Source organism: Kaistia nematophila (assembly GCF_026343855.1).
GTDB lineage: Bacteria > Pseudomonadota > Alphaproteobacteria > Rhizobiales > Kaistiaceae > Kaistia > Kaistia nematophila.
In genome coordinates this window covers 113,268-170,938 of record NZ_JAPKNK010000008.1, presented here as the reverse complement: position 1 = coordinate 170,938, position 57,671 = coordinate 113,268, and the positions used below count along the sequence as shown (strand labels likewise).

Here is a 57,671-nt window from a genome sequence, read left to right as displayed (position 1 = left end):
AGGCCGACGAGGCCCAGCAGTTCCGACACGCGCGCGTCGACGGCGGCCGCGCCGCGACGCAGACCGAGTTCGCGGATCGGCTCGGCGATGATGTCCTTCACCCGCCAGCGCGGGTTCAGGCAGGCATAGGGATCCTGGAAGATCATCTGCACGCGCATCCGGCCGTCCCGGCCGGCGCCATGGGCGAAGTTCATCTCGCCGCGCGTCGGATGATGAAGCCCGACCGCGAGACGTGCGATCGTCGACTTGCCGCAGCCGCTCTCGCCCACGATGGCGAAGGTGCTGCCGCGAGACACGCTGAAGCTCACGCCGTCCACGGCCTTGAGGATGCGCTTCGGCTTGCGTTCCAGCACGCGCGTCAGCCAGGGGGCCGAGACATCGAACCAGCGGGTGAGGTCCTGGACTTCGAGGGCCGAGGGATCAGGCATAGGAATGGCTCTCTTCCGCGCGCCAGCAGGCAACCTGGCTTTCGCCGAACGACCTGAGTTCCGGCCGTTCATCGCACTTGGCGATCCGCTTCGGGCAGCGCGGGGCGAACGCACAGCCGGACGGCACGGCGCCCGGCCGGGGCATGGAGCCGTCGATCTGCACGAGCCGCTCGCGCCGGCGGTTGAGGCTCGGGATCGAGCCGATCAGGCCGGCCGTATAGACATGCCGGGGCGAGCCCAGCACGTCCTGGATCGGCCCGATCTCGACCAGCCGCCCGGCATACATCACCGCGACGCGGTCTGCGGTATCGGCGATGACGCCCATATCGTGGGTGACGAGCAGGATGGCGGTGCCGTGCTCGCGGCACATCTTCTTCAGCAGCGCGGTGATCTGCGCCTGGATCGAGACGTCGAGCGCCGTCGTCGGCTCATCGGCGATGATCAGCTTCGGATCCGCACAAAGCGCCAGCGCGATCACCACGCGCTGCCGCATGCCGCCGGAAAACTGGTGCGGATAGTGATCGATGCGGACATCCGGCGCGGGGATGCCGACCGCCTTCAGGAGGTCGAGCGCGCGGGCGCGGGCTGCCGCGCGCGACATCGGGAGATGGGTGAGGATGGTTTCGGTCAGCTGGTCGCCGATCCGCATCAGCGGATCAAGCGAAGTCAGCGGGTCCTGGAAGATGGCCGCGATCGTCCGGCCGCGCAGCTTGCGCATCTGGTTGGCCGGCAGGGCGTCGATGCGCTTGCCGTCGAAGGTGATCTCGCCCTCGACGACCTGGCCGGGCGGGTCGATGAGCCCGATGATGGCGTTGCCGGAGAGCGATTTACCAGCGCCGGATTCGCCGACCAGTCCCAGGATCTCGCCCGGCGCCATGTCGAAGCTGACCCGGTCCAGCGCGCGGGCGCGGCCGCGCCGGGTGACGAATTCGACGCTGAGCCCGCGCACCGTGAGCAGCGGGGCCTCGAGCCTTTCGGGCAGGGCGGAGCGAGCGTGCGGCTGGTGCATCATGCCGCCTCGACCAGGGCTTCGCCGTCGCGCGCCACGACCCGGCCGCGCTTCACCACGAGCTTGCGCTGCGGCAGGGTGACGACGGCTTCGGTCAGCGTGCGCCCCTCGACCAGGACGAGATCGGCGAAGTCGCCGACTTTGAGGCCGTAGTCGGGCAGGCCCATGACGGCTGCGCCGCCGAAGGTGCAGACATCGAGCGCCCGCTCCACCTCGGCGTCGCGGCTCAGATTGTTGCGGTCGGCGAGGATCTGCGCGCGCTGCAGCATGTCGGCATTGCCATAGGGGTTCCAGAGGTCGCGCATGCCGTCCGTGCCGGAGCAGAAGGCGATGCCCGCATCGAGGGCGCGGATCAACGGCGGCACGGGGACGCCGGCCGGACCGGTCGACATCAGCATGACGCCTGCTCCGGCGATCTCGTCCAGCAGTCTGCCGACGCGCAGATAGTCGTTCATACCGAGCGAGAAGGCGTGACTGACGGTGACCTTGCCAGCGAGCCCGTGGGCGCGGGTCCGCTCCAGGATCATGCCGAAAGTGAAGAGGCCGAGCTCGCCGGGCTCGTGCAGGTGGATGTCGATCGGCTTGCCATGCCTGACGGCGAGATCGAACACCACGTCGAGATGACCCTTCGGATCGAAATCGATGGCGCAGGGATCGAGCCCGCCAACGATGTCGGCGCCCTGCCTGAGCGCCTCGTCCATCAGTTCCACCGTTCCCTTGCGGATCATCATGCCGGACTGCGGGAAGGCGACGATCTGCAGGTCGATCACGTCGGCATAGCGCTCGCGCGTGGCGGCGACGCCCTCGAGGCCAGCGAGGCCATAGGTGGTGTCGATGTCGACATGGCTGCGGATGGCGGTGGTGCCGCGCGCGATCGACATCACCACCTGCCGCGCCGATTGCAGCGCCGGGTCGAGACCGAGCACGCCCTTCATCTCGCGCTCATTGTCGATCTTGGAACGGATATCCGAGGCGACGACGTTCTCGACCCAGTCCATGCCCAGCAAGGTCTTGTCGAGGTGGGTATGCGCCTCGATCAGCCCGGGCAGCAGCAGCGCGCCGCCGCCGTCCTCGACGAGAGCGCCGTTCGCCGGCAGGTTCGTCCCCATTGCCGCGATGCGGCCCCCGGCGACGGCGATGTCGGTAGCCGCCTTGCCCAGCGGACGGACGTTGCGGATGACGAGATCGGTCATGGTGGTGCCTATTTCAGTTTGGGGTTGAGCGCGTCGCGCAGCCAGTCGCCGAGCAGGTTCACGGCCAGGATGATCAGGGTGAGCTGGAGCGCGGGGAACAGGACGATCCACCAGGTGCCCGAGAAGAAGAACTGGTTGCCGATGCGGATCAGCGTGCCGAGCGAAGGCTGGGCGCTGGGCATGCCAACGCCGAGGAAAGAGAGCGTCGCCTCCGCCAGGATGGCGAGCCCCAGATTGAGCGTCGCGGTGACGAGCGCCGCGGTCAGAACGTTCGGCAGGATGTGGCGCACGATGATACGGCGGCGCGGAACCTTGATGATGCGCGCGGCGAGCACGTATTCCTTGCCGGCCTCGACCATGGTGGCGGCGCGGATCATGCGCGCATAGACGACCCAGCTGGTGAGCGCGAGGGCGACGACGAGGATCAGCGGCGCCGCCGCATCGCGATAGGCGACCGGCAGAAGGCCGCGAAACAGCGCACTGATCAGAATCGCGACCAGGAGCGTCGGGATCGACATGACCGCATCGGCTATGCGCATCAGGAAATTGTCGAGCGCGCCACCGACATAGCCGGCCAGCAGCCCGACGAATACGCCGATCGTCATCGACAGCGCCACGCTCGCAACCCCGATGACGAGCGAGATGCGCGATCCGTAGACGATGGCCGACAGGATATCGCGACCCTGCATGTCGGTGCCGAGCAGATAGGGCATCTGGCCGCCCTCGACCCAGATCGGCGGCAGGTTCGCCTTGTCGAGATAAAGCTGGGTGATGTCGAAGGGGTTCTGCGGCATCAGCCACGCCGCGAGGAGCGAGGTGAAGGCGACGATCGCCAGCAGCGCGGCCGAGAGCATCGCCATCGGGCTGTGGCGGAAGCTCCAGACCAGATCGCTGTCCAGGAAGGTCGCGAGGCGCGCGGCGAGGCGCGACCGGGCCGGCGAGAGTTCAGTGGCCATGACCGCCTCCGCGCACGAGCTGATCGACGCGCGGGTCGACCACGACATAGATCAGATCGACGATCAGATTGATGGTGATGAAGATGAAGCAGACGATCATGAGGTAGGCCGCCATGACCGGGATATCGACGTACTGGACGGACTGCACGAACAGGAAGCCCATGCCCGGCCACTGGAAGACGATCTCGGTGACGAGCGTGAAGGCGATCAGGTCACCGATCAGCATGCCGGTCATGGTCACTACCGGCATCAGGCAGTTCCGCAGCCCGTGCCGGAAGTAGATCGCGCGGGCCTTGAGGCCGCGCGCCTTGGCGAAGCGGATGAAATCGGTGCGCAGCACCTCGAGCATCTCGGCCGTGACCAGCCGCATGATGAAGGAGATCTGGAACAGGGCCAGCGAGATGGCCGGCATGACCAGCGCCGCCCGGCCGCTCGGGGTCAGGAATCCCGTCGTCCAGAAGCCGAGATCGACCACCTTGCCGCGTCCGAAGGCCGGCAGCCACTTGAGTTCGATCGAGAAGACGAGGATCAGCATGATGCCGATGACGAAGGCAGGCACCGAGACGCCGATCATCGAGATCAGGTGGCAGATTCGGGCCATGACCGTGCCGCCGCGGATGGCAGCGAAGACACCGAGCGGCAGGCCGATCAGGAGCGCCATGATCGAGGATACCAGCACCAGCTCGAAGGTGGCGGGGAAGCGCTCGGCGATCACCTCCATGACGGGCATCTGATTGCGGTAGCTCATGCCGAATTCGCCGCGCGCTGCGTTGAAGACGAATTTCGCGAACTGGACCGGGACCGGGTCGTTGAGGCCCAGCCGCTCGGTGAGCATGTCGCGCTCTTCCTGGGTCGCCTGCGGGTTCAGCATGAGCTGGACCGGATCGCCGAGGAACTTGAAAATGGTGAAGGCGAGCAGCGCCACCGCCAGGATGACGAAGATGGCATTGGCCATGCGCTTGATGATGAGCAGCAGCAACGGCGTGTCTCCAGCGGAGCAGAACTTCGACCGCAATCAGGATGGACCGCCGCGCCAGACGCGGCGGTCCCGAGGGGACGCGGCGCAGGCTACTCCGTCATGCGGGTCAGCCAGTGGCGGGGCTTGTTGTCGGAGAGCTGCAGGACGCTCTCGATGTTGGCGCCGGTCGCCCAGGCCATCGGCTGCTGGTGAACCGGAATGAACATCGACAACTCGTTGGCGCGCAACAGTGCCTTGGCCTGCAGGGCGAGGCGTTCGTCGCGATCCACGGTGGCGCCGGCCTTGTCGATCAGCGCGTCGATCTCCGCATCCTTCCAGCCGCCCCAGTTGAACACACCGGCATTGCCCGTCTTGGAGTGAACGACCTGAACAAGGATCGAGTAGCTGTCGATCATCGGCTCATTGGCCCAGCCCAGCGTGCCGACATCGAACTGGCCGGCGTCGAACTTGGCGTCCTGGATGGTGGTCGGGCCGAGATTGAGGTTCGGACGCAGGCCGACACGGGCCCACATCGCGGAGACCGCCTGGCAGATCTGTTCCTCGTTGACGAACTCGGTATTGCGGCAGAGGAACGAGAAAGAGAAGCCGTCGGGATAGCCGGCCTCGGCCAGCAGCTTCTTGGCGAGTTCCGGATCGTAGCTGAGACGCTTGTCGAGCTCGGGCACATAGCCCGGGATGGAGGGCGAGACGAGAGAACCAGTGGTGCGGGAGAGGCCCGCCATCACGACCTTCTGGATCGCATCGGCGTCGATCGCGTGATAGAGCGCCTGACGGACCTTGATGTCCTGCAGCGGGTTTTTGTCCGTCACGTCGGATTCGAACGCCTTGGGCGTCTGGTTCATCACGAAGAAGATCGTGCGCAGCTCGCTGTTCGACAGAACCTTGAGGTCGGGAGACGCTTCAAGGCGGGGTATGTCCTGCAGCGGCGCCTGGTTGGTGAAGTCGATCTCGCCCGAGATCAGCGCCGCGACGCGCGTCGCCGCCGAGGTGATCGGCGTCATGACGATGCGGTCGACATTGTGCTGGCGCTTGTCCCACCAGTCCGGATTGACCTCGAACACGGTCTCGGCGTCGGGCTTGCGCGAGACGAACTTGAACGGACCCGTGCCGTTGGCATGGCTGGTGGCGTAACCCTCGACGCCCTTGGCGACGTCGGTCGGAGCTTCCGCCTTGTTCGTGACCAACCAGCCCTGATCGAAGATGTGGATGTTGGTCAGGTCATTCAGCAGCAGCGGGTAGTTCTCGGTGACGACGATGTCGACCGTGTAGTCGTCGACCTTGCTCGATGAGACATAGGAAGGCAGGTTGCCACGCAGGGGCGAGTTCGGGTCGCTGACGCGCTTCAGCGAGGCGAGCACGTCGTCGGCGGTAAAATCGGCGCCGTCATGGTATTTCACGCCCTTGCGCAGGTGAAAACGCCAGGTCGTCGGATTGACGACTTCCCAGCTCTCGGCCAATGCCGGCTCGATCTGCAGCTTGCTGTCATAGCGCACCAGGCCCTCGTAGACGTGGTTGAGCACCGACAGCGTGAAGGTGTCACCGAACGAATACGGGTCCATCGAGACGATGTCGCGCTGCGGCGCCCATCGCAGGGTTCCCGCCTCGGCAGGGGCGATGAACACGCCCGCCAATAGCGCCGCCAGCGCGGCTGATCTCCAAGCCATCATTTCTGTCTCCTGATCTGGAAGGAAGTCTGCCTGTTTTTTCATTGGCCCCATTCCGGGGCTGAGTTGGTCCGGAGCGTTTCCGCCCGGCCTGTATTTCTTCGATAACGCTAACGTGCACGATCCAACTGTCAATTGGGTACTAAAAATAAAATCTTCGCGTACGATAATTCAAATAAACTGTATACGATATGGCCGCCAGCTTCCGCGCGATGCGCCCATCGCGAGGCCGGGTCTCCAAGGCGCAGCTCGTTTTTGAGGCCGAGGGGCCCATCAGATCTGGTACGCTTGACAGGCCGAGCGAATTACTCGTAACAGACTGTAAAGAAAGTTACCAGACAGTAGTTGGATGGAAATGCAGGCACTCTCCGGCAGCCCACGGTTGCTGCGAAATCTCAACGAACGCGCGGTCCTGAAGCGCCTCCTCTCGGAGGGGCCGCTGACGCGCATGGAGCTGGAAGCCTTCACGGGCCTGTCCAAACCGGCGATGTCGGAGCTTCTGCGACGCCTGGAGGCGGCCGAGCTGATCCGGCGCGACGGCGAGAAGGCCGGCAGCTTCGGGCCGAAGGCGGGGCTCTGGTGCATCGAGCCGGCCTCGGCCTTCGTCGGCGGCATCGACGTCTCCGCGCATGGCATCCACGCAGCCATCGCCGACATCGCCGGGCAGACGATCGCCACGGTGAATCGGCACGGCCAGCCGGGCGAGCGCTACGACGCGCGGGAGCGTCTGGTCGACGTCATCGACGACGTTGCCCGCCAAGCCGGAATTGCTGCGCGCGACATCGATCAGCTGGTCGTCGGCCTGCCCGGCATCGTCGATACCGAGAGCGGCAATCTGCGTCGCGGCCAGCAATTGCCGAACTGGGAAGGCTTTCATATTCCCGAGGCGCTTGAAAGCGTCGTCGGCCACCGCCGCGTGATCATCGAGAACGACGTCAATCTGGTCGCGCTTGAAGAGATGTCGGCCGGCGCGGCCGAGGGCGTGCAGTCCTTCATCCTGTTCTGGATCGGCGACGGCGTCGGCGCCGGCGCCGTCATCGGCGGCAAGCTGCTGCGCGGCTACACCGGCATGGCCGGCGAACTGGGCGGGACGATGGTTCCCGATCGGCTCGCCGCGCCGGGCGAGACCGTACGCATGGCGCTGCTCGAGGACCTTCTAAGCCCGGCCTCCGTCGCGGCGCTCGCTGCCGAGCATGGGCTCGACGGCGAGGATGCCGCCGCCGCCATCGCGCGGGCTGCCGGCGGCGACGGTCATGCGGCCTTCTTTGCGGACCTTTCCTACCGGGTCGCGGCCGGGCTCACCGGCGCGATCGGCATTCTCGATCCCGAGATGGTGGTGCTGGGCGGAGCGATCGGCCACGCGGCTGGCCGTCGGCTTTCGCGCGGCGTGGCCCAGGTCCTGGCGAGACTCCCGATCGCGATGCCGCAGATCGTCCCCTCGGCTGTGGGCTCCAATGCGGTCAGGGCCGGGGCCATCGAGCTGGCGCTCGACCATGCCCGCGAGCGGCTGTTTGCCGGCGGCAGCGCCGCGCGCGGCCAGCCCTGAGAGCCCTCCCCCTCACCCCATCCATGGCGCGACTGCGCCGAAGTCGTCGCAAGGAAAAGCGCCCCCATGACATATCCGCTGAAGGTCATCGTAGTGAAAGCCCATCCCGACGAGGCGGAGCTCTATGCCGGCGGGACCTGCGCGCGACTGGCGGACAAGGGGGCGGCGATCAAGTTCCTGTCGCTGACCAATGGCGACGCCGGCCACTATGAAATGGCGCGCAAGCCCCTGAAGCGGCGCCGTGCGCGCGAAGCCTATGCCGCCGCCCGCCATCTCGGCGTGCTCGACTACGAGATCCTCGACATCCATGACGGCGAGTTGATGGCCGACATCGCGGTGCGGACGGCGATCATTGCCTCGGTGCGTCGCTGGCAGGCGGATCTCGTGATCACGTTTCATGACGAGCAGCCCGGCCATATCGATAATCGCATGGCAGGACGGGCGGTTCGCGACGCCTCGGGCTTCTTCACCAATGGCAATGTCGTGCCGGCCTACCCGCCGCTCGCGGTCGCGCCGGTCTGCCTGAAGATGACGGATTATGGCGCGTTCGCCACCCACCAGCACGAAGTGGTGGTGGACGTGGACGCCAGCATCGAGCGCAAGCTAAGAGCCTGCGCCGAGCACGCCACCCAGTTCTTCGAGTTCGCGCCCTTCGAACGTGATTTTCGCGACAAGGTCCCGGCGAGCGAGGATTGGGCCGTGCGGCGCGAATTCATCCTGACGCACTGGCATGAATTCATGTCGGCCGACGTGATGAGAGAGGAAATCCTGGCCAAGTACGGTCCGGAGCACGGCTCAAGGGTAGCCCATGCCGAGAGCTTCCAGCTCGCCGACTATGGCCGGCACGTCGATGCAGCCGCCGTGCACACGCTCCTCGGCCTTTGAAGTCGACATGGAGCACGAGGGTCCGATGCCCCCCGGCGTCCGCAGCGACGGACGCCGATCAAGCTGGCCTGATCGCCAACGCCGGGTCTAGTTCAGCCCTGCCGCCGGGTTCCGCGCCCGCGCTGCGCGGGTGTGACGTTGGTCACTCCATTCCGGCCGGCCCCGGCTGCTATGCTCGGCCGGTGCCATCCTGGAATGGATATGGACGGCGGGGGCAGTGGCGAGGAAGGGTGGGCGCAGGCGCCAGCTCCCGGGACAATCCGGGGAGATATCCTTGAAGGCGAATGACATCGCGACGATCGTGCTCAGCTACAGGGCGCAGTCGAACGTGATCGGGGCTGTCAGATCGCTGCTGGAACAGGGCGAACCCACGGGGATCGTCGTCGTGAATTCCGGTGGCGGCTCCGTCCGCAACGTGCTGCGCGCCGAAGGCATCGAGGTTCCGTGCCTCGACTATCGGGAGCGCCTGTTCGCCGGTGGCGCCCGCAACCGGGGCATAGCCGAAACCAGCGCGCGCTACGTGGCGTTCCTCGCGGCCGACTGCCGGGCCCGTCCCGGCTGGATCCAGCACCGGCTCGCGGCGCATGGGGCCGGCGCGCGGACGGTGGCCAGCGCCATCGTCAACAGCGCCCCGCAAAGCCGGGTCGCCAGCGCCGCCCATCTCGGCATGTTCATGCGCCGGCTGCCTCGGCTCCCGGCCGAGAAGACGATCCGGTTCGGCGCTTCTTATGAGCGCTCGCTGTTCGACGAGTTCGGCCTGTTCGATGAAACCCTGAGAAGCGGCGAAGACACCGAGTTCCTTGAACGGTTGCCCGCGCCCCTAAGGCCCGTGTGGGATGGGCGCATCCAGACCGAGCATCTGAACGAGACGCGCCTTCTGTCCCTCCTGCGCGACCAGTTCTGCCGCGGCGTCCGCTACGGCAAGGAGCGCCAGCAGGTCTTCGGAGCCCGCCGGATCAAGATCGCGAAAGAAATCCTGCGTCAGCCGTCGCTTGCGCTCGAATTCGCGCGCCAGGGGCTCGAGGCAGACGAACTCGCGACCGTGCTTGAAGCCATGCCGATCCTCAGAGCGGCGCTCCTGGCCAGGGCCACCGGGGCCCTGCTTTCGGGTCTCCTGCCCTCCGACCTCGGCACAGGGCGCGCCACCGATTGCCGGGAATCCCTGCATGATAACCCTTAAGCGACTGACGCAGCCGCCGCGCCATCCCTGGCTCACCCTGCGGCGCCGTCGTCCGCAGGTGTTCGCCGTCTTCAGCTACCGCTTCGACGCGCACCTCGTACCGAACCTGCTCGCCAATATCGAGCCGATCGTCGATGGCTGGGTGGCGTTCGACGATCGCGCCGCCACGGGCGTGTTCAGTTCCGAGGCGGGCCGTCGCCGCATCCTGCTTCAGGAGGCACGAAAGGCCGGCGCGGACTGGATCCTCGCCGTTGACCCGGACGAGCGCTTCGAAGCCGGCGTGCGCTCCCGGATCAGACGACTGATGGCCGAGTCCGGTCGCGTCGCCTGGGGTTTTCGCTTCCGGGAAATGTACACGCCGACGACCTATCGCATCGACGGCATCTGGGGGAAGAAGATCCGCTATTGCCTGTTCACGATGTTCGACCCGGCCGAGCGCACGGACACGGGGCTGCACGACCTCTGGTTTCCCAGGGACGGCGGCTTCCAGACAAGGCATTGCGACCTTGACCTGTATCATCTCAAGATGATTGCCCCCGCACGCCGTCTGGCGCGGCGCGACCTCTATAATTTCCTCGATCCGAACCGCGCCGACCAGCCGATCGGCTATGACTACCTGGCCGAGGAACGGGACGCCGCCTTCGAGACGATCCCGCGCAACCGCCTCTACCACCCCGCCCATGTCGACGATGGCGGCCTATGGATGCAGGATCTCGGCTCGCTCCGGAAACATCCAATCGGCGAATAGGATACGCCTGCGGCCACCTCCCACGCCGGGGTCGACAGCAGACGACGACGCCCCGCCACGCCGTGCCCAACCGCGTGGGCCACCCTAGTCGCGCGTCCCGCGCGAACCCGGCCGCGCATCGCAAGCCATCGCCTTGCAGAACACATGGGGAACAGCTATCCTGTTCGTGTTTTGTACCTTGGCGATTCTGTCGTCATCCCTGGCAAGATTGGCAGCGCGAGAACGAGATGCTCACCCGGAAGCAGTATGAACTCCTCATGTTCATCCAGGAGCGCCTCAAGGAAGCGGGCGTCCCTCCCTCCTTCGACGAAATGAAGGACGCGCTGGACCTGCGCTCCAAATCCGGCATCCACCGCCTCATCAAGGCGCTGGAAGAGCGCGGCTTCATTCGCCGCCTGCCCAACCGGGCCCGCGCGCTGGAGGTCGTCCGCCTGCCGGAGACGATGACGCCGGCGATGGCGCGGCCGAAAAAGCAGGCCTTCTCGCCCAGCGTGATCGAGGGCAGCCTGGGCAAGTCCCGTCCGGTGGAGGACGTGCACGAGGCCGGCGAGCCGGTGATCATCCCGGTCATGGGCCGGATCGCCGCCGGCGTGCCGATCTCGGCCATCCAGACCCAGAGCCATGTGATCGCCGTGCCGCCCGACATGCTGCGCGGCGGCGAGCATTTCGCCCTCGAGGTGCGTGGCGATTCGATGATCGAGGCCGGCATCCTCGACGGCGACACGGTGCTGATCCGCAAGAGCGACAATGCCGATTCCGGCGACATCGTCGTGGCGCTGGTCGACGAGGAGGAAGCGACACTGAAGCGGCTCCGCCGCAAGGGCGCTTCGATCGCGTTGGAGGCCGCCAATCCGGCCTATGAAACCCGCATCTTCGGACCGGACCGCGTCCGTATCCAGGGCAAGCTGGTCGGCCTGTTGCGCACCTACTGATCCGCCGGCTCCGCTTGATAGGCCGGCATCCAGGGACGCCGCACCGGCGGGTAGGCGGCGCGGATCTCGAAAGCGACGGCTGGGCGCGGCGCGGCTGCGGCTGTGGTTTCCGGGGCCTCGGCCGGTGGTTCTGGCGCGAGCACGTCCTCGTCGTCGGCATTTCGCTCGACGATGTCGTAGCGTGACGAGCCGCGTCCCGATGCGAGCCCGACGAACTCATCATCGGCGCCAGGAATTGACGGCTTCTGAGCATCCAGTTTCGAGGAATCTGGCTTCGGCGCATTGGGCACCGTGGCTTGCGGCGCCGGGCCCGGGGATTCCTCCTTCTCCGCGAACGACAGTGCGATCGAGCCTGAGCGCGCCAGCACATGGCGGTCTATGACGGCGGCATGGCGGGCGCAGTTTTCGGGCGCGGCGAGAGGTGTCACCACCAGCGAGGCGCGCCGGCAATCCTCCTCGAAGGCCGATCGGTCGAGCGCCAGCGCCACCTGCCGGCCGTCGGGCAACATTCCCACGCAGCCCGACGCATCGCAGCCGCCCGCCTGAACCACGCCCGCCTCCCTGGCGTCGCGGCCGTCACCGTCCGAACGCAGCCATATCTCGCTGATGAAGCGGTCCGGATCGCCCGCGACGATGCGATAGGCGCCATCCTCGCCACGGATCGCCAGCTGCTTTCCATCCGCGGCGACGAGGATGCCGGGCCGCGCCGGCATCAAGGCGAGTGCGGTGCCGAGCAACATCGGCAGGAGGCCAAATAGCCGCCAGCGCTCGTGCCAGAGCGCCAGCCAGACGAAGCCGGCGACGAAGAGGAGCAGCGCGGCGGCGCCCGGCATGGCCGCGCCGCCGGATTGACCGGACCAGAGGCTGACCGTCGCCGAGACGCCGAGCATGCCGCCGATGCCCCAATCCATCACCCAGAGCGGCAAAGCCTCGAGCCCGAAGGGCATGGCGAGCACGGAGAGCAGCGCGAAGGGCATGACGAGAAAGTCGGTCAGCGGCATCGCGGCGACATTGGCGAGGATCGACAGCGGCGCCATGCGCTGGAAGTGATAGAGCGCGAAGGGCGTGGTGCCGAGGCCGCCGAGCAGCGACGTCACCGCCATGCCGCCGACGAACAGGGCGAATCGCCGGGGGACGGCCGCCGCCCCGCTGCGGTTCCCAACGAGGCCGGGTTCGGCGCGGCGCCTGCGACGGTCGGCCAGGATCTCGAAGCCGGCGACGAGCGCCACCGTGGCGGCGAACGACATCTGGAAGCTGGCGGAAAGGATGCTCTCCGGCGTGATCGCGAGCACCAGCAGTCCGGCGAGCGCGACATTGCGCATCGAGATCGCGCGCCGGTCGAGCAGGACGGCGAGGAAGACGATCGAGGTCATGATGAAGGAGCGCTGCGCGGCGACGTCGAGGCCGGAAATCAGCAGGTAGAAGCCGCTGACCAGCAGCGCCGCGATCGCCGCCCACTTCTTGATGGGCCGCCGGAGCGCCAGCGACGGGATCAGCGCCAGCCCGGCCCTCACGCTCCAGAACACGACGCCGGTCACCAGCACCATGTGCAGGCCGGAGACCGAGAGCACATGCGCGAGGCCGGAGAGGCGAAGGTCGTCCTCGGTCTTCTCGGCCAGCCCGCCGGCGTCGCCGATGATGAGCGCCGAGGCGATGTAGCGGCTCTCGCCGTCGAGGCCGGCGACGATGCGGGCGCGGATCGCCTCGCGGACGGCCTCCAGCGGCTGGCGCAGGCGGATCGACAGCGGCGCTGGGCCGATGTCGGCCGGCCTGGCCGCGCCATAGGCGAAGCCCGTCGCGCCGATGCCGCGGAAATAGGAATCGCGGGCGAAATCATAGCCGCCCGGCAGCACTGGCCCCGAAGCCGGCCGAAGCCGCGCCAGAACGGAGACGCCGTCGCCGACATTGGGCGCCGTCTTGCCGCGCACGGTGACGGTGACCCGCTGCGGCACGGTCGTGACGCGCCTTGCGTCCAGGCTCGCGACCCGCAGCGTCAATCGGTATCCGCCACGCCGCGCCTTGCGGTCCTCGACCCAGCCCGTGACCGTCCCCGTCACCTGCCGCTCGAGCACCCGCGTCGCCAGATTGTCGGTGCGGAGCTTCATCGCGGCCGTGCCGCTCGCGGCCATCGCCAGCACGATGAGCAGGCGGACCGCGCCGGCGCTCTGCCGCCGCCAGACCGCGAGGGCCCAGAGCAGGACGGCGAGGCCCGCCAGCGCGGCGAAGGACGGCTCGGACGGCAGCGCGAAATAGATGAGGGCGCCGATGCCGAAGAGGACGGGCAGCCAGGGAAAGCCGCGCCCCGCCTCGATCTCGCGCTCCAGCCAAGCGCCGGCGCCGAGCTGCAGGCGGTCCAGCGCGGCAGCGGCGCGGGTGGCCGGCGAGGCGCCGCCCGGCACGAGCAGTCGGCGGGCGCGCAACGCGTCCGGCGGATCGCGCACCCCCTCCTTCTCGCGCGGATCGAGCTCAGTCATGCCCCCGCCTTTTCGCAGCTGGGCAAAGCGGGCCGGGCGTTTCCAAACCCGTTTGGCCCCTGCGCGACCCTATGCTACATGACCTGCCGCAGATCGCCGAGTGGCGAGACTCCATGCCCCTTGGCTTCCTTGCGGCTCCCCGCACATCGAGATCAGTCCATGTCCAAACCGGTCGTCACCCGCTTCGCCCCCTCGCCTACCGGATTCCTGCACATCGGCGGTGGCCGCACCGCCCTGTTCAACTGGCTCTATGCGAAGCATACGGGCGGCAAAATGCTGCTGCGGATCGAGGACACGGACCGCGAACGCTCGACCGAGGCCGCCATCGACGCCATCCTCGACGGCCTGAAGTGGCTCGGCCTCGACTGGGACGGCGAGACCGTGTTCCAGTTCGCCCGCGCGCCGCGTCATCGCGAGGTGGTCGAGGAGCTGCTCGCCGCCGGCAAGGCCTATCGCTGCTACTGCACGCCGGCCGAGCTCGACGCGATGCGCGAGAAGGCGCGGGCCGAGGGCCGCGCGCCGCGCTATGACGGCACCTGGCGCGACCGCGACCCGTCCGAGGCGCCGGCCGGCGTCAAGCCCGCCATCCGCATCAAGGCGCCGCTCGAGGGCGAGACGGTGATCGAGGACCTCGTACAGGGTCGCGTCGCGATCCCGAACAAGGATCTCGACGATCTCGTGCTGCTGCGTTCGGACGGCAACCCGACCTACATGCTCTCCGTCGTCGTCGACGACCACGACATGGGCGTCACCCACGTCATTCGCGGCGACGACCACCTGACCAATGCCGCGCGCCAGATGATCATCTACCAGGGCATGGGCTGGGACGTGCCGGTGATGTCGCACATCCCGCTCATCCATGGCGCCGACGGCGCCAAGCTGTCGAAGCGCCACGGCGCGCTCGGCGTCGACGCCTACCGCGCCATGGGCTACCTGCCCGAGGCGATGCGCAACTACCTGGTCCGACTCGGCTGGGCGCATGGCGACGACGAGATCATGTCGCTCGAGCAGATGGTCGAGTGGTTCGATATCGTCGATGTCGGCCGTTCGGCCTCGCGCTTCGACTTCGCCAAGCTGGAGAACCTCAACGGTCACTACATGCGGGCGACCGACGACGAGACGTTGATGAAGATCTTCCTCGACACGCTGCCCTACCTGCCCGGCGGCGAGGCGATGGAGGTGCAGCTGACTCCGGAGAAGCTGGAACAGCTCCGTCTCGCCCTGCCCGGCCTGAAGGATCGCGCCAAGACGCTGGTCGAGCTCAAGGACGGCGCCAACTTCCTGATGGTGCAGCGTCCGCTTGCACTGGACGAGAAGGCGACGACCATCCTCGACGGCAATGCCCGAGCGCTCCTGAAGGATGTGCACGAGGTGCTGGTCGGCGTGAACGACTGGACGGTCGATGCGACGGAAGAGGCGGTCAAGGCGTTCGCCGAGTCGCGCGAGCTGAAGCTCGGCAAGATCGCGCAGCCGCTCCGCGCGGCGCTGACGGGACGCGCGACATCGCCCGGCATCTTCGACGTGCTGATCGTTCTCGGCCGCGAGGAAAGCCTCGGCCGCATCGCCGACCAGATCAGCTGAAAAACCTGTTGCGCGGGCGGGTCCGATCCGGGCCCGCCCGCCCTTCTCTTTGATATCAAAGCCTTATTATAGGCCAGTTTCGGACCGCTTGCCGCGCTGCAATAAATCGGATACCCATCGGTCCGTAAAATTCTCGGCAGCGCTGCCAAATCCACATCCTGACAGGCGCGCGAGCAACCGCCCGAACAGAACAATTATTCAAGGGGGTAGGTTTCATGAGCGAAACCAAAGCGACACTCACAGTCGGTGGCGAGTCCTGGGACTTCGACGTCAAGCAAGGCACCCTCGGACCCGACGTCATCGACATCGGATCGCTCTATTCCAAGACCGGACGCTTTACCTACGACCCCGGATTTACGTCCACCGGCGCCTGCGACAGCAAGATCACCTTCATCGACGGCGACAAGGGCGTGCTGCTCTATCGCGGTTACCCGATCGAGCAGCTGGCCGAAAACGGCGACTTCCTCGAAACCTGCTACCTGCTGCTCTACGGCGACCTGCCGACCGCCGCGCAGAAGGCCGATTTCGATCAGCGCGTCACCTATCACACGATGGTGCACGAGCAGATGTCGCGCTTCTTCACCGGCTTCCGCCGCGACGCGCATCCGATGTCCGTCATGGTCGGCGTGGTCGGCGCGCTTTCGGCCTTCTACCACGACTCGACCGATATCTCGGACCCGCATCAGCGCATGGTGGCCTCGCTCCGCCTGATCGCGAAGATGCCGACGATCGCGGCCATGGCCTACAAGTACCATGTCGGCCAGCCCTTCGTTTACCCGCTGAACTCGCTCGACTACGCGTCGAACTTCCTGCGCATGTGCTTCGCCGTGCCGGCGGAAGAGTACAAGGTGAACCCGATCCTTGCCCGCGCGATGGACCGGATCTTCATCCTGCACGCCGACCATGAGCAGAACGCCTCGACCTCGACGGTCCGCCTCGCCGGCTCGTCGGGCGCCAACCCGTTCGCCTGCATCGCGGCCGGCATCGCCTGCCTCTGGGGTCCCGCCCATGGCGGCGCCAATGAAGCGGCGCTCAACATGCTGCAGGAAATCGGCACGGTCGATCGCATCCCCGAGTTCATCGCCCGCGCCAAGGACAAGAACGATCCGTTCCGCCTGATGGGTTTCGGTCATCGCGTCTACAAGAACTATGATCCGCGCGCGAAGATCATGCAGAAGACCTGCCATGAGGTTCTCGGCGAGCTCGGCATCACCGACGACCCGATCCTCGAGGTCGCGCTGGAGCTGGAGCGCATCGCTCTGCACGACGAGTACTTCGTCTCGAAGAAGCTCTACCCGAACATCGACTTCTACTCCGGCATCACGCTGAAGGCGCTCGGCTTCCCGACGACCATGTTCACCGTGCTGTTCGCGCTCGCCCGCACCGTCGGCTGGATCGCGCAGTGGAAGGAAATGGTCGAGGATCCGAGCCAGCGCATCGGCCGCCCGCGCCAGCTCTACACGGGCGCAGCGCAGCGCGACTACGTTCCGGTCTCGAAGCGCCACTAAGGCGGTTCGATTTGAATGCAAAAGGGCGCCTCCGGGCGCCCTTTTTTTTGTTGCCAGCCCTTGAAGAAGGCCCTCACCCCACCCCTGTCCCGCGCGCGGGAGAGGGAGCGCGGCCCGTACAATCACCGTCTCACCCCGCCCTCGCCGTCATCTTGACCCGGGATCCATTCAGCCGAGGTGCGCGACGGCGCGGAACTTGCGCGTCATCACTCGCAGACATCGGCGAACCCGACCCAGCTCGCCGATGATACGGCTGTATGGATCCCGGATCTTCGCTTCGCTACGTCCGGGATGACGACGGAGAGAATGAAGGGTCCGCGGCAGCATTGGCGAGAGTGCGGGTATGAACCGCGCCCACATGCGCCTGCCCTTAGCCCCGTGCGGCCAGCACGCCGAGCACCGACTCCGCCGCGCGATCGGAGGGCGGCACGCCGCCGGTGCTCATCAGCGCGTCCAGCCGGGCGAATCCGTCGAGCTGCGCCTGGCGCGACGGGCCGTCGGGTATCAGCGGCGCAAGCGCCTCGACCAGCTTTGCCGGCGTACAATCATGCTGGATCAATTCCGGCACGACCGGACCGTCGAGGATGATGTTCGGCAGAGTTGCGAAGCGGCCGATGATGAGATGCTTCGCCACCTTTGCCTCCCAGCCGGGAACGCGATAGGCAGCGGCGAACGGCACGCCGGCCAGCGCCAGCTCCAGCGTCACCGTACCGGAGGCCGCAAGCGCCACGCGCGCGGTTCGGAAGGCCGCGAGCTTCGCTTCTTCGCCGGCTACGATGTGAGGCCGCACCGGCCAGTCCTGGGTCGCCTCGGCGACCATGTCGACCAGGCGCGGCAGGGTCGGCAGCACCAGCCTGAAATCCTGGCCGCGCGCCCTGAGCAGGCCGAGCGCCTCGCCGAAAGGCCCGCCAAGACGCTTCAGTTCCATGCGCCGGCTTCCAGGCAGCACCAGCACGATCGGCGGCTCGCCATTGCGCAGCGCCAGATCGGCGGCGCTCGGCTGCAGGCTCGGGATCTCGCTCAGGAGCGGATGGCCGACATAGCTCGTTTCCGGTCCGCCGAGCCGTCGCATCACCTCCGGCTCGAAAGGCAGCAGCGCCAGCACATGATCGATCGTGCCGTACATCTTGCGTGCCCGGCCGGGTCGCCAGGCCCACACGGTCGGAGCGACATATTTGACGATGGGCAGATGCGGCAGCCGCCGGCGTACCTGCCCCGCGACACGGCGATTGAAATCCTGCGCGTCGACAAGCACGAGGATTTCGGGCGGATTGGCGACGATCGCCTCGACCGTCTGGCGCATCCGCCTCAGGATCGTCGGCAGCTTGCCGATCACGGCGCTGAAGCCCATCGCCGTCAGGTCGTCCATCGGATAGAGCCCGCGCAGGCCCGCGGCCGCCATGCGATGGCCGCCGACGCCGCGATAGGAGACGCCGCCCGCCCATTTCTCCGCCAGCGACCGCATCAGGCCCGCTGCGAGGATGTCGCCCGATTCCTCACCCGCGATGATGAAAACGTCGAGCGGCTTGACCGCCGGCAGCGTCATGGATCGAGCCCGATGATGAACAGGCCCCTTGCGTCGGCTATGCGCACGATGGCCTCGATCTCCGCGGCGATGACGCCGCCCGCCTCGACCGCCACGCCGGCAAGACCGGCATCGGCGGCAAGCTCGATTGTCCGCGGACCGATCGACGGCAGGTCGAGCCGGCGATTCTGTTCGGGCTTCGGCGCCTTGACGAGGACGCCCGACTTGCCGTGCAGCTTGATCCGGCCGTTGGCGCGCAGTTCGCGGCACCGCGCCAGCATCAGGTCGGTACCCTCAGCCGCCTCGACGGCGAGCACGCGGCGAGCGCCAACCACGACCCCCTGCCCGATATCATAGGAACCGAGCGCGCGAACGACGTCACGGCCGAAATGCGCGGCGGCGAGATCTTCGGCGCTCGGCTCGAACGCGCCGAGCACGCCGGCCGGAACCAGGATCTCGGGCGCGATCTCATGCGCTCCAACCAGCTCGAAGCCGTTTTCCTCGAAAATGCGCCCGACGGCGGAAAGGAGATGGTCGTCGCCGCCACGAAACATGCCGAGCACGCGCGGCAGCAGTTTCAGCGAGCCCCAGTCGACGCGAAGCTTGCGGATGCTCGGACGCAGCACCGTGCCGACGAAGACGACCTGGCGGCAGCCATGGCTGCGCAGCGCCGACGACAGCTTGCCGAAGGCGCCGATGTGAATCCACTCATGCGGATAGCGCTCGACCTCGGCGTCGGCGAAGCCATGGATCGGCAGCAGGAAGACCTTGCGCCCGGATTTGAGCGCGGCCTCGGCGACGACAAAGGGAAAGGCGCCGCCGCCGCAGATGATGCCGAGCGTGCCCGGATCGGACGCGCTCGGCACGGATCGGGCCGCATCGGTCACGGCCTGCCTCTCACGCGTCCGCGTCGTGATGTTCGGTCGCGGCGCCGCGCGGCACCGTCAGCCGGCGCTTGCCGCGGTTGTGGATGAAGTTCACCACATGCATGACATTGGCGTCGTCGGCATATCGGCCGGCCACGGTCTCGATGCGCTCGGCCAGCTGGCCGGGGCCGTAGAACAGGTCGCGATAAGCGGCGCGCAGGCGCTGGATCGCCGGGCGGTCGAAACCGCGGCGCTTCAGACCGATGATGTTGAGGCCGCCAAGGCCTTCCGCGCCCTCACGGACGGCGCCAAACGGGATCACGTCGTGCCAGATCGGGCAGAGGCCGCCGATGATCGCCTGATCGCCGACGCGCACGAACTGGTGCAGCGCGCAAAGACCGCCGAGAAAGACGTTGTTGCCGATCTCGACATGGCCGCCGAGCGTGGCGCAATTCGCCATGATGACGTCGTTGCCGAGCGAGCAGTCATGCGCGATGTGCACGCCGGTCATCAGGAAGCAGCGATCACCGATCTTGGTTTCGCGGCGCTCGCCGACCGAGCCGATGCTGATCGTGACATTCTCGCGGATGACGCAGTTCTTGCCGATCGTCACGAGGCCCGGTTCGCCCTTGTAGTGGACGGACTGCGGATTGCCGCCGATCGAGGCGAACGGATGGATCGTCGTGCCCTCGCCTACCGTCGTGCGGGCGGTGATCGAGACATGGTTGTGAACCACCGCGCCATCACCGAGCACGACATCGCGACCGATCATGGAGAATGCGCCGACACGGACATCGGCGCCGAGACGCGCCCCATCCTCGATGACGGCTGTGGGATGAATGTTGCTCATGAAGCTCCGTTCACTGATCAATCAGCATGGCGCTGATCTCAGCCTCTGCGACCTTGGTCCCTGCGACGATACCCTCGCACTGGAACTTCCAGACCGCGCCGCGCGAACGAGTCTTGCGGACGTGGTATTCGAGCACGTCGCCGGGGACCACCGGCTTGCGGAACTTCGCGCCATCGATCGTCATCAGATAGACGACGCGCGGCGGACCTTCCTTGGCGGCATTGGCGATGCAGATTGCACCAGCCGTCTGCGCCATGCCCTCGAGGATCAGAACACCCGGCATCACCGGATGCCCGGGGAAATGACCCTGAAAATGCGGCTCATTGAAGGAGACATTCTTCAGTCCCCTGGCGCTTTCGTCGCGGTCGATGTCGACGATGCGATCCACCATCAGGAACGGATAGCGATGCGGCAGCAACTCCAGAATCTTCTGGATGTCGGCAGCGCCGAGCACCTTGGCTTCCTCGGTTACGGTCATGGGCTCAATCCCCCTGGCTATCCTTATTATGTCCGGCTTTGACTTCCCGCTGAGCGAGGCGCCGGATGGCGACCTCCTCGCGATACCATTCCTTGATCGGCCGCGCGGGCGCGCCGCCGTAGCGGCCGCCGGCCGCCAGGTCGTCCTTGACGCTCGCCGTCGCCGCAACCTGCGCACCGGCCCCGACCGTCACATGGCCGTTCACGCCGACCTGACCGCCGAGCACGACGAAATCGCCGAGTGTGGCGCTGCCGGAGATGCCGACCTGGGAAACGATCACGCAATGGCGTCCGATCGACACGTTGTGTCCGATCTGGACCAGATTGTCGATCTTGGTGCCCTCGCCGATCACCGTGTCGCGATTCGCGCCGCGGTCGATCGTCGTGTTGGCGCCGATCTCAACGTCGTCCTGGATCACCACCCGGCCGATCTGCGGCACCTTGGAGTGACCACGGCCGCTCATCAGATAGCCGAAGCCATCCTGGCCGATACGGACGCCGGGATGGACGACAACCCTGTTTCCAATCAATGCGTTGGTGATGGTTGTTGAAGCGGCGATCGAACTGTCGCGGCCAATGCGGACGCCCGCGCCGATCACCGCGCCGGGTCCGATCACCGTGTTTGAGCCAATCTCGGCGCCCTCGCCGACGACAGCGCCGGGCTCGACCGTCACGCCGGCCTCGAGACGAGCCGTCGGGTGCACATGGGCCGCCGGCGAGACGCCCGAACCGAAGACAAGCGCGGGCCGCAGCGCGGTCGGATAGAGCCGCACCTGCACCGCGACATAAGCTTCATAGGGCTTGGCGACTTCAAGCGCCGCGACGCCGGCCGGGACGGCGACGCTGTGCTTCGGCGAACAGAAGCACGCGGCCGCCTGCGTATCGGCCAGCCGCGGCACATAGCGCGGATTGTCGATGAAGGTCAGGTCGGACGCGCGCGCCTGGTCCAGCGGCGCGACACCCCGGATCAGCCGACCGCCCTCGACGCCGTTGGCGATCCGCGCGCCCGTCATGGCGACGATGTCATCGAGTGTGATCGGGCCTGACGGAGCGAAAAAGACGGGATCTGTCATGCCGCGCGTGTCCACAAATAGAAAGGCCGCCGGCTCACCCGGCGGCCTTGCAGATCTCTATAGAGGCTATCAGAACTGGGTGCCAGCGCTGAAGCGGAACACCTGGGTCTTGTCCCAATCCGCCTTGGTGAGAGCTTCGGCGAAATCGGCACGCAGAAGACCGAACGGCGAGTTCCAGATGATCGAGGCGCCGACCGACGAACGGATCAGCGAGCTGTCCTGAACATCGAGACCCTCGAGACCGTCATAGCCCCACAGCGAGCCGGCGTCGGCGAAGACCGCGCCGCGCAGACCGAACTCTTCCGGGAAGGCCGGCAGCGGGAACTGAGCTTCGGCCGTCACGTTCCAGTAGTTCTTGCCGCCGATCGCGTAGTCATCGACGTTACCCTGGACACGACCGCCATAGCCGAACGACTGGAAGCCACGGATCGTCTCGCCGCCACGGAAGAAGTTATCGAGGACCGCGACGTCCTTGCCGCCGAAGCCGGTGATGTTGCCGGCGCCGCCCTTCAGGAAGCCGATGACGCCGCTATCCGGCCACAGCTCCTTGTAGATACGCGCGTCCAGGGCGCTGCGGACGAACTGGCCGTCGCCGCCGACACCCGCGAAGTCCTGCGCGAACTTCACGAACACGCCATCATGCGGGTCCTGGAAGTTGTCGATCGTCGAATAGGTCAGCTGATAGCCGAGCGACGAATTGATGGTCGATCCGAGCGGGTAGAGAGCCGGAAGAACGCCCGAGCCAGCCGGCGGCAGGAGGATGTCGCTCTCGTAGTTGCTGCCATACGACGTGACGTCGCGCTGGACGAGCTTGTAGTTGAACTGGACGTTGAAGTCGTCGGTGATCGGCAGGCCGAGACGCAGCGTACCACCCCAGCTGTCCATGTTGTACGGACGGAAGTCCGTATCCTTGGCCTGGTTGTAGAACACGTCGAAGCCGAGCGACATGCGGCGACCGAGGAAGTACGGCTCGGTGAACGACAGATTGACCGTACGGTCATCCACGCCGCCGCCGACCGAGACCTTCAGGTACTGGCCGCGACCGAGGAAGTTCTTTTCGGTCATCGACACCGAGGCGATGAAGCCGCCGCCCTGGTCGGTGGTGTAGCCGCCGCCGACCTGGAACGAACCAGTCGACTGATCTTCGACCTGCACGTCGATGACGACCTTGTCGGGCGCGCTGCCCGGCTGCGTCGTGACCGAAACGGTCTTGAAGTAGCCGAGGTTCTTCAGGCGGCGCTCCGCCTTGTCGACGATGACGCGGTTGTACGCATCGCCTTCGGACAGATCGAACTCGCGACGAATGACGTAGTCACGCGTACGGGTGTTGCCGCGCACATTGATGCGCTCGACATAAAGACGCGGACCCTCATCGATCAGATAGGTGAGATCGATCGTGTGGTTCTCGTAGTTGCGGTCGCCGCGCGGACGGATCTGCGCAAAGGAGTAACCCTTGCGGGCGATCGCCGTGTTCAGGTCTTCCGTGGTGCGCTCGACCAGGGTCGCGTTGAACACCTTGCCTTCGCGGGTGCGGACGAGACCCTTGAGGTTGGCGGCGTCGACTTCCGGGATCGACGAGTCGACGTTGACCGTGCCGAAGCGGTAGCGCGGGCCTTCGTCGAGGGTGATCACCAGATTGTAGCGGTTGGTCGCCTCGTCGAAATTCGCTTCCGCCGAAACGATGCGGAAGTCGGCGAAGCCGTTGCGCAGGTAGAGGCGGCGAATCAGTTCCTGGTCGGACTGGAAGCGCGCTTCGTCAAACGTGTCGCGCTTCGACAGCCAGCTGGTGATGTTCGTCCGCTTGGTCGTCATCACGTCGCGCAGGCGGCTGTTCGAGAACGCCTTGTTGCCGACGAAGTTGATGCTGGAGATACCGGTGCGCGTGCCTTCGTTGATGACGAAGGTGACGTCGATGCGGCCGTTGTCGCGCGGCGTCGTCTGCACGGTGACACCGGCTTCCGAACGGCCATTGCGGCGATAGGCTTCCTTGATCCGCTCCACGTCACCGTCGAGCTTCTCCTGCGTCAGCACGCCGCGAGACTTGGTCTCGATGATCGGCTGCAGCATGTCCTTCTTGAGCTTCTTGTTGCCCTGGAAACGGACGGTGCCGACTATGTTGTTTTCCTTGACGTGAACCACCAGCGTGTTGCCCTGGCGGTTGATCTTCACGTCCGAGAACAGGCCAGTCGCGTAGAGCGCCTTGACCGATTCGTTGATCTCGGCAGCGCCGAAGTTCCGGCCGGGCTCGATCGTCAGATAGTTCCGGACCGTCTCCGGATCGACGCGCGAGTTGCCCTGCACGACGATGTTGCGCACGACGTCAGCGTGGGCTTGCGTTGCCCCAATGACGGACATCTGCGCGGCGAGCGCCGGCACGGCCACAGTCATGACCGCGGCACGGGCCGCTCCCCGCGTGAAAGTCTTGAAGGAATTCATTGGGTTCAAACGCCCTGCTCTATTCTGACTTCCTAGGCTCGAGCCCCGAGACGGGATTCGTACCGGACTGATCAACTGCAGCTTTGTGGCATGCGCCCGAACCGTTCGCAAGCCGAGCCCCATAGTGCCACAACGGAATTTAACCGTCCGTTGCCAACGCGCCACGCTGGCTCAAAGAGAGCTCAAGTGGATGATATCGTTCCAGGTTGTGAAGATCATCAGCATGAGCACGGCGGCGAGGCCGATGCGGAAGCCAATGTCCTGCGCGCGCTCGCTGAGCGGCCGGCCGCGGACGATCTCGAAGAAATAGAACAGCAGGTGCCCGCCATCGAGCATCGGCACGGGGAAGAGATTGAGCAGGCCAATCGAAACCGAGAGGATCGCGGCCAGATTGATCAGCGCGACCACGCCGAGCGTCGCCACCTGCCCCGAAACCTGCGCCACGCGAATCGGGCCGCCCAGTTCCTCGGTCGACTCGCGGCCGGTAAAGATGCCGCCGATATAGTCAAAGGTGCGCTCGACGATGAACCACGTTTCCTTCGCGCCCTGCCAGATGGCCTCGGGCGGGGAGAATCGCTCGAGCTTGACGTCGCCGCCGCTCGCGCTGCGCGAGAGTCCGAGCTGGCCAATCTTGTGGACATTGCCAAAGCGGTCGGTGACCTCGCGCCGCTGTGGCGTCGCCTGGAGGGTCACCTCGCCGCCGTCCCGCTCGACGCGAATCGAAAGCGTCTCGTCGGCGCTGGCGCTGACGATGCGCTGCAGGTCGTTGAAGGACGAAATCGGGCTGCCATCGATCGAGAGGACGAGGTCGCCGACCTTGAAGCCTGCCGCTTCGGCGGCGCCGCCGGAGACGATCTGGTCGACGCGGGCGCTCGTCACCTCCCGGCCATAGACCGTGAAGATGCCGGCGAAGATGACGATGGCGAGGATGAAGTTGGCGATCGGACCGGCGGCGACGATCGCGGCGCGCTGCCAGACATTCTTGGCGAAGAAGGTGTCCTTGCGGTCCTCCTCCGACATGCGGTCGATGGTTGCGCGGCTCGGCGTGCTGGCCGCGTCCTCGTCGCCCAGGAACTTCACATAGCCGCCGAGCGGAATGGCGGAGATCTTCCAGCGCGTGCCGCGACGGTCATTGAAGCCGATCAGCTCCGGGCCGAAGCCGATGGAGAAGGCCTTGACGCGCACGCCGCACCAGCGGGCGACGAGAAAATGACCGAGCTCGTGAAAGAACACGACGATGGTCAAAACGAAGAGGAACGGAATCAGGTAGCCGAGCGTGCTCGATCCGAAATGTCCCAAGGGAGCCAGAACGTCCATTCCTCACTTCACCTTTCCGCTTCCGCGGTCAGCGCGTCAGCCGGCGCGCCGTCCTCGGGAGTCAATTCGTTCGGCGGCGAGACGCCGCCCTTCGCGATCGAGCGTCAGAACGGCCTCGAGCGTGTCGAGCTCCGTTCCGCCGACGGTCCCGGTCGCAACGTCAAGCACAGCCTCGACCGTCGCCGCGATCTCGAGATACCCGATCGCCCCATCGAGAAACGCCTGAACGGCGACCTCATTGGCGGCATTCAGAATATTGGTGGCCCAGTCGCCGTTTTCCAGCGCCGTCCGCGCCACCCGCAATGCCGGAAAACGCTGCAAATCCGGCTTTTCGAAGGAAAGCGTGCCCACCGTGGCGAGATCGAGCCGCGGTGTTGCCGTTTCGACCCGGCGCGGCCAGTTCAAGCAATGCGAGATCGGGATCCGCATGTCGGCGACGCCGAGCTGGGCGACGACCGATCCGTCGGAATAGGTGACGAAGCCGTGCACGATCGACTGCGGATGCACCAGCACGTCGAGCCGGGCCGATCCGATATCGAACAGATGGTGCGCCTCGATCAGTTCGAGGCCCTTGTTCATCATCGTCGCCGAATCGATCGAGATCTTCGGCCCCATCGCCCAGCGCGGGTGCTTCAGCGCCTCTGCCGGCGTGGCGCGGCGCATCTCGTCCAGCGTCGCGGTGCGGAACGGGCCGCCGGAAGCGGTGATGGTGATGCGCTCGACAGCGTGGAGATTGTTCGCCTCCAGCGACTGGAAGATCGCGTCATGCTCCGAATCGACCGGCAGCACGCGAACCGAAGCCGCCGCGGCGCGGCGATTGAACAGGCCGCCGGCGCAGACCATGCATTCCTTGTTGGCGAGCGCGATATCGGCGCCGGCATCGATCGCCGCCAATGTCGGCTCCAGCCCTGCGGCGCCGACGATGGCTGCAACGGCAAGATCGACCGGGCGCGACGCCGCCTCGACGATCGCGGCCGGGCCGGCGGCGACGCCGATGCCCGTCCCGGCGAGGCGCGCGCGCAGCACTTCGAGCCGGTCGGGATCGCCGATCACGGCATGCTTCGCACCAAGGCGGATGGCGGTCTCGGCCAGTTCCTCGGCGCGACTCTGCGCCGTCACGACCTCGATGTCGAAGGAATCGCGGTGCTGCAGCACGACATCGGCCGTGCTGACGCCAATCGAACCGGTGGCGCCGAAGATCGACAGGGTGCGGCGCGCCTTGTCGGTCCGCGTCCGTCCCTCCGGCTGCGCCGGGCTTCTCACCATGAAAGCAATCCCTGGCCGATATGGTGGTCGCCATTCAAGGCGCCGATCAGGGCGGCGCCGATGGCGGCGAAGATCAGGCCGTCGACCCGGTCCATCATGCCGCCATGGCCGGGAATGATGCAGCCGGAATCCTTCTTGTCGAAGTGGCGCTTGATGGCCGATTCGAACAGATCGCCGGCCTGCGAGACGATCGAGAGCACCGCCAGGCACAGAAGCAGCAGCGGGCCGATCCGGACGCCGAACAGCCAGGCGGCCAGCGCGGCCAGCACGACGCCGCCGACAAGGCCGCCGATCGAGCCCGACCACGTCTTCTTCGGCGAGACGCGCGGCCAGAGCTTCGGCCCGCCAAGCGTGCGGCCGGCGAAATAGGCGAAGCTGTCCGTCGCCCAGACGAGCACCAGCAGCACGACCACGGAAGCGAGGCCTGCCGCATCCTCGCCACGCAGCGCCGCGAGGCAGACGCCGAGCAGGCCGGAATAGGCGACGCCGGCGGCGAGCCAGGCCGAGCGCGAGATCAACGCAACGCCGACCATGCCGGCAACCAGCACGGCGAGGCCCGTGACCAGGCCCTGCATGCCGGCGACGATCGCCGACAGCGCGACGAAGGCGACGCCGATCGAGACATCGGGCGTGGAAGGCAGGAGGCGCGGCGACCGACCGATGATGTTCGCCCATTCGGCGAAGACGATCGCGGAGACGAGCGCCACTAGCAGATAGGCGGGCAGACCGCCCCACCAGGTGACGGCGAGCGCCAGCGGCACGAGCACCACGGCGGACCAGAACCGAAGCATCAGGTCGCTTCGGCGGGGCCTGCCGTCGTCATTCGCGGGCGGGCCCACGGGATCCAGGGATTTCAACCGCTCCTCCGGGCGGCAATTCCGCCAAAGCGCCGCGTGCGGCGCGAATACTCCTCGACCGCCTGCAGATAGGCCGCGCGGTCGAAATCGGGCCAGTAGGCCGGCAGGAAGACGAGCTCGGCATAGGCCGCCTGCCAGAGCAGGAAATTCGAAAGCCGCATTTCGCCGCTGGTGCGGATGACGAGATCCGGATCCGGCATATCGGCCGTGTCGAGATGGGCGCGGATCGTGTTCTCGTCGATCGCCTCCGGCGCGAGCTTCCCCGCGGCAACGTCGGCGCCGATGCGGCGCACGGCGCGGGTGATCTCGTCGCGCGCGCCATAGTTGAACGCGATGACCAGGCGAAGGCCGGTGTTGTCCTTGGTCAGCTTCTCGGCCTGATCGAGCAGCGAGCGGATATCGGCCGACAGCTTCACCCGGTCGCCGATGACGGTCACCCGCACGCCATTGCGGTGCAGGTCGGCGAGGTCGCGCTGGATGAACAGCCGCAGCAGGCCGAACAGGAACTGGATCTCGAGCGGCGGGCGCGACCAGTTTTCCGACGAGAAGCTGAACAGAGTCAGGTGCGAGACGCCGAGCTCGCGCGACGTCTCGACCGCGGCGCGAACCGCCTCCATGCCGCGGCGATGGCCTTCGGTGCGGGTCAGGCCACGGCCCTGCGCCCAGCGACCGTTGCCATCCATGATGATGGCAACGTGCCGGGGCACGCTCAGCCCGACCGATGCCACGCCAGGAGCGTCCACCAGCAGCTCGGCGCCCGAATCGTCGGCATTCGAGTTCATGGCTGCCCCGCCCTCGCTCAGATCTGGGTGATCTCCGCTTCCTTCGCCGCGAGGATCGCGTCGATCTCGGCGATGGTGTCGTCGGTGAGCTTCTGGACCTTTTCGGAGAGCTTGCGGCTCTCGTCCTCGCTCATGCCGTCCTTCTCGCTCTTCTTCAGACCGTCAATGCCGTCGCGACGGACATGGCGGACCGAGATGCGGGCGGCTTCGGCATATTTATGCGCGACTTTGACGAATTCCTGGCGGCGCTCGGCGTTGAGCTCGGGAATCGGAATGCGGAACACCTGTCCTTCGACGACCGGGTTCAGGCCGAGGCTCGACTCGCGGATCGCCTTCTCGACGGCGCCCGCGGTGGCGCGATCCCAGACCTGCACCATGATCAGGCGCGGCTCCGGCACGCTGATCGTGGCAAGCTGGGTGATCGGCATATGCGAGCCATAGGCATTGACCATGATCGGATCGAGCATTCCCGACGAAGCGCGACCGGTGCGAAGGCCGGCAAGCTCGGTCCTGAGGACCGAGATAGCGCCGTCCATGCGGCGTTTCAGGTCGTCCAAGTTCATGGCATCCTCTTAAGGCTGGCGCGCGCGGAGCTTACCGCTGCGCGCATCACTCGTCAGCGACAATCGTGGCGCGGCCCTGGCCGCGCAGAATATCGACAAACGCGTTGGGTTCCTGGATCGAAAATACGACAAGCGGAATGCCGTTGTCACGGGCCAGCGCCACGGCCGCCGTGTCCATGACCTGCAGGCCGCGCGCCAGCACCTCCGCATGGCTGATCGTGTCGAAACGGACGGCGTTCGGGTCCTTGCGCGGATCGGCGGAGTAGATGCCGTCCACGTTCGTGCCCTTGAACAGCGCTTCGCAGCCCATTTCGGCCGCGCGCAGCGCCGCGCCCGAATCCGTCGTGAAGAACGGGTTGCCGGTGCCGCCGGCGAACAGCACGACCTTGGAGCGCTTCAGCGCCCGCTCTGCGCGCTGCTGGCTGAACGTCTCGCAGATGGTCGGCATCGGCACGGCCGAGAACACGCGGGAAGAAATGCCGCGGCGCTCCAGCGCCTCGTGCATGCCGATCGCGTTCATCACCGTCGCCAGCATGCCCATGTGGTCGCCGGCGACGCGATTGCCGCCCGCCTTGGCGATGGTCATGCCGCGGAAAATATTGCCGCCGCCGACGACGAGGCCGACCTCGACGCCCAGATCGACCGCCTGGCCGACTTCTCCCGCGATCCGGTCGATGACCTTTTCATCGATACCGAAGGGCTGATCACCGAGAAGCGCTTCGCCAGAGACCTTGAGGAGGACACGTCGAAAACGGACCGACTCCGCCATGCTTGTTTCCTCTTCGCTTTATGAAAGGCGCCTTCGGATACACGAAGGGCGCCGGGATGTCATCCGGCGCCCTGTCTTTTCTCGGAAAGGAACGGATGTTCCCCGAATTATTTCGTGCCGGCCGCGGCGGCGACTTCGGCCGCGAAATCCGACTCTTCCTTCTCGACGCCTTCGCCGAGGCGGAAGGAGACGAAGGTGGTCAGCTCGATCGGCGCGCCGACATCCGCCTCGGCGGCCTTGAGGGCCTTCTCGACGGTCAGGTCGGGGTTGATCACGAAAGCCTGCGAGAGAAGAACGACTTCCTCGTAGAACTTGCGGACGCGGCCCTCGACCATCTTCTCGATGATGGCTTCCGGCTTGCCGGACTCGCGAGCCTGCTCGGCGTAGACGGCGCGCTCACGCGCCACGACGTCGGCGTCCAGCTCTTCGCTGCGAACGGCGAGCGGGTTGGTGGCGGCGATGTGCATCGCGACCTGGCGGCCGAGCGCCAGCAGCTTGTCCTTGTCGCCGGTCGACTGCAGGCCGACGAGGACGCCGATCTTGCCGAGGTTCGGAGCGACGGCCGAGTGGACATAGCTGGCGACGACGCCATCGGTCACCTCGACGGCGGCCGAACGGCGCAGGCCCATGTGCTCGCCGATCGTGGCGACAGCGGTGGTGATCGCGGCCTCGACGGTCTTGTCGGAGCCCGGGAAGTTCGCAGCCGCGACCGAGGCGACCGCGCCATCGGTGGCGAGCGCCGCCTGGGCGACGTTCTGCACGACCTGCTGGAACTCGGCGTTGCGGGCGACGAAGTCGGTCTCGGAGTTGACCTCGACGACAACCGCCTTGGCGCCCGAAGCAGCCACGCCGACCAGACCTTCAGCCGCGACGCGACCGGCCTTCTTGGCAGCCTTGGCGAGACCCTTGGTCCGCAGCCAGTCGATCGCAGCCTCGACGTCGCCGTTGTTCTCGATCAGCGCCGCCTTGCAATCCATCATGCCCGCGCCGGTCTTCTCGCGCAGGTCCTTCACCATCGAAGCGGAAATGGTCATCGTCTGCCTCGTTTTCTCGTTTTTCTAACGAACAGCCGGGCAGAACGCCCGGCTGACTGTGTCTTCGTTTCCAACATCACGCAGATCTGCGTGACGACGGCGTGACTTAGGCGGCGGTCTCGGCCGAGGCTTCCTCGCCGAGCGCCTCTTCGTAGACTTCGTCCTGGGCGCCGAGGTCGATGCCGGCGCCGCCCGAGGCGCGCATGATGCCGTCGAGCGCGGCGCGGGCGACGAGGTCGCCGTAGAGCGTCAGGGCGCGACCGGCGTCGTCGTTGCCGGGGATCGGGTAGGTGATGCCATCGGGATCCGAGTTCGAATCGATGATCGCCGCGACCGGGATGTTCAGGCGACGGGCTTCCTGGATCGCCAGGGCTTCCTTGTTCGTGTCGATGACGAACAGGAGGTCCGGGATGCCGCCCATGTCCTTGATACCGCCGAGGGCGTTCTCGAGCTTGTCACGCTCGCGCGACAGCGTCAGACGCTCCTTCTTGGTCAGGCCCTGCACGTCCGAGCCGAGCAGCTCGTCGAGGTGGCGCAGGCGCTGGATCGAGTTCGAGATCGTCTTCCAGTTGGTCAGCATGCCGCCGAGCCAGCGCGAGTTGACGTAGTACTGCGCGCAGCGCTTGGCAGCCGAGGCGACCGGCTCGGAAGCCTGGCGCTTGGTGCCGACGAACAGGACGCGGCCACCGCCGGCGACGGTGTCGCTGACCGCCTGAAGGGCGCGGTGCAGCATCGGCACGGTCTGGGCCAGGTCGATGATGTGGATGTTGTTGCGGACGCCGTACAGGTACGGGGCCATCTTCGGGTTCCAGCGGTGCTTCTGGTGGCCGAAGTGGACGCCAGCCTCAAGCAGCTGACGCATCGAGAAATCCGGAAGAGCCATAGCCCTATCTCCTTTTACCGGTTCAACCTCCGTGGGGAAAGCCGCGTTCGCGACACCGGTGGGTTCCGTCGGTCGAATGGCTGTTCGCCGCCGGAGCCCGAGCCCCACGTGTGGAATGCGCGCCTTATAGGGGGCGATCGGCCGAAGCGCAAGGGATTCGCTGCGTCGACGGAACACAAGGTGGGGATCGGTTGCCGCAACCGCCAGCTTCCCGCGCCGGTTCTGCGCCAGCTCGATTTTCGGGCCGGGGCAGCGCGAGCCCGGATTTGGAGAAGCCCCTCACCCCAACCCTCTCCCGCGCGCGGGAGAGGGGGCCGACGGCGCGCAGGATACCGAACCGACGGTGCCCAGTCTCCGTGCCGGAACATCACCGCCAAAGAGCCCTCGCCCGCTTGCGGGAGAGGGTTGGGTGAGGGTCTTGCAATCCGGCGAATTGGCACCCGAAGCCGTCATTCCTGCGAAAGCAGGAATCCATGCATCAGCCGCCAACGTCCAGCGAATTTCGCACGGGCCGATCCGAACCTCCCGGTTCCCCGGCTGAATGGATCCCGTCGGAGCACGGGATGACGGCGAGCGGGTTGCGGCAACAAGACAGGGCGAAGGACGCCCCTCGCCTAAACCAGCTCCACCTGCACCACGCCGCTGACCGCGCGGAGCGCGCCGGCGATCTGCGGTGATAGCAGGTAGCGGCCGGGCAGCTGCACCTCGACCTCGCGCTGCCCCTTGTCCAGCATCAGCACAAGGCTGACGTCGCCGTCGCCCTTGCCACGCGCCAGATGGCGCTCGATGCTTCGCAACGGCTCCTCGCCGCGCATGAAGATGCGGAGCGCCTTCAGGCCGGTCGTCATCTGGTCGAGCGGCTTCACCGAGATGATGCGGACGCTGATGCCCTCCGGCCGGTCTTCGGCGGCGACCTGGACGATCACCGACTGGCCGGGCTCCAGCTTGTCGCGGAACTCGTTCAGCGCTTCCGAGAACATGATCGCCTCGAACTGGCCGGTCGGGTCCGAGAACTGGACGATGCCCATCTTGTTGCCGGACTTGGTCTTGCGCTCCTGCCTCGTCGTGACCGTACCGGCGAGGCGACCAGCAGCCGAACCGAGGCGCACGGCCTCGGAAAACTCGGCCCAGGTCTGCACGCGCATCCGCTTCAGGATCGGCGCGTATTCGTCGAGCGGATGGGCGCTCAGGTAGAAGCCGACCACCGCATGCTCGCGCTGCAGCCGCTCCGAGGGCATCCACGGATCGACGAACGGCAACGTCAGCGCGCCGCCCTCCCCGCCGCCGCCGGCGCCGAAGAAATCGTCCTGGCCGATCGCCGTGCCTTCGACCACGCGGTTGCCGATCGCCATGATCCGCTCGATGCCGGCCATGACACGGGCGCGGTCCGGGTTGAGCGTGTCGAGCGCGCCGGCGCAGATCAGGCTTTCCAGCGTGCGCTTGTTCAGGATGCGCGGATTGATGCGGGCGGCGAAATCGGCGAGATCGCGGAACGGCCGATCGCCCCGGCTCTCGACCAGATGCTCGACCGCCTGGCTGCCGACACCCTTGATGGCGGCCAGCGAATAAAGGATGCGACCTTGCTCGACGTCGAAGACGGCGCCGGAGCGATTGACCGACGGCAACTCGACGGCGAAGCCGAGGCGCATCGCCTCGCGACGGAAATCGTTCAGCTTCTCGGTATTGCCCATGTCGAGCGTCATCGACGCGGCGAGGAACTCGACCGGATAGTTCGCCTTGAGATAGGCGGTCTGGTAGGCAACGAGGGCATAGGCCGCCGCGTGGCTCTTGTTGAAGCCGTAGTCGGCGAACTTCGCCAGCATGTCGAAGATCGAGTTGGCGTGGTCCTTGGTCAGGCCCTGCTTGATGGCGCCGTCGACGAAGCGGTCGCGCTGGGCGTCCATCTCCGCCTTGATCTTCTTGCCCATGGCGCGGCGCAGCATGTCGGCTTCGCCGAGCGAATAGCCGGACAGGATCTGCGCGATCTGCATCACCTGTTCCTGGTAGATGACGACGCCGTGCGTCTCCTTCAGCACCACCTCGATCAGCGGATGGTAGTAGTCCGGCTCTTCCTCGCCATGCTTGCGGGCGTTGTAGGTCGGGATGTTGTCCATCGGGCCCGGGCGATAGAGCGCCACCAGCGCGATGATGTCCTCGAACCGGTCCGGCCGCATGCCCATCAGGGCCTTGCGCATGCCCTGGCTTTCCAGTTGGAACACGCCGACCGTCTCGCCGCGCGCCAGCATCTCGTAGGATACCTTGTCGTCGAGCGGGATCGCGGCAAGGTCGACGGTGATGCCGCGCTTGGCGATCAGCTTCACCGCCGTCTCCAGCACCGTCAGCGTCTTCAGGCCGAGGAAGTCGAACTTCACCAGGCCGGCGCTCTCGACCCACTTCATGTTGAATTGGGTGACAGGCATGGTCGAGCGCGGGTCGCGATAGAGCGGCACCAGCGCGTCGAGGCGCCGGTCGCCGATCACGATGCCGGCGGCGTGCGTCGAGGCGTGGCGATAGAGCCCCTCGAGCTTCTGCGCCATGTCGAGCAGCTGCGCGACGGTCGGGTCCTCGTCGCGCGCCTCGCGCAGGCGCGGCTCGTCGATCAGCGCCTGCGCCAGCGACACCGGGTTGGCCGGGTTCTGCGGCACCATCTTGCAGAGACGGTCGACCTGACCATAGGGCATCTGCAGCACGCGGCCGACGTCACGCAGCACGGCGCGCGCCTGCAGCGTTCCGAAGGTGATGATCTGCGCCACCTGGGCGGCGCCGTATTTCTGCTGAACGTAGTCGATGACCTCGCCGCGGCGGTCCTGGCAGAAGTCGATGTCGAAGTCCGGCATCGAGACGCGTTCGGGATTGAGGAAGCGCTCGAACAGCAGCGCGAACCGCATCGGGTCGAGGTCGGTGATGGTCAACGCCCAGGCGACGAGCGAGCCCGCGCCGGAGCCGCGGCCCGGACCGACGGGAATGCCCTGCGACTTCGCCCACTGGATGAAGTCCGCGACGATCAGGAAGTAACCGGGGAACTTCATGCGCTCGATGATCGAGAGCTCGAACTCCAGCCGGTCCCAGTATTCCTTGTCGGTCAGGCCCGGGGCGAGGCCATGGAAGGCCAGCCGCTTCTCGAGGCCGGAGGTCGCGAGATCGCGCAGCGCCTTGACCTCGGCGCGCTCCGCCTCCTCCGCGTCGGCATCGGCGCCGGCGAAGCGCGGCAGGATCGGCTTGCGCTTGGTCGGCCGGTAGGAACAACGAAGTGCGATCTCGACCGAATTGTCCGTTGCTTCCGGCAGGTCGGCGAACAGCTCGACCATCTCGGCGCGCGACTTGAAATAGTGCTCCGCCGTCAGGCGCCGGCGGTTCTCCTCCGCCACCACCGAACCCTCGGCGATCGCGATCAGCGCGTCATGCGCCTCGTAGTCGCCGCGCTTCGGGAAGAACGCCTCGTTGGTCGCGACCAGCGGCAGGCCATGGCGATAGGCGAGATCGATCAGCTCCGGCTCGGCGCGCTGCTCCTCGATCGCGTGATGGCGCTGCAACTCGACATAAAGCCGGTCGCCGAGCAGGCCGGCCATGCGCTCGATCCGCTTTTCGGCAAAGCCGCCCTGCCCGATCCGGATCGCCTGGTCAAGCGGCCCGTTGCCGCCGCCGGTCAGCACGATAAGGCCGGAATGCGTCTCTTCCAGATCGGTGAACTTGATATGCGGCTTGTCGCCTGGATCCGTCTCCATGAAGGCGCGCGAGACGAGGCGGACGAGGTTCCAGTATCCGGCCTCGTTGGCCGCGATCATGACGAGGTCGGAGAGATTCTTCTGGCCCGGCACCGGACGGCGCGACGGCTCGAAGCCGTCGTCGAACAGAACCGAGACCTGGCAGCCGATGATCGGCTGGATGCCGACCTCGACCGTCTTCTCCGAGAATTCGAGCGCGCCGAACAGATTGCCCGTGTCGGTCAGTCCGAGCGCCGGCATCTTGTCGGCCGCCGCCAGCTTGATCAGCGACTTCAGCGGCAGCGCGCCTTCGAGCAGCGAATAGGCAGAGTGGACGCGCAGATGAACAAATCCGACGTCCCGGGCGATATGACTCATCAGGCGATCCTCTTCCGCCTGATTTACGTCCACAGCGCCGCGCCTGTCCATCGCATCGGCGCCTTTCCCCCGGTCGTCGCGGGTCAGACGATGTTGACGAGAAGATCGGACCAGAGGCTCACCATCGCGATGAACAGCATCAGGGCGCCAAGGGCGGCAACGTCACGGATATAGGCGGTCATGGCTATCTCCATATCGGACTGTCGATGCCTCATATGTTCATGTTTTGTTCTCATCGTCAAGCCTCCCGTCCGGCCCGGCATTTTCCGTAGCGTCCGCGCGGGTTTCCAAGGTCGATGCGGCCATGGAACTCCCGCCACGCGGCCCCCCCCCGCGCATCGGCCGTGGGAAAACTTCAATTTAGGAACACAGAGCCGTGCGGCGGGATTTGGCGCGCTCGCAATCTTCGCCAGTCGCGCTATGGTAGCGCCGCTGGACCCATGCGCCTCTCCGGCGCGTGGTGGCTGGGCATGTTTCCACCTGCCGGCCAACCGATCCGCGGTTTCAAAATCGTCCCGAACGATGGAGTTTTCCCGATGAGCGACCTCGTCTTTATCGCCTTTCCGTCCGAGCAGAAGGCCGAGGAAGTGCGCGACCGCGTGCTGGAGATGCAGAAGGAGTATCTGATCGAGCTCGGCGACGCCGTGGTGGCCGTGCGCGACGCCAACGGCCGGATCAAGCTCAACCAACTGGTGAACACGACGGCGACCGGCGCGGTCTCCGGCGCCTTCTGGGGCACGCTGATCGGCTTCATCTTCCTGATGCCGCTGGTCGGCACGGCGATCGGCGCCGCCTCGGGCGCGCTCGGCGGCAAGCTGACCGATGTCGGCATCAACGACCAGTTCATGAAGGACGCGGCGCAGTCGCTGGCGCCGGGCAATGCCGGCCTGTTCCTGCTCATCCGCAAGATGACCACCGACAAGGTGCTGGCGGACCTGCGCGGCGTCGGCGGCACGGTGATGCGCACCTCGCTCACCGACGAGCAGGAGAAGGCGCTGCGCGAGGCGCTGGCCGATCACTCCGGCGCTCAGGCCGCCCCGGCCGAGGCCGCGCCGGGTTCCGCCCCCGCCGGCGGCGCCACCCCGGCCACCAGCTAGTCGCCCTTAACCTGGAATGTCGCCCTTGCCCGTGTGCCGCCTATGAAACCGATGGTCGATCCCCGCAAGGGCGACATTGAAGACGATGCCTCCAGCACCAAGCAGCGCTCGCTGTTTGCGATCGCCGGATCGCTGCTGGCTGAAATCAGCCCGATCAAGCTGATCTTCGCCTGGATCCTGCTGATGGGTCTGCCCGGGCTCGTGCTCGGGCTCATCCCGTTTTTCCTGTCGATCTGGATCGGCAATGTCTCGCGCCAGGCGGCGGAGCTCTATAGCGGGCTGGTGCCGGCGGCATTGCTGGTGATCCTCGGACTTATCGCCTGGTATGGCGGCCGGCCGCTGTTCCGGATGATCGAGAGCAGCTTTTGGTCGCTGAACTCGATCATGGTGCAACCGGGCTATGCGCTTTGCCGCGAGACGCTGCGCCACCTGATCGAGCATCGCCTGCTTCGCCGCATCGACGCCAAGCCGGCGACCGTCGCCAGCGCCCGCGCCATGACGGCGGCGATCGCCGGCCTCACCGTCTGCATCCTGGCGATCGGCGTCGCCGCCCTGGTCTGGCCGGCGACGCACTGGACCGGCACACTCGCCGATCTCGCGGCGCCGCGCCGGGTCGTCATCCTGGCGCTTGCCAACGCCACGGTGCTGCTCTGCGCCTATCTTGCCATCGCCGCCCTCGTCTGGGGCATCGCTGACGCCACCATGGCGCAGCCGCGCAGCTTCACGGATTTCCGGCCGGTGCCGGCCGGCGCGCCACGCTGGCGCGTCGCGCATCTCTCCGACGTCCACTGCGTCGGCGACCGCTATGGCTTCCGCATCGAAAGTGGCCGGGTCGGCCCGCGCGGCAACGACAAGTTCACCGCAACGCTGGAACGCCTGCGCGCCGTCCACGCGGCGAATCCCCTCGACGCCATCCTGATCACCGGCGACATGACGGACGCCGGCATCTCGACGGAATGGGCGGCTTTCCTCGACGCGCTGGAGCCGTTTGCGGAACTGATCCCTCTGGTGACGGTGCTGCCCGGCAACCACGACGTCAACGTCGTCGACCGCAACAACCCCGCCCGCATGGACCTGCCGATGAGCCCGAACAAGCGGCTGCGACAGCTGCGGACTCTATCCGGCATGGAGGCGCTGCAGGGCGATCGATACCGGGTGATCGACCGTGGCCAGCGCCGGCTGGGCGAGACCTTCCATGCGGTGATGAATGGCCAGCGCGAGGCGATCGAAGCCTTTGCCAACCGCGCCTCACGCCGCGCCGGGCGGCCGGTCGCCGAGCTGTGGACCGGCGTCTTTCCAATGGTGCAGCCGCCGGCGCGTCCGGACGGGCTCGGCATCATCGTGTTGAACTCCAATGCCGAGACGCATTTTTCCTTCACCAACGCGCTCGGCATGGTTTCGCTGGAGCAGGCTCGGGCGATGGACGCGATCGTGGAGGAATATCCCGAGGCGTCGTGGCTGATCGCGCTGCACCACCATGTCGTCGAATATCCGCAACCTGCCAAGGCGCTGTCGGAGCGGATCGGGACGGCCCTGATCAACGGCACCTGGTTCGTGCGCCACATCGCCCGCTTCGCCGGACGGGCCGTGATCCTGCACGGCCATCGCCATGTCGACTGGATCGGCGAGAGCGGTGGGCTGCCGATCATCTCGGCGCCGTCACCGGTGATGGAAGGGACCAACGCCAGGGACAGCTACTTCCACATCCACACACTGCATGTCGACGGTAGAAAACTGGCGCTGGCGCGGCCGGAGACGATCGTCGTTCCGGCGCCCGAGCGCAAATCCGCTGCAACGCCGACGCAGGGCTAACGATCCGTTACCAGCGGGGCCGAGCTGTTAACCCCGGCCTCAGCCGGACTGCGGCTCCGACGCATCGCCGTCGCCGGCGCCGAAGATGTCGGCGAGCCAGCGGCTCGATTCGTGATGGGCGGCGATCGTCACGATGGCGATCGCGATCGGCACGCCGATGAAGGCGCCGGCGATGCCCCAGAGGAAGGTGCCGAAGAACACCGCGAATAGAACCATCACCGGCGAGAGCGCCAGCGAACGGCCGGCGATTCGCGGCTCCAGATAGGAGCCGACCAGGAACTGGATCAGGTTCAGGAAGACGAAGATGAGGATCGCCGCCTGCCAGGTATCGAACTGGGCGATGGCGAAGAGCGTCGGCAGCACGGTGGCGAAGAGCGGCCCGATCACCGGGATGTAATTGAGCGCGAAGGCGATGACGCCCCACTCGGCGGAAAGGCTCAGGCCGGAACCATAGGTGAGGCCCCAGACAAGCACACCGGTCATGATGCTCATCAGCGTGCGGACCAGCATGTAGCGGCGCAGCTTGGCCGCGGTCTCGCTGCTGCCGACCAGGAAGGCATAGCCGATGCTGCCGGGCTGGAAGCGGCGGAGCTTGCGGCCGATGTCACCAACCTCCAGCAGGCCGAGCATGACGTAGATCAGGACCACCAGCGAGAAGGTCAGCGTGCTGTTCAGGCGGCCGGTGACCTGCTGGACGATGCGCAGGATCCAGCTGACGTTGAAATGCCGCTCCCAGAGGCCGTTGACGGCGATGCCGTAGCCTTCCAGCCAGGTCGCTAGCTGGTTGTACATCGCCTGGAAGCGCGCCGTGTCGCTCAGCACATAGATGCCGACCCGATTGAGGCTCCAGCCGAGGAGCAGCGCGAAGATCGCCATCACGACGATGGTGCCAACGAGGCAGACAAGCAGCGCGACGAGTTGCGGCAGGCGCGCCTGCATCGCGCGCTGCACCGGCCAGACCATGGCGATGATCAGCAGCGCGAAGGATATCGGCGCGAAGACGTTGCTCGCCCAGTACATCGCCGCGATGATCAGGATGATCGCGCAGATGCCGATCATGGCCGGCACGGGACTGCGTCCCGCATTGCTCGTCGTATCGTTCATGGAAAGTCCCGGCTACGTCCCGTTCGCGCGATCGTTCAGGAGCGTCGTAGCACGCGCGACCTGATTCGACTGCGCAATCCATACGCGAGTGAAACGCCGCTACCATGACGGGGGCGTGCAGGCAGAGGTCGGCCGATACCGTCCTATCGCCTCAGCCGAGCGGGGCGGCGCCCGCGAGCGCCTCGCGGATCCGGTCGAGCAGGGCGGATCCGAGCAGCGGCTTCTCGACCAGGGCAACCCCGGCCTCCGCCGCCCGGCGGATCAGCGCCGGCGATGGATTGGTGACGGTCAGGATCGCCGGCATCGGGCAGCCGCGCCGCCAGACGGTCTCGATAAGGTCGATGCCGTTGATGCGTTTCAGGTGGTAGTCGACGACGACGCAAGCGTCGGGACGGAGTTCGGCCAGCCTTAGGAACGTCTCGGCATCGCCGAAGGTCTCGACCGCGAAGCCGTCAATGCCGAGGGCGAAGCGCAGCGAACGACGCACCGCGCCATCCCCGTCGATGACGAAAACCAGGCCGGGCGGCGGAGGATCGGAAATTGCGGAGCTTGCCATCGATCGAGGGTTCGCGCGGAAAGCCCGTACCCTGGCCGCCTACCGCCTCGACCGCATTGATCCATCGCAACTGGCCGTTAGCCTTCGGCCACGCCGCCGGTCGTCCCCACGATCAGCGCCATCCGCACCAGTTCCGACAGGCTTGCGGCGTCCATCTTGGTCATCACATGCGCCCGGTAGATCTCGACCGTGCGCGGGCTGATGTCGAGGTCGTGCGCGATGCGCTTGTTGGCATGGCCGGCGACGAGGCCTTCGAGAACCTGCTGCTCGCGATTGGTGAGGGCTGCCAGGCGCTGGCGGATATCCGCCTTCTCGCGCCCCTCCTCGCGCGCCTTGCCCTGCCGCGCCAGCGCGGCGCGAACGGCGCGCAGCATCGCCTCGTCGTCGAACGGCTTCTCCATGAAATCGACGGCGCCGCTCTTCATCGCCTCGACGGCGAGCGCGATGTCGGCATGACCGGTGATGACGATGACGGGCAGAGCGATCGCCTGCGCCTTCAACCGCTTCAGAAGTTCGATGCCGTTGATTTCCGGCATCCGCACGTCGGTGACGATGCAGCCATCCGCGAGGGTCGGCGCCGCCGCGAGAAAGGCGGCGCCCGACGCATAGGTCTCGACGGCGATGCCGGCGCTCTCGAACAGGAAGGCGAGCGAGTCGCGCGCCGCGTCGTCATCGTCGATGACGTGAACCCTCGCTTCAGTGGACACGCTCAGTCTCCTCGATCCGGACCGCAGGCACGGTGAAGTTGAAGACGGTGCCGCCGCCGGGATTGCCTTCGGCCCAGATTCGCCCGCCATGCGCCTCGACGATGGTGCGGCAGATGGAAAGGCCGACGCCCATGCCGTTCTGCTTCGTGGTCAGGAAGGGCTGGAACAACCGCGCCATCACCTCCGGCGCAATCCCCGTGCCTCTGTCCGATACCTTCACTCGAATCATCTCGCCGCCCGGTTCGATCTCGCTGGAAATGACCAGATCCCTGCCCCCGCCCTCGTCCATCGCGTCGATGGCGTTGCGCATCAGATTGACAAGCACCTGCTGGATCTGCACCCGGTCGCCGAACAGAAGATCGACCTCGGGATCCAAGGCGAAGCGGATACGGATGCCCTTCTCCTTGGCGCCGACGAGCGCCAGCGCGCTCGCTTCCTCGATAAGGCGGGCGAGGCTCTCGACGCGCTTCTCCGTTTCGCCGCGCGCCAGAAAGTCGCGCAGGCGGCGGATGATCTCACCGGCGCGCAGGGCCTGGTCGGCGGCGCTCTCGAGCGCGGCGCGCACCTTGGGAATGTTCTCCGGCGCGCCGCTCTCCAGCAGCCGGCGCGAGCCGCGCAGATAATTGGCGACGGCCGAGAGCGGCTGGTTCAACTCGTGCGCCAGGGTCGAGGCGATCTCGCCCATGGCGGTGACGCGCGAGATATGCACCAGTTCCGACTGCAGTTCCTGCAGCCGCGCCTCGGTTTCCTGCCGTTCGGAGAGATCCCGCACGAATCCGGTGAAGAAGCGCTGGTCGCCAGAGTGCATCTCGCCGATCGCCAGTTCCATCGGGAAGGTCGAGCCGTCCTTGCGCTCACCGACGACGATGCGGCCGATGCCGATGATGCGCCGCTCGCCGGTCCTGCGGTAGCGCTCCAGATAGCCGTCGTGCTGTTCGCGATAGGAAGACGGCATCAGCCGCTTCACATTGCTGCCGAGAATCTCCTCGGCCGAATAGCCGAACATGCGCTGCGCCGCCGCGCTGAACGATTGCACCAGCCCGACATCGTCAATGACAATCATCGCGTCGGGGATCGTCTCGAGGATGGAGCGGAGATGCGCCTCGCGGTAGCGAAGATCCGCCGCCGCCGTGGCAAGCTGCCGGCGCACCCGGCGCAACCACTCGCCAAGGACAACAAGCGCCCCGCCGATCACGGCGAAAGCAGCGCCATTCCAGACATGCGGTGCCTGCAATCCCTCCAACTGGCCATGGATCGCCAGGCCGACCACCAGGCTGATGGCGATCGCGATGAGGCCGGGCCAGAGCCCGCCAAGGCCGGCGGCGACGATCACGGCCGGAATATAGAGCAGGAACGTCGCCTGCATCCGGAAGACCGGCTGCACGGACAGCCAAGTGGCTGCCGCCATCAGCACGGCGACGAACAACGACGCCAGCAGCACCCGCGAGGCCCGGCCGACGGGCCAGGAGATCTTCATCGCCGAGCCACCGAGTTGCCGCGGCCGCCAGAGACTTCGCCCGCGCGCCGCTCAGGAAAACAAGACAAGCAACTCACCCCTCGACATCGGAACCGGCCGCCCGAAGGGCCGCCGACGCGCCTAAGGGGAATCCCTTAGGTACATGATCTGAATTCAATCCCGGCGCCCGGCATCCTAATCCAGCATCAACACTGGATGAATTCGAGGATGACGACATGTTGACGTCCGTTGCAACCACCCGGGGCATCGTTTCCAACCGGACCGACGGCGCCCGCGGGTTCGTCCCCTCGGCCCGCCACACCAGCTTCCTCGGCCTCACGGGCATCCCGCTCCACTTCGAGCGCGGCGCCGAGATCGTCGCCGAGGAAGACCCCGCCGAGCACATCTACCAGGTCGTCAGCGGCACGGCCCGCACCTGCAAGCTGCTCTGCAACGGCAGGCGGCAGATCGGCGCCTTCCTGATGGCGGGCGACTATTTCGGCATGGAAGCGCGCGACACGCACTGCTTCGCCGTCGAAGCCATCACCGACCTCCACGTCGTCATGGTCAGCCGCAGCGCTGCCTTCGCGGCAGCCGGCCGCGACACGGCAGTCGCCCGCTCGCTCTGGGACATCACGGCCCGCAGCCTCGATGCCTGCCAGCAACATGCGCTGCTGCTCGGCCGCAAGACCGCCGTGGAGAAGATCGGCTCGTTCCTGAGCGAGATGGCCGAACGGCAGGGCAGCGACGACGAGATCGACCTGCCGATGTCGCGCCAGGACATCGCCGACTATCTCGGCCTCACCATCGAGACCGTTTCACGCACCATGACCCAGCTCGAGAGCGCCGGCACGATCGCGCTGCCGACCTCCCGCCACGTCGTGATCAAGCGTCCGCACGAGTTGGAGCGGCTCAGCCTCTGCTGAGACCTCAGGACCCGTGCAGCGCACCGGCGCTGCCGGTCACCCGCTCCAGGATCGTCTTGACGAACAAGGTCACGAGCGCCACCAGCGTCAGCACCGCCGCCGCCGCGAAAGCCCCGGCGGCGTTGTAGTCGTGATACAGCAGCTCGACATGCAGCGGCAGCGTGTTGGTCTCGCCCCGGATATTGCCGGAGACGATCGACACGGCGCCGAATTCGCCGAGCACGCGCGCATTGCAGAGCACCACGCCGTAAAGCAGGCCCCAGCGGATGTTGGGAAGAGTCACGCGGAAGAACGTCTGCCAACCATGGGCGCCGAGCGTCGCCGCCACCTCCTCGTCGCCATTGCCCTGGAGCTGCATCAGCGGGATCAGCTCGCGCGCCACGAAGGGTGCCGTCACGAAGGTCGTGGCGAGGATGATGCCCGGCAAGGCGAACATGATCTTCAGGTCATGCGCTTCAAGGAACGGTCCGAACAGCCCCTGCCCGCCATAGACGAACAGATAGGAAATGCCGGCGACGATCGGCGAGACCGAGAAGGGCAGTTCGACGATGGCGAGCAGCAGCTTGCGGCCGGGAAAGCGGAACTTGGCGATCGCCCAGGCGGCAGCGATGCCGAACACCGTATTGATCGGCACGACGATGACCGCGACCGTGATGCTGAGCCAGATGGCCGCGCGCGTATCCGGATCGGCGAGCGACTTCAGCGCGAAGCCGAGGCCCTGCGACAGTGCCTGCACGAAGACGGCTGCGACCGGTGCGCCAATGACGAGCGCCGTCACCAGCAACACGCCGCCGATCAGCGCGTAGCCGCGCCAGTTGCGACGGGCGCCGCCGCGGGAGAGATGCGAGGCAGCGCTCATGGGGCGAGTTCGTGGCGGCGGGCAAAGGCCTGCAGCGCGTTGGTGACAACGAGCAGGACGAAGGCGGTCCCGAGCATGACCGTCGCGATCGCCGCGGCGGCGGGATAGTCGTATTCCTCGATGCGGATGAAGGCGAGCAAGGCCGTGATCTCGGTGCTGTAGGGCTGGTTGCCGGCGATGAAGATCACCGCGCCAAACTCGCCCAGGCAGCGCGCGAAGGCGAGCGAAACGCCCGCCAGCAGCGCCGGCACGAGGATCGGCAGCACGACGCGGAAGAAGATCGTGACATTGCCGGCGCCGAGCGTGCGCGCCGCCTCCTCGATCTCGCCATCCAGTTCCTCCATCACCGGCTGCAGCGTGCGCACGATGAAGGGCAGGCTGGTGAAGGCCATGGCGAGCGCGATGCCGATCGGCGTGTAGGCGACCTTGATTCCGAGCGCCGCGAGCGGCTCGCCGAACCAGCCATTCTTGGCGAAGATCGCCGTTAGTGCCACGCCGGCGACGGCGGTCGGCAGCGCAAAGGGCAGATCGACGATGGCATCCAGGATCCGGCGACCGGGAAAATCATGCCGGACCAGCACCCAGGCGAGCGCGAAGCCGTAGACGGTGTTGAAGATCGTGGCGAGCGCGGCCGCGCCCAGCGTGACGCGATAGCTGGCGACCGCGCGCGGCGAGCTGACGACGGCCCAGTAATCGGCCGGCCCCAGACGCGCGCCGACGACGATCAACGTCGCCAGCGGCAGGCAGATGATCAGCGCCGCATAGAGCAGCGTCAGGCCGAGCGAAAGGCGAAAGCCGGGTACGACCCGGCCCTGCCCTTTTCCCTTCGTCTTCGTCGGGCGGCGGCGCGGCAACGCGCCGGCCCCGCCCAGACTCACATCGGCGGAACTCACTGGCCGGCGAGCTGCTGATCGAGCAGGCCGTCGGAGCCGAAATAGGTCTTGTTGACGGCCGGCCAGCCGCCGAAGACGTCCTCGACCGTGACCAGGCGCACGGGCTGGAACGAGGCGGCGAACTTCTCGACCACGGCCTTGTCGCGGACGCGGTTGCCGTTCTCGGCGAGGATGGTCTGGCCTTCCGGAGAATAGAGGAAGTTCAGGTAGTCGTTGGCGATCTCCTTGGAGCCGCGCTTCTCGGCCACCTTGTCGACCACGGCGACCGGGAAATCGGCCAGCAGGCTGACCGAGGGAACGACGGTGTCGAACTTGTCGGCGCCGAATTCCTTGCGGATGCCGGTCGTCTCGGTCTCGAAGGTGATCAGGACGTCGCCGATCTCGCGCTCCACGAAGGTGGTCGTCGCGGCGCGGCCGCCAGTGTCGAACACGGCGACGTTGGCGAGGAACTTCTTGACGAAGTCATTCACCTTGGCCTCGTCATTGCCGAAGGCTTCCTTGGCGTAGGCGGTGGCGGCCAGATAGGTGTAGCGGGCGTTGCCGGAGGTCTTCGGGTTGGGGAAGACCAGCTTCACGTCATCGCGGACCAGATCGTTCCAGTCCTTGATCCCCTTCGGATTGCCGGCTCGGACAAGGAACACCGGCAGCGAATAATAGGGCGAGGCGTTGTTCGGGAACTTCGACGTCCAGTCGGCGGCGACGAAGCCCTTGTCGGCCAGGACCTGGATGTCGGTCGCCTGGTTGAAGGTGACGACATCGGCCTCCAGCCCCTCGAGGATGGAGCGCGCCTGCTTGGACGAACCGGCATGCGACTGCTTGATCTCGAGCGTCTTGCCGGTGTCCTTGGCGTATTTCTCGGCATAGGCCTTGTCGATGGCGACGAAGAGCTCGCGCGAGACATCATAGGAAGCGTTGAGGATGGTGCCCGGCGCCTCGGCGAAGGCCGGCAGGCCGCCAAGCGCGAAGAGGACGGCAGCCGTTACAACCGAAAGGCGACGCATCGTGTATCCCTGCTCGTGATTCCGGCCGACGAAGTCGGCCCGATGAAATGGACGAGCAAAGTAGCAAGCGTCAGAATGGCCTTCGAGGAATGAACGCCTCAATTCCGGCAATCGATGGGATCGGCATTCCAGGAAACTTCGATCACGCGCAAGACGCGAGCGCTCAGAACTCGACGATCTTGCCCGCCTGGAGCGTGATGCGGCGGTCCATGCGCTCGGCCAGCTCCATGTTGTGCGTCACGATCAGCGCCGCGAGGCCCGAGGCGCGCACCAGGGCGTCGAGCGCGTCGAAGACATAGTGCGAGGTCTTGGGATCGAGATTGCCGGTCGGTTCGTCCGCCAGCAGCAGGCGCGGCGCGTTGGCGACGGCGCGCGCGATCGCGACGCGCTGCTGCTCGCCGCCCGAGAGCTCGGACGGCCGGTGCATCACCCGCGCTTCGAGCTTCATATAGGCCAGCAGCTCCTCGGCCCGGCGCGCCGCTTCCTTGCGGTCGAGCCCGCGGATCAGCTGCGGCATCATCACGTTCTCGAGCGCCGAGAACTCCGGCAGCAGATGATGGAACTGGTAGACGAAGCCGATCTGCAGCCGGCGGATCGCCGTCCGCTCCGCGTCGCCGAGCGAACCGGCAAGCCGGCCGCCGATCTCGACATCGCCGCCATCCGGCCGCTCCAGCAGGCCGGCGAGGTGCAGCACCGTCGACTTGCCGGCTCCCGAAGGCGCGACCAATGCGACGATCTCGCCCGGATGGATGGCGAGATTGGCGCCCGTCAGGATCGAGAGCCTGCCGGCGCCCTCCTTGTAGTGCCGCTCGACCCCCAGCAAGCGGAGGGCGGGCGCCCTCTCCGCTCCGGATTTCGGCCTCTGCCGTTCTGCTGCCAAGGCGTTGCTCATTCGTATCGCAGGGCCTCGACCGGATCGAGCCGCGCCGCCCGCCAGGCCGGATAGATGGTGGCGAGATAGCTGAGCACGAGCGCCATGATGACGATCGAAACCGTTTCGCCGGCGTTCATATCGGCCGGCAGCTTCGACAGGAAATAGAGCTCCGGCGAGAAGACCTCGGTCCGGGTCAGCCAGGACACGAACTGCCGGATCGATTCGATATTCATGCAGACGAGCGTCCCGAGCAGCACGCCGACGATGGTGCCGACGGTGCCGATCGCCGCCCCGGTGATGAAGAACACCCGCAGGATCGAGCCGCGCGTCGCCCCCATGGTGCGCAGGATCGCGATGTCGTGGCTCTTGTCCTTCACCAGCATGGTAAGCCCGGAGATGATGTTGAGCGCGGCGACGAGCACGATCAGCGTCAGGATCATGAACATCATGTTGCGCTCGACCTCGAGCGCCGAGAAGAAGGTCATGTTGCGCTGGCGCCAGTCGGTCAGCACGACCGGCCGGCCGGCGGCCGTCTCGATCGGCTCGCGCAGCGCGCCGGTCTGGTCGGCGTCGGAGAGATAGACCTCGATCGCCGACGCCTTGTCGTCCTGGTTGAAGAAGCCCTGCGCTTCGGCGAACGGCATGAAGACGAAGGAAGAATCATATTCCGACATGCCGATCTCGAAGATCGCCACCACCGGATAGGCCTTCACGCGCGGCGTCATCCCCATGGGGGTGACATTGCCGCGCGGCGAGACAAGCGTCAGCTTGTCTCCGATCGTCAGTCCCATGTTCGTGGCAAGCCGCGTGCCGATGGCGACACCCTCGGCCTCGTCGAAATTGTCGAGCGTGCCGAGGCGGACATTCTTCGAGATGCTCGGCAGGCTGGGCAAATCCTCGGCCCGGACGCCGCGCACAAGCGCGCCGGTCGAGTTGTTGGCGCCCGAGGCCAAGACCTGGCCCTCGACTAGCGGAATCGCTGCCGTGACGCCCTTCACCATCGCGATACGACTGGCGACGTCCGCGAAATCGGTGAACGGCGTATCGATCGGCTGCACCACGACATGACCGTTGATACCGAGGATCTTGTCGATCAGTTCGCCGCGAAAACCGTTCATCACCGCCATAACGATGATCAGCGTCGCGACGCCGAGCATGATGCCGATGAAGGAGAAGCCCGCGATGATCGAGATGAAAGTCTCGCGCCGGCGTGCGCGCAGATAACGCAACGCCAGCATCCATTCGAAGGTGGAAAACGGTTTGGTGCCGGTCGGCTCAGCCATTCCTGTCCTGATCGCGGCGCGCCGCGCCTTAAGAGCTGCCAAGAAGTTTGGCCACTGCCGCATCCACGCTAATGGATTCGCGGTCGCCCGTCGCCCGTTGCTTGAGCTCGACTTCGCCGCGCTCCAGCCCCTTCGGACCGACGATCAGCTGCCAGGGCAGGCCGATCAGGTCCATGGTCGCGAACTTCGCTCCCGCGCGCCCCTCGACATCATCGTAAAGGACTTCGATTCCGGCTTTCGTAAGGCGCTCATAGAGCTGGTCGCAGGCAAGATCCGTCGCCGCGTCGCCCACCTTCAGGTTGATCAGGCCGACCTTGTAGGGCGCGATGCTCTCCGGCCAGATGATGCCGGCCTCGTCATGGCTCGCCTCGATGATCGCGGCCACCAGGCGCGAGACGCCGATGCCGTAGGAGCCCATGTGGACCGCGTGCTCGACGCCGTCCGGACCGGTGACCTTGGCGCCCATCGGCTCGGAGTACTTGGTGCCGAAGTAGAAGACCTGCCCGACCTCGATGCCGCGCGCCTCGACCCGGTTCTCTTCCGGAAGTGCCTCGAACACGGCCTTGTCGTGCATCTCCTCTGTCGCGGCATACTTCTCGGTCCAGGCCGCCACGATCGGCGTCAGGTCGCCATAGAAGTCGATGTCGTCGCCTGGAACCGGCGTATCGAGCGCTGCCTTGTCGAGGAACACGGCGCTCTCGCCGGTCGAGGCAAGCACGATGAACTCATGCGTGGCGTCGCCGCCAATCGGGCCCGAATCGGCGCGCATCGGGATCGCCTTGACGCCGAGACGGTCGAAGGTACGCAGATAGGCGACGAACATGCGGTTATAGGCGCGGCGGGCCGAAGCCTCGTCGATATCGAAGGAATAGGCATCCTTCATCAGGAATTCGCGGCCGCGCATCACGCCGAAACGCGGACGCAGCTCGTCGCGGAACTTCCACTGGATATGGTAGAGGTTCAGCGGCAGCTCCTTGTAGGACCGCACGTAGCTGCGGAAGATGTCGGTGACCATCTCCTCGTTGGTGGGGCCGTAGAGCATTTCGCGCTCCTGCCGGTCCTGGATGCGCAGCATCTCCTTGCCGTAATCGTCATAGCGGCCGCTTTCGCGCCAGAGATCGGCCGACTGGAGCGTCGGCATCAGGATCTCGACAGCGCCGGCACGGTCCTGTTCCTCGCGGACGATGCGCTGGATGTTGGACAGAACCTTCTGACCCAGCGGTAGCCAGGAATAGATGCCCGCGCTCTGCTGGCGAATGAGGCCCGCGCGCAGCATCAGCCGATGGGAAACGATCTCCGCTTCCTTCGGCGTCTCGCGGAGGGTCGGCAGAAACGAGCGGGAAAGGCGCATCAGATAGGGCTCCAGCGAGTCGAATGGGCGCACATCAAGCCACACACGGACGAAAACACAAGTCCCGGAAATCAGCGCGTTTGTCGCGGCGATTGATGAAGCGTTGGGCAGGATCGCACCCTGCCGTCATCAGCACGTTCCAACGCGCAAACGGGGCATTTCCGCGACGGAGGAACTAAGGTCAGTCATGTTGACGCAAAAAATATGGGCTGCCCATGCACAATTAGATGACAAGCGCGTAGCCATTGGATAACGTCGGGTCATAACAAAGGACCACGCAGTAAAGCGTGGCTCCAAACAAAGGCACGCGGTCTAAGTCTTGGGAGGAAGCCCCCTCTGGCGCGCTGAAAAGCAGCTGCCGCCGAGCTCGATATAAAGAGCTCGATCAAAGCCAATCGAGCGAAAAGCTCGGCTGAGGGGTTGAGCGCGAACTAAGAAAGGCAAGATCCTCGCGGATCTTGCCTTTTTTGTTTGCCATCTCTTGCCGGAATCGCGCCTGTTCAGAGCGCGATCTTGCTGAGCACCTCGGCGGTCCAGCCCATCTTCACGTAGCCGTACCAAATCCCGTACACGATTATTGCGCTGATCACGGAGGTGATGATCGCCTTGCGGACCAGGCGCAGATTGGCCGGGGCGCTCGGCGTCGTGCCGAGCAGGACGTTGCCTTCCTCTTCATGCGTGCGCACGCCGAAGGGCAGCACCATGAAGAGCACCAGCCACCAGATGATGAAGTAGACGGCGAAAATGCTGTAGATCGGCATCTCGTTCAGGCCTCCTCGAGTTCGACCAGCGTTCCGCAGAAATCCTTCGGATGCAGGAACAACACCGGCTTGCCATGCGCGCCGATCTTCGGCTCGCCATTGCCCAGCACGCGGGCGCCCTCGCCTGCGAGCCGGTCGCGGGCGGCGAGGATGTCGTCCACCTCGTAGCAAAGGTGGTGAATGCCGCCGTCCGGATTGCGGGCCAGGAATTTCGCTATGGGCGATTCCTCGCCGAGCGGCGCCAGAAGCTCGATCTTGGTGTTCGGCAGTTCGACGAACACCGTGACGACCCCGTGATCGGGCAGGCTCAGCGGCGCGGAAACGCGCGCGCCCAGCGTGTCGCGGTAGGTACGCGTCGCGGCCTCGAGATCCGAAACCGCGATCGCCACATGGTTCAGTCGGCCGATCATGCCATGGCTCCCTCGCAGACCTTACGTCTGCAAAGGCGTCATACGATCGCGACGAAGACAGTGCAAAGTGGCTTTTTGCCCCAAGCCTGCCGAACGGCGGCGCGGACGGAGCGACGAATCGCCTCGCGGACCAGATCGGGATCGCGCCGCCGGGCGCGCGGAATGCTCTCGATCGTGCCGAGAACCGCCGTCATCACCGTCTCTTCGAACGGATGGCCGGAGACGCCGTGGATCGGCAGGCCCGTCAGGGCGATCTCCGGATCGACGGCGACGCTGCCCTTCCCGTCGAGGACGACCGATACGGCGACATGACCGGCGAAGCCGAGCTTGCGCCGCTCCGGCACGCCGACCGAATCCTCGTCGGCGATGATGATGCCGTCCTTGTAAAGGCGGCCGACCGGAACGTCGTCGATCTCCTCGGCAGCGCCCGGCGCCAGGCGAACGATGTTGCCGTTCTCCGTCAGCATGACCTGCTTGACGCCCATGTCGCGGGCGAAGGCCGCATGGGCCCAGAGATGCATCGCCTCGCCATGGACGGGAATCGCGATCTCGGGTCGAACCCAGCCATACATCTCGGCGAGTTCGTCGCGGCGCGGATGGCCGGATACATGCACCAGCCGATCGCGGTCCGTCAGCACGATGATGCCCTGGTCGCAGAGCTGGTTGATGATGTTGCCGATCGCCTTCTCGTTGCCGGGAATCGGCCGCGCCGAGAACACGACGGTGTCGCCCGGCGACAGCCCGACGAACTTGTGCTCGTCCTCGGCGATCCGGGCGAGCGCCGCGCGCGGCTCGCCCTGGCTGCCGGTCAGGATGGCGACGACCTTGGAGCGCGGCAGATAGCCGTAGGATTCCTCGTCGAGGAAGGGCGGCAGCCCCTCCATGTAGCCGAGCTCGGTCGCCACATCGATCGCCCGGCGCAGGGCGCGACCCACGACCACGACCTGACGATCCGCCGCCTGCGCGGCGAGCGCGATCGACTTGATGCGGCCGACATTCGACGCGAAGGTCGTGAAGGCGACGCGACCGGTGGCTTCCTTGACGATCTCGGCCAGCGACTGGCCGACCTCGGTCTCGCTCGGGCTGCGGCCGTCGCGCATGGCGTTGGTCGAATCACAGACGAGCGCCAGCACGCCTTCGTCACCGATCTCGGCGAAGCGGGCGGCATCGGTGACCGGGCCGATCACCGGCTCGGGATCGAGCTTCCAGTCGCCAGTATGGACCACGGTGCCGAGCGGCGTGCGGATCGCCAGCGCCATCGGCTCGAGGATCGAGTGGGCGACGGCGATGAACTCGACATCGAAATCGCCGATCGTCACGTGCTCGCCCGGCGAGACGATGGTGACCGGGATCTCCGGCGCGCCGGGCTGCGCCGCGCGCTTGGCGTTCAGCAGGCCGGCCGTGAAGGCGCTCGCATAGACCGGCACATGCAGCTGCGGCCAGAGGTCGAGCAGGGCGCCGAAATGGTCTTCATGCGCATGGGTGATGATGATCGCGTCAATGAAGTCGCGCTCTTCCACCATGTAGCGGATATCCGGCAGGACCAAGTCGACGCCCGGCAGGTCCGGGCCGGCGAAGCTGACGCCGAAATCGACGCAGATCCAGCGCCGGCGATTGGACGGACCATAGCCATAGAGCGACAAGTTCATGCCGATCTCGCCAACGCCACCCAGGGGAAGGAAGACGAAGTCGTCCGTAGCTGCTTTTTTTGCGCTCATTGCCTCGACGTCGCCACTGTACCGAAATGGACCTCGCCCGCGGCGATCGTCCGAACCAAACCATCCGGGGAACGGATGACGAGCCGACCTTCATCGTCGATCGTCTCGAAGACCCCGGAAAACACCTGCTCGCCGATCCGCACGGCGACCGTCTCGCCGAGACCGGCGGCGCGATCGAGCCAAAGCCGTCTCACCGCCTTGAAGCCGCGACCGTCATTCCAGACCCGAGCCACGCTCGCCCAGGCATCGGAAAGCGCCTCGAACACACGAGCCGCGTCGATGCCGACTCCCAGTTCCGCCAGTGCCGTTGCAGGATAGGGCAAGCCCTCCGGCGCGGCGACGACATTCACGCCGATCCCGATCACAACCGCGAGGCGATCGCCGGGAATCGGCTCAGCTTCCAGAAGAATACCCGCTAGCTTGGCGCCGTCGAGGAGAACGTCATTCGGCCATTTGAGGCGAAGACGATCGCGGCGACCGGCGGGACCTACCCCCTCAACGCCATCGAGCCCGATGCGCAACATCAGGTCCGGCGCCACCGAGCGCAGCGCCTCGTCCAGGGCGAGACCCGCGACGAAGCCGAGCGTCGCGGCCGTGGCCGGGTGATTGGGAACGACGACCAGCAGGCTCGCCGCCATGTTGCCGACCGGTGTCACCCAGTGACTGCCGCGACGGCCCCTGCCCTGTGTCTGATGCGCGGAAACGAACCAGCACGCGCCGGGATCCCCGGCGCGCGCGGCTGCCATCGCCTCCGCATTCGTCGAACCGACCGTCTCGAAAGTCCTGAGGCGGTAGTGGTTCTCTGCGGAGGCCCGGCCGAGCTTGAACTCCATCAAATCAGAAGAAGGTCTTGGCTGCGACCGTCGCCGCCGAGCCGAGCGGGCCGGCCACGAAAACGAAGAGCATCACGAACAGCCCGGACAGGCCGAGCACGAGACGAAGCTCGCCCGACATCGGCTCGAAGGCGCCCGCCGGCTCGTCGAAATACATGATCTTGACGACGCGGAGATAATAGTAGGCGCCGACGACGCTGGAGAGCACGCCGATCACCGACAGGATGTAGAGGTGAGCCTCGATCGCCGCCAGGAAGACGTAGAACTTGGCGAAGAAGCCGGCCAGCGGCGGGATACCCGCCAGCGAGAACAGGATCATCGCGAAGATGAAGGCCACCACCGGATGGGTGCGCGACAGGCCGGCGAGATCGCTGATCTGCTCGACCGCTTGCCCCTGGCGGCGCATGAACAGGATGACCGCGAAGGCGCCGAGCGTCATGGCGACGTAGATCGCCATGTAAATCAGGACACCCTGCACGCCGGCCTCCGTGCCGGCGGCGAGGCCGACGAGCGCGAAACCCATGTGGCCGATGGAGGAATAGGCCATCAGGCGCTTGATGTTGCGCTGGCCAATCGCAGCGAAGGCACCGAGGATCATAGAGGCGATGGCGATAAAGGTGATGACCTGCTGCCAGTCCGACGCCGCCGGACCGAGCGCGCCGACGAGCACGCGGACGAACAGGGCCATCGCCGCCGCCTTCGGCGCAGCGGCGAAGAACGCCGTCACCGAGGTCGGAGCGCCTTCATAGACATCCGGCGTCCACATGTGGAACGGCACGGCCGAGACCTTGAAGGCAAGGCCTGCGATCACGAACACCAGGCCGAACACGACGCCGACCGAGATCGAACCGCCGCCGAGCGCCGCGGCGACGCCCGGGAACTGGGTATGACCGGTGAAGCCGTAGATCAGCGAGATGCCGTAGAGCAGCATGCCGGACGACAGTGCGCCGAGCACGAAGTACTTCAGGCCCGCCTCGGTCGACTTGACGGATTCCCGGTTGCTGGCCGCGACGACATAGAGCGCGAGCGACTGCAGCTCGAGGCCGAGATAGAGCGCGATCAGATCATTCGCCGAGATCATCAGCATCATGCCGAGCGTCGCGAGCAGGATCAGCACCGGATACTCGAAGCGGGCGATCTTCTCCTGCCTCGTGTAGCCGGTCGACAGCAGGATCGCGAAGCCGGAGCCGATCAGCGCCAGCAGCTTCATGAAGCGGGCGAACGGATCCAGCACGAAGGCGCCGTTGAAGGTGACACCGTCCTCGGCCTTGAAGATCAGCACGAGAGCCGCGACCAGAACCAGCAGCATGGCGAGCGTGGTGACGAGCGAAGTGGTCCGCTCGCCGCCGAAGGCGCCGATCATCAGCAGCACAAGAGCGCCACCTGCCAGAACGAGTTCCGGCAGGAACGGCATGAGCGAGGGGAACGTAGCGAGGTCCATCATGATCTATCCGTGTTCCCTCACTGCGCCGCCAGCGCGAGCTTGCCGGCAGCGGAAAGCGCGGCCTGATAGTTGGTAATCAGCTTGTCCACCGCCTGACCGGTCACGTTGAAGACCGGGGTCGGATAGACGCCGAAGAAGATGGTCAGCACGACCAGCGGGACGAGAATGGCGATCTCGCGACGAGACAGGTCGAAGATCGACTTCAGGTTCGCCTTCTCCAGCGCGCCCATGATCACCTTGCGGTAGAGCCACAGGCCGTAGCTGGCCGACAGGATGACGCCGGTGGTGGCGAAGGCGGCAACCCAGGTGTTGGCGCGGAAGACGCCGATCAGGACCATGAACTCGCCGACGAAGCCGCTGGTGCCCGGAAGGCCGACATTCGCCATCGTGAAGACGAGGAACACGGCCGCGTAGAACGGCATCCGGTTGACCAGGCCGCCATAGGCCGCGATCTCGCGGGTGTGCATGCGGTCATAGATGACGCCGACGCAGAGGAAGAGCGCGCCCGAGACGATGCCGTGCGACAGCATCTGGAAGATCGCGCCTTCGACGCCCTGGGCGTTCATCGTGAAGATGCCCATCGTCACATAGCCCATGTGGGCGACCGACGAATACGCGATCAGCTTCTTCATGTCCGCCTGAACGAGCGCCACCAGCGAGGTATAGATGATGGCGACGACCGACAGCGTGTAGATGATCGGTGCGAAATCGGCCGAGGCGATCGGGAACATCGGCAGCGAGAAGCGCAGGAAGCCGTAGCCGCCCATCTTCAGCAGCACGCCCGCCAGGATGACCGAGCCGGCCGTCGGCGCCTCGACGTGGGCGTCCGGCAACCAGGTGTGCACCGGCCACATCGGCATCTTCACCGCGAAGGAGGCGAAGAAGGCGAGCCACAGCCAGGTCTGCATCGAGGCAGGGAACTGGTGGTCGAGCAGCGTCGGGATGTCGGTCGTGCCAGCCTGCCAGTACATCGCCATGATGGCGAGCAGCATCAGCACCGAGCCGAGCAGCGTGTAGAGGAAGAACTTGAACGCCGCATAGACGCGCCGCTGTCCGCCCCAGATGCCGATGATCAGGAACATCGGGATCAGGCCGCCTTCGAAGAAGACGTAGAAGAGAAGCAGATCGGTGGCGCAGAACACGCCGATCATCAGCGTCTCGAGCAGCAGGAACGCCAGCATGTATTCCTTGAAGCGGAACTTCACGGAGTACTTCGACGCCACGATGCAGAAGGGCATCAGGAAGGTCGTCAGGATGACGAACAGCATCGAGATGCCGTCGACGCCCATCGAATAGGAGATCTTGCCGCCGAGCCAGTCGGCGCGCTCGACGAACTGGAAGCCGGCGCTCGAATTGTCGAAGTCCTTCCAGATCAGCAGCGACACCACGAAGGTGACGAGCGTCGTCCAGAGCGAGATCCAGTAGACGTTGCGCCGCGCCGCGGCGTCATCGCCGCGGACGAGCAGAAGCAGGAGTGCGCCGACCGTTGGCAGAAAGGTAACGGTCGAGAGGATCGGCCAGTCAGTCATCTAAAACCCCTCAACCCGCGAACATCATCCAGGTGACCAGCGCAGCAACGCCGATCAGCATGGCAAAGGCATAGTGGTACATGTAGCCGGACTGCAGCCGGATCACCCGGTTGGTGACGTCGATGACGCGCGCCGAGATACCGTCGGGCCCGAGCCCGTCGATGACCATCCCGTCGCCCTTCTTCCAGAGGAAGCGGCCGAGCCAACGGGCCGGGCGGACGAACAGGAAGTCATAGATCTCGTCGAAGTACCACTTGTGCAGCAGGAACCGGTACAGCACCGGCTGCTCGGCCGCGAGGCGCTTCGGCGTTTCCGGCGACCGGATGTAGAAGTAGTAGGCAATCAGCAGGCCGATCACCATCACGATGAAGGGCGAGTACTTCACGAGCGACGGCACGCCGTGCATCTCATGCAGGATGTGGTTGTCCGGGTTGGTGAACAGCGCACCCTTCCAGAACTCGCCATAGCCCTCACCGATGAACTGGTTGGCGAAGACCATGCCGGCGAACAGCGCACCGACCGACAGCAGCAGCAGCGGCACGGTCATGACCGGCGGCGACTCGTGCACGTGGCTCATGACCTCGGCGGAAGCGCGCGGCCTGCCATGGAAGGTCAGGAAGATCAGGCGCCAGGAGTAGAACGAGGTCATCAGGGCGGCGGCCACCGTCAGGACGAAGGCGTAGCCCGAGAAGGCGTTGTGACCGACGAAGGCGCTCTCGATGATCGCGTCCTTCGAGTAATAGCCGGCGGTCAGCGGGAAGCCGGTCAGCGCCAGCGTGCCGATGATCATCGTCCAGTAGGTCAAGGGGATCTGCTTCCGCAGGCCGCCCATGTGACGCATGTCCTGCTGGCCCGAGACGGCATGGATGACCGAGCCGGCGCCGAGGAACAGCAGCGCCTTGAAGAAGGCGTGCGTGAACAGGTGGAACACGCCCGCGCCATAGGCGCCGACGCCGAGCGCGACGAACATGTAGCCGAGCTGCGAACAGGTCGAGTAGGCGATGACGCGCTTGATGTCGTTCTGCACCAGGCCGACGGTGGCGGCGAAGAACGCCGTCGTCGCGCCGAAGAAGGTGACGACCGTCAGCGCCGTCGGCGCCAGGTCGAACAGCGGCGACATGCGCGCGACCATGAACACGCCGGCGGTCACCATGGTGGCGGCGTGGATGAGCGCGGAGACCGGCGTCGGGCCCT

The 57,671-nt window shown here is 66.1% G+C and carries 49 protein-coding genes (2 of these 49 cut by a window edge); 10 read left to right on the top strand and 39 right to left on the bottom strand.

The window, feature by feature from the left end:
- The 6 genes from OSH07_RS18215 to OSH07_RS18190 all read right to left on the bottom strand — a co-directional run.
- Window positions 1-428, bottom strand: partial view of an ABC transporter ATP-binding protein gene (locus OSH07_RS18215; protein ID WP_266340107.1) — the 5' end (the start) only. The gene continues 586 nt to the left of window position 1, outside the view; 428 of the gene's 1,014 nt are visible here — the first part of the coding sequence; its start codon is at window positions 426-428; its stop codon lies beyond the left edge, outside the window.
- The gene (locus OSH07_RS18210) at window positions 421-1,440 is read right to left on the bottom strand and encodes an ABC transporter ATP-binding protein (protein WP_266340106.1); all 1,020 of its coding nucleotides are present in this window, start codon (window positions 1,438-1,440) and stop codon (window positions 421-423) included. The genes OSH07_RS18215 and OSH07_RS18210 overlap by 8 nt, the downstream gene beginning before the upstream one ends.
- The gene (locus OSH07_RS18205) at window positions 1,437-2,630 is read right to left on the bottom strand and encodes an amidohydrolase family protein (protein WP_266340105.1); all 1,194 of its coding nucleotides are present in this window, start codon (window positions 2,628-2,630) and stop codon (window positions 1,437-1,439) included. Before OSH07_RS18205 ends, OSH07_RS18210 begins: the two co-directional genes overlap by 4 nt.
- Before the next feature lie 8 nt (window positions 2,631-2,638).
- Window positions 2,639-3,586 (bottom strand): ABC transporter permease, encoded by a 948-nt coding sequence (locus OSH07_RS18200; RefSeq protein ID WP_266340104.1) that lies wholly within the window; start codon window positions 3,584-3,586, stop codon window positions 2,639-2,641.
- Window positions 3,576-4,565 (bottom strand): ABC transporter permease, encoded by a 990-nt coding sequence (locus OSH07_RS18195; protein WP_266340103.1) that lies wholly within the window; start codon window positions 4,563-4,565, stop codon window positions 3,576-3,578. Before OSH07_RS18195 ends, OSH07_RS18200 begins: the two co-directional genes overlap by 11 nt.
- Before the next feature lie 89 nt (window positions 4,566-4,654).
- Window positions 4,655-6,232: an ABC transporter substrate-binding protein gene (locus tag OSH07_RS18190; RefSeq protein ID WP_266340102.1), complete on the bottom strand. Its 1,578-nt coding sequence runs from the start codon at window positions 6,230-6,232 to the stop codon at window positions 4,655-4,657.
- A gap of 346 nt (window positions 6,233-6,578) precedes the next feature.
- Here OSH07_RS18190 and OSH07_RS18185 point away from each other — a divergent pair, with 346 nt between their 5' ends.
- The 5 genes from OSH07_RS18185 to lexA all read left to right on the top strand — a co-directional run bounded on the left by OSH07_RS18185 (window position 6,579) and on the right by lexA (window position 11,520).
- The gene (locus tag OSH07_RS18185) at window positions 6,579-7,775 is read left to right on the top strand and encodes an ROK family transcriptional regulator (protein ID WP_266340101.1); all 1,197 of its coding nucleotides are present in this window, start codon (window positions 6,579-6,581) and stop codon (window positions 7,773-7,775) included.
- Between the two features lie 66 nt (window positions 7,776-7,841).
- Window positions 7,842-8,660, top strand: a complete 819-nt coding sequence (locus OSH07_RS18180; RefSeq protein WP_266340100.1) for a PIG-L deacetylase family protein — start codon at window positions 7,842-7,844, stop codon at window positions 8,658-8,660.
- A 274-nt stretch (window positions 8,661-8,934) separates the two neighbouring features.
- A complete protein-coding gene (locus OSH07_RS18175; RefSeq protein ID WP_266340099.1) occupies window positions 8,935-9,840 on the top strand; it encodes a glycosyltransferase family 2 protein in 906 nt (301 codons plus the stop codon).
- Window positions 9,827-10,588, top strand: a complete 762-nt coding sequence (locus OSH07_RS18170; protein ID WP_266340098.1) for a glycosyltransferase family protein — start codon at window positions 9,827-9,829, stop codon at window positions 10,586-10,588. The genes OSH07_RS18175 and OSH07_RS18170 overlap by 14 nt, the downstream gene beginning before the upstream one ends.
- 227 nt (window positions 10,589-10,815) lie before the next feature.
- On the top strand, window positions 10,816-11,520 hold the full coding sequence (gene lexA / locus OSH07_RS18165) for a transcriptional repressor LexA (RefSeq protein WP_266340097.1): 705 nt from the start codon (window positions 10,816-10,818) through the stop codon (window positions 11,518-11,520).
- On the opposite strand, the gene OSH07_RS18160 is transcribed toward lexA, so the two are convergent.
- Window positions 11,514-13,994 (bottom strand): ComEC/Rec2 family competence protein, encoded by a 2,481-nt coding sequence (locus OSH07_RS18160; RefSeq protein ID WP_266340096.1) that lies wholly within the window; start codon window positions 13,992-13,994, stop codon window positions 11,514-11,516. The genes lexA and OSH07_RS18160 overlap by 7 nt on opposite strands.
- 159 nt (window positions 13,995-14,153) lie before the next feature.
- Between OSH07_RS18160 and gltX the strand changes: the two genes are divergently transcribed.
- Window positions 14,154-15,575, top strand: coding sequence for a glutamate--tRNA ligase (gltX, locus tag OSH07_RS18155; RefSeq protein ID WP_266340095.1), 1,422 nt, complete (start codon window positions 14,154-14,156; stop codon window positions 15,573-15,575).
- Window positions 15,576-15,790: 215 nt separating this feature from the next.
- Window positions 15,791-17,083, top strand: a complete 1,293-nt coding sequence (gene gltA, locus OSH07_RS18150; RefSeq protein WP_266340094.1) for a citrate synthase — start codon at window positions 15,791-15,793, stop codon at window positions 17,081-17,083.
- 370 nt (window positions 17,084-17,453) lie between these two features.
- Here gltA and lpxB read toward each other — a convergent pair whose 3' ends face one another.
- The 15 genes from lpxB to dnaE all read right to left on the bottom strand — a co-directional run bounded on the left by lpxB (window position 17,454) and on the right by dnaE (window position 35,863).
- Window positions 17,454-18,629, bottom strand: coding sequence for a lipid-A-disaccharide synthase (gene lpxB, locus OSH07_RS18145; protein WP_266340093.1), 1,176 nt, complete (start codon window positions 18,627-18,629; stop codon window positions 17,454-17,456).
- A complete protein-coding gene (locus tag OSH07_RS24475) occupies window positions 18,626-19,495 on the bottom strand; it encodes a UDP-2,3-diacylglucosamine diphosphatase LpxI domain-containing protein (RefSeq protein ID WP_266340092.1) in 870 nt (289 codons plus the stop codon). Before OSH07_RS24475 ends, lpxB begins: the two co-directional genes overlap by 4 nt.
- A gap of 10 nt (window positions 19,496-19,505) precedes the next feature.
- Window positions 19,506-20,324 (bottom strand): acyl-ACP--UDP-N-acetylglucosamine O-acyltransferase, encoded by an 819-nt coding sequence (lpxA, locus tag OSH07_RS18135; protein ID WP_266340091.1) that lies wholly within the window; start codon window positions 20,322-20,324, stop codon window positions 19,506-19,508.
- A 10-nt stretch (window positions 20,325-20,334) separates the two neighbouring features.
- Window positions 20,335-20,802 (bottom strand): 3-hydroxyacyl-ACP dehydratase FabZ, encoded by a 468-nt coding sequence (fabZ, locus tag OSH07_RS18130; RefSeq protein ID WP_266340090.1) that lies wholly within the window; start codon window positions 20,800-20,802, stop codon window positions 20,335-20,337.
- Window positions 20,803-20,806: 4 nt separating this feature from the next.
- A complete protein-coding gene (lpxD, locus tag OSH07_RS18125) occupies window positions 20,807-21,874 on the bottom strand; it encodes a UDP-3-O-(3-hydroxymyristoyl)glucosamine N-acyltransferase (protein ID WP_266340089.1) in 1,068 nt (355 codons plus the stop codon).
- Window positions 21,875-21,943: 69 nt separating this feature from the next.
- Window positions 21,944-24,262: an outer membrane protein assembly factor BamA gene (gene bamA / locus OSH07_RS18120; RefSeq protein WP_266340088.1), complete on the bottom strand. Its 2,319-nt coding sequence runs from the start codon at window positions 24,260-24,262 to the stop codon at window positions 21,944-21,946.
- A gap of 219 nt (window positions 24,263-24,481) precedes the next feature.
- Window positions 24,482-25,627: an RIP metalloprotease RseP gene (rseP, locus tag OSH07_RS18115; protein ID WP_266340087.1), complete on the bottom strand. Its 1,146-nt coding sequence runs from the start codon at window positions 25,625-25,627 to the stop codon at window positions 24,482-24,484.
- 36 nt (window positions 25,628-25,663) lie between these two features.
- Window positions 25,664-26,893 (bottom strand): 1-deoxy-D-xylulose-5-phosphate reductoisomerase, encoded by a 1,230-nt coding sequence (gene dxr / locus OSH07_RS18110; RefSeq protein WP_266340086.1) that lies wholly within the window; start codon window positions 26,891-26,893, stop codon window positions 25,664-25,666.
- Window positions 26,887-27,684, bottom strand: a complete 798-nt coding sequence (locus OSH07_RS18105; protein ID WP_266340085.1) for a phosphatidate cytidylyltransferase — start codon at window positions 27,682-27,684, stop codon at window positions 26,887-26,889. The genes dxr and OSH07_RS18105 overlap by 7 nt, the downstream gene beginning before the upstream one ends.
- A 62-nt stretch (window positions 27,685-27,746) precedes the next feature.
- Window positions 27,747-28,532, bottom strand: a complete 786-nt coding sequence (locus tag OSH07_RS18100) for an isoprenyl transferase (protein ID WP_266340084.1) — start codon at window positions 28,530-28,532, stop codon at window positions 27,747-27,749.
- A 17-nt stretch (window positions 28,533-28,549) separates the two neighbouring features.
- Window positions 28,550-29,095, bottom strand: coding sequence for a ribosome recycling factor (gene frr, locus OSH07_RS18095; RefSeq protein WP_266340083.1), 546 nt, complete (start codon window positions 29,093-29,095; stop codon window positions 28,550-28,552).
- A gap of 46 nt (window positions 29,096-29,141) precedes the next feature.
- A complete protein-coding gene (gene pyrH, locus OSH07_RS18090; RefSeq protein WP_266340082.1) occupies window positions 29,142-29,864 on the bottom strand; it encodes a UMP kinase in 723 nt (240 codons plus the stop codon).
- 107 nt (window positions 29,865-29,971) lie between these two features.
- On the bottom strand, window positions 29,972-30,898 hold the full coding sequence (tsf, locus tag OSH07_RS18085) for a translation elongation factor Ts (RefSeq protein WP_266340081.1): 927 nt from the start codon (window positions 30,896-30,898) through the stop codon (window positions 29,972-29,974).
- 106 nt (window positions 30,899-31,004) lie between these two features.
- Window positions 31,005-31,781 (bottom strand): 30S ribosomal protein S2, encoded by a 777-nt coding sequence (rpsB, locus tag OSH07_RS18080; RefSeq protein ID WP_266340080.1) that lies wholly within the window; start codon window positions 31,779-31,781, stop codon window positions 31,005-31,007.
- Between the two features lie 614 nt (window positions 31,782-32,395).
- Complete coding sequence (gene dnaE, locus OSH07_RS18075) at window positions 32,396-35,863, bottom strand: DNA polymerase III subunit alpha (RefSeq protein WP_266340079.1); 3,468 nt, start codon at window positions 35,861-35,863, stop codon at window positions 32,396-32,398.
- A gap of 536 nt (window positions 35,864-36,399) precedes the next feature.
- On the opposite strand from dnaE, the gene OSH07_RS18070 reads away from it, so the two are divergent.
- Together OSH07_RS18070 and OSH07_RS18065 are read left to right on the top strand one after the other, a co-directional pair.
- Window positions 36,400-36,960 carry a DUF1269 domain-containing protein gene (locus OSH07_RS18070; protein WP_266340078.1) on the top strand — a complete coding sequence of 187 codons (561 nt, stop codon included), beginning with the start codon at window positions 36,400-36,402 and terminating at the stop codon, window positions 36,958-36,960.
- A 51-nt stretch (window positions 36,961-37,011) separates the two neighbouring features.
- Window positions 37,012-38,772 (top strand): metallophosphoesterase family protein, encoded by a 1,761-nt coding sequence (locus OSH07_RS18065; RefSeq protein WP_266340077.1) that lies wholly within the window; start codon window positions 37,012-37,014, stop codon window positions 38,770-38,772.
- A gap of 39 nt (window positions 38,773-38,811) precedes the next feature.
- On the opposite strand, the gene OSH07_RS18060 is transcribed toward OSH07_RS18065, so the two are convergent.
- The 4 genes from OSH07_RS18060 to OSH07_RS18045 form a co-directional block, all read right to left on the bottom strand.
- Window positions 38,812-39,876, bottom strand: a complete 1,065-nt coding sequence (locus OSH07_RS18060; protein ID WP_266340076.1) for an AI-2E family transporter — start codon at window positions 39,874-39,876, stop codon at window positions 38,812-38,814.
- 151 nt (window positions 39,877-40,027) lie between these two features.
- A complete protein-coding gene (locus OSH07_RS18055; protein WP_266340075.1) occupies window positions 40,028-40,432 on the bottom strand; it encodes a response regulator transcription factor in 405 nt (134 codons plus the stop codon).
- A gap of 77 nt (window positions 40,433-40,509) precedes the next feature.
- Window positions 40,510-41,139, bottom strand: a complete 630-nt coding sequence (gene fixJ / locus OSH07_RS18050; protein ID WP_266340074.1) for a response regulator FixJ — start codon at window positions 41,137-41,139, stop codon at window positions 40,510-40,512.
- Window positions 41,129-42,616 (bottom strand): PAS domain S-box protein, encoded by a 1,488-nt coding sequence (locus OSH07_RS18045; RefSeq protein ID WP_266340073.1) that lies wholly within the window; start codon window positions 42,614-42,616, stop codon window positions 41,129-41,131. The genes fixJ and OSH07_RS18045 overlap by 11 nt, the downstream gene beginning before the upstream one ends.
- 215 nt (window positions 42,617-42,831) lie before the next feature.
- Here OSH07_RS18045 and OSH07_RS18040 point away from each other — a divergent pair, with 215 nt between their 5' ends.
- Complete coding sequence (locus tag OSH07_RS18040; RefSeq protein ID WP_266340072.1) at window positions 42,832-43,521, top strand: helix-turn-helix domain-containing protein; 690 nt, start codon at window positions 42,832-42,834, stop codon at window positions 43,519-43,521.
- A 4-nt stretch (window positions 43,522-43,525) separates the two neighbouring features.
- On the opposite strand, the gene cysW is transcribed toward OSH07_RS18040, so the two are convergent.
- From cysW to nuoL, 13 genes are all read right to left on the bottom strand, one after another.
- Entirely contained in the window at window positions 43,526-44,380 is an 855-nt protein-coding gene (cysW, locus tag OSH07_RS18035) for a sulfate ABC transporter permease subunit CysW (RefSeq protein WP_266340071.1), read from the bottom strand.
- Window positions 44,377-45,234 carry a sulfate ABC transporter permease subunit CysT gene (cysT, locus tag OSH07_RS18030; RefSeq protein ID WP_266340070.1) on the bottom strand — a complete coding sequence of 286 codons (858 nt, stop codon included), beginning with the start codon at window positions 45,232-45,234 and terminating at the stop codon, window positions 44,377-44,379. Before cysT ends, cysW begins: the two co-directional genes overlap by 4 nt.
- A 35-nt stretch (window positions 45,235-45,269) precedes the next feature.
- Window positions 45,270-46,274 (bottom strand): thiosulfate ABC transporter substrate-binding protein CysP, encoded by a 1,005-nt coding sequence (gene cysP, locus OSH07_RS18025; RefSeq protein ID WP_266340069.1) that lies wholly within the window; start codon window positions 46,272-46,274, stop codon window positions 45,270-45,272.
- A 163-nt stretch (window positions 46,275-46,437) separates the two neighbouring features.
- Window positions 46,438-47,166: an ABC transporter ATP-binding protein gene (locus OSH07_RS18020; protein WP_266340068.1), complete on the bottom strand. Its 729-nt coding sequence runs from the start codon at window positions 47,164-47,166 to the stop codon at window positions 46,438-46,440.
- Entirely contained in the window at window positions 47,163-48,431 is a 1,269-nt protein-coding gene (locus tag OSH07_RS18015) for a lipoprotein-releasing ABC transporter permease subunit (protein WP_266340067.1), read from the bottom strand. Before OSH07_RS18015 ends, OSH07_RS18020 begins: the two co-directional genes overlap by 4 nt.
- Before the next feature lie 28 nt (window positions 48,432-48,459).
- The gene (proS, locus tag OSH07_RS18010) at window positions 48,460-49,782 is read right to left on the bottom strand and encodes a proline--tRNA ligase (RefSeq protein WP_266340066.1); all 1,323 of its coding nucleotides are present in this window, start codon (window positions 49,780-49,782) and stop codon (window positions 48,460-48,462) included.
- Between the two features lie 500 nt (window positions 49,783-50,282).
- On the bottom strand, window positions 50,283-50,543 hold the full coding sequence (locus OSH07_RS18005; RefSeq protein ID WP_266340065.1) for a DUF1467 family protein: 261 nt from the start codon (window positions 50,541-50,543) through the stop codon (window positions 50,283-50,285).
- A gap of 5 nt (window positions 50,544-50,548) precedes the next feature.
- The gene (mce, locus tag OSH07_RS18000; RefSeq protein ID WP_266340064.1) at window positions 50,549-50,953 is read right to left on the bottom strand and encodes a methylmalonyl-CoA epimerase; all 405 of its coding nucleotides are present in this window, start codon (window positions 50,951-50,953) and stop codon (window positions 50,549-50,551) included.
- 38 nt (window positions 50,954-50,991) lie between these two features.
- Window positions 50,992-52,671, bottom strand: coding sequence for a ribonuclease J (locus OSH07_RS17995; protein WP_266340063.1), 1,680 nt, complete (start codon window positions 52,669-52,671; stop codon window positions 50,992-50,994).
- Window positions 52,668-53,504 carry a biotin--[acetyl-CoA-carboxylase] ligase gene (locus OSH07_RS17990; protein ID WP_266340062.1) on the bottom strand — a complete coding sequence of 279 codons (837 nt, stop codon included), beginning with the start codon at window positions 53,502-53,504 and terminating at the stop codon, window positions 52,668-52,670. Before OSH07_RS17990 ends, OSH07_RS17995 begins: the two co-directional genes overlap by 4 nt.
- A 4-nt stretch (window positions 53,505-53,508) precedes the next feature.
- Entirely contained in the window at window positions 53,509-54,948 is a 1,440-nt protein-coding gene (gene nuoN / locus OSH07_RS17985) for an NADH-quinone oxidoreductase subunit NuoN (protein WP_420909654.1), read from the bottom strand.
- 17 nt (window positions 54,949-54,965) lie between these two features.
- Window positions 54,966-56,477 (bottom strand): NADH-quinone oxidoreductase subunit M, encoded by a 1,512-nt coding sequence (locus OSH07_RS17980; RefSeq protein ID WP_266340061.1) that lies wholly within the window; start codon window positions 56,475-56,477, stop codon window positions 54,966-54,968.
- A 10-nt stretch (window positions 56,478-56,487) separates the two neighbouring features.
- Window positions 56,488-57,671, bottom strand: partial view of an NADH-quinone oxidoreductase subunit L gene (gene nuoL / locus OSH07_RS17975; protein ID WP_266340060.1) — the 3' portion only. 901 nt of this gene lie beyond the right edge of the window; only the last 1,184 of its 2,085 coding nucleotides appear in the window; its start codon lies beyond the right edge, outside the window — the gene reads right to left on this strand; it ends in the stop codon at window positions 56,488-56,490.

What these genes read in the sequence shown, in the direction of transcription:
- OSH07_RS18210 (WP_266340106.1), bottom strand. Translation starts at nt 1,440, where the DNA reads ATGATGCACCAGCCGCACGCTCGCTCCGCCCTGCCCGAAAGGCTCGAG.
- OSH07_RS18205 (WP_266340105.1), bottom strand. Translation starts at nt 2,630, where the DNA reads ATGACCGATCTCGTCATCCGCAACGTCCGTCCGCTGGGCAAGGCGGCT.
- OSH07_RS18200 (WP_266340104.1), bottom strand. Translation starts at nt 3,586, where the DNA reads ATGGCCACTGAACTCTCGCCGGCCCGGTCGCGCCTCGCCGCGCGCCTC.
- OSH07_RS18190 (WP_266340102.1), bottom strand. Translation starts at nt 6,232, where the DNA reads ATGATGGCTTGGAGATCAGCCGCGCTGGCGGCGCTATTGGCGGGCGTG.
- OSH07_RS18185 (WP_266340101.1), top strand. Translation starts at nt 6,579, where the DNA reads ATGGAAATGCAGGCACTCTCCGGCAGCCCACGGTTGCTGCGAAATCTC.
- OSH07_RS18180 (WP_266340100.1), top strand. Translation starts at nt 7,842, where the DNA reads ATGACATATCCGCTGAAGGTCATCGTAGTGAAAGCCCATCCCGACGAG.
- OSH07_RS18170 (WP_266340098.1), top strand. Translation starts at nt 9,827, where the DNA reads ATGATAACCCTTAAGCGACTGACGCAGCCGCCGCGCCATCCCTGGCTC.
- lexA (WP_266340097.1), top strand. Translation starts at nt 10,816, where the DNA reads ATGCTCACCCGGAAGCAGTATGAACTCCTCATGTTCATCCAGGAGCGC.
- OSH07_RS18160 (WP_266340096.1), bottom strand. Translation starts at nt 13,994, where the DNA reads ATGACTGAGCTCGATCCGCGCGAGAAGGAGGGGGTGCGCGATCCGCCG.
- gltX (WP_266340095.1), top strand. Translation starts at nt 14,154, where the DNA reads ATGTCCAAACCGGTCGTCACCCGCTTCGCCCCCTCGCCTACCGGATTC.
- gltA (WP_266340094.1), top strand. Translation starts at nt 15,791, where the DNA reads ATGAGCGAAACCAAAGCGACACTCACAGTCGGTGGCGAGTCCTGGGAC.
- lpxB (WP_266340093.1), bottom strand. Translation starts at nt 18,629, where the DNA reads ATGACGCTGCCGGCGGTCAAGCCGCTCGACGTTTTCATCATCGCGGGT.
- lpxA (WP_266340091.1), bottom strand. Translation starts at nt 20,324, where the DNA reads ATGAGCAACATTCATCCCACAGCCGTCATCGAGGATGGGGCGCGTCTC.
- fabZ (WP_266340090.1), bottom strand. Translation starts at nt 20,802, where the DNA reads ATGACCGTAACCGAGGAAGCCAAGGTGCTCGGCGCTGCCGACATCCAG.
- lpxD (WP_266340089.1), bottom strand. Translation starts at nt 21,874, where the DNA reads ATGACAGATCCCGTCTTTTTCGCTCCGTCAGGCCCGATCACACTCGAT.
- bamA (WP_266340088.1), bottom strand. Translation starts at nt 24,262, where the DNA reads ATGACTGTGGCCGTGCCGGCGCTCGCCGCGCAGATGTCCGTCATTGGG.
- rseP (WP_266340087.1), bottom strand. Translation starts at nt 25,627, where the DNA reads ATGGACGTTCTGGCTCCCTTGGGACATTTCGGATCGAGCACGCTCGGC.
- dxr (WP_266340086.1), bottom strand. Translation starts at nt 26,893, where the DNA reads ATGGTGAGAAGCCCGGCGCAGCCGGAGGGACGGACGCGGACCGACAAG.
- OSH07_RS18105 (WP_266340085.1), bottom strand. Translation starts at nt 27,684, where the DNA reads ATGCTTCGGTTCTGGTCCGCCGTGGTGCTCGTGCCGCTGGCGCTCGCC.
- OSH07_RS18100 (WP_266340084.1), bottom strand. Translation starts at nt 28,532, where the DNA reads ATGAACTCGAATGCCGACGATTCGGGCGCCGAGCTGCTGGTGGACGCT.
- frr (WP_266340083.1), bottom strand. Translation starts at nt 29,095, where the DNA reads ATGAACTTGGACGACCTGAAACGCCGCATGGACGGCGCTATCTCGGTC.
- pyrH (WP_266340082.1), bottom strand. Translation starts at nt 29,864, where the DNA reads ATGGCGGAGTCGGTCCGTTTTCGACGTGTCCTCCTCAAGGTCTCTGGC.
- tsf (WP_266340081.1), bottom strand. Translation starts at nt 30,898, where the DNA reads ATGACCATTTCCGCTTCGATGGTGAAGGACCTGCGCGAGAAGACCGGC.
- rpsB (WP_266340080.1), bottom strand. Translation starts at nt 31,781, where the DNA reads ATGGCTCTTCCGGATTTCTCGATGCGTCAGCTGCTTGAGGCTGGCGTC.
- dnaE (WP_266340079.1), bottom strand. Translation starts at nt 35,863, where the DNA reads ATGAGTCATATCGCCCGGGACGTCGGATTTGTTCATCTGCGCGTCCAC.
- OSH07_RS18070 (WP_266340078.1), top strand. Translation starts at nt 36,400, where the DNA reads ATGAGCGACCTCGTCTTTATCGCCTTTCCGTCCGAGCAGAAGGCCGAG.
- OSH07_RS18065 (WP_266340077.1), top strand. Translation starts at nt 37,012, where the DNA reads ATGGTCGATCCCCGCAAGGGCGACATTGAAGACGATGCCTCCAGCACC.
- OSH07_RS18060 (WP_266340076.1), bottom strand. Translation starts at nt 39,876, where the DNA reads ATGAACGATACGACGAGCAATGCGGGACGCAGTCCCGTGCCGGCCATG.
- OSH07_RS18055 (WP_266340075.1), bottom strand. Translation starts at nt 40,432, where the DNA reads ATGGCAAGCTCCGCAATTTCCGATCCTCCGCCGCCCGGCCTGGTTTTC.
- OSH07_RS18045 (WP_266340073.1), bottom strand. Translation starts at nt 42,616, where the DNA reads ATGAAGATCTCCTGGCCCGTCGGCCGGGCCTCGCGGGTGCTGCTGGCG.
- OSH07_RS18040 (WP_266340072.1), top strand. Translation starts at nt 42,832, where the DNA reads ATGTTGACGTCCGTTGCAACCACCCGGGGCATCGTTTCCAACCGGACC.
- cysW (WP_266340071.1), bottom strand. Translation starts at nt 44,380, where the DNA reads ATGAGCGCTGCCTCGCATCTCTCCCGCGGCGGCGCCCGTCGCAACTGG.
- cysP (WP_266340069.1), bottom strand. Translation starts at nt 46,274, where the DNA reads ATGCGTCGCCTTTCGGTTGTAACGGCTGCCGTCCTCTTCGCGCTTGGC.
- OSH07_RS18020 (WP_266340068.1), bottom strand. Translation starts at nt 47,166, where the DNA reads ATGAGCAACGCCTTGGCAGCAGAACGGCAGAGGCCGAAATCCGGAGCG.
- OSH07_RS18015 (WP_266340067.1), bottom strand. Translation starts at nt 48,431, where the DNA reads ATGGCTGAGCCGACCGGCACCAAACCGTTTTCCACCTTCGAATGGATG.
- proS (WP_266340066.1), bottom strand. Translation starts at nt 49,782, where the DNA reads ATGCGCCTTTCCCGCTCGTTTCTGCCGACCCTCCGCGAGACGCCGAAG.
- OSH07_RS18005 (WP_266340065.1), bottom strand. Translation starts at nt 50,543, where the DNA reads ATGCCGATCTACAGCATTTTCGCCGTCTACTTCATCATCTGGTGGCTG.
- mce (WP_266340064.1), bottom strand. Translation starts at nt 50,953, where the DNA reads ATGATCGGCCGACTGAACCATGTGGCGATCGCGGTTTCGGATCTCGAG.
- OSH07_RS17995 (WP_266340063.1), bottom strand. Translation starts at nt 52,671, where the DNA reads ATGAGCGCAAAAAAAGCAGCTACGGACGACTTCGTCTTCCTTCCCCTG.
- OSH07_RS17990 (WP_266340062.1), bottom strand. Translation starts at nt 53,504, where the DNA reads ATGGAGTTCAAGCTCGGCCGGGCCTCCGCAGAGAACCACTACCGCCTC.
- nuoN (WP_420909654.1), bottom strand. Translation starts at nt 54,948, where the DNA reads ATGATGGACCTCGCTACGTTCCCCTCGCTCATGCCGTTCCTGCCGGAA.
- OSH07_RS17980 (WP_266340061.1), bottom strand. Translation starts at nt 56,477, where the DNA reads ATGACTGACTGGCCGATCCTCTCGACCGTTACCTTTCTGCCAACGGTC.